Source organism: Priestia sp. YIM B13490 (assembly GCF_042787735.1).
In the GTDB taxonomy this organism is placed as follows: domain Bacteria; phylum Bacillota; class Bacilli; order Bacillales; family Bacillaceae_H; genus Priestia; species Priestia megaterium.
The window spans coordinates 902,144-949,793 of sequence record NZ_JBHZOT010000001.1 but is presented as its reverse complement, the minus strand read 5'-3'; the positions used below and the strand labels follow the sequence as shown (position 1 = coordinate 949,793).

Below are 47,650 nucleotides of genomic sequence, written 5' to 3'. Positions count from 1 at the left end.
TTTTACTAGTTGTAGCAGGGCTTATTTACATCCCTATTTATAAACATTCCCTTCCAATCGATTCTAAAATATATGAAGGGAATTTTAAAGAGCTTGGTTCAATCGCACGAATTGGTTTTTTTGCAGCTTTAGCCATTTATCCAATTTTTTTATTATTAAAATGGAAACCGTTATCGGACATAAAAAAAGGAAATTTTGAGTTAAAACCGCTTATCCAATTTTTAGCCAAGTATGTTCGTCAGTGGCATGTTCCCATTGCTCTTATATCAACGGCCTTGATTATTTTACATGGTTATATGGCTTTAATAAAAGGATTTCAAGCAAATTTTACGTACTTTTCAGGAATTATTACAATGGCTGTTCTAGCTTGTTTACTCGTGATGGGCGTGAAGCGCTATAAGCGTACAGATAAAAAGTGGCATCTTAAATTTGCTATCTCTTTTTTGGTTTTGTTTATGATTCACGCTACCTTTTCATAACTTGCCATTGTTTAAAGTTTTTTTATATAGGGTACAGTTCACAATGAATACATGATATGTATCACTATACGTTTTACATCATTTAGGAGGTATAAACATGGCAAGAGTGTTAGCTGTATTATCAAGCGGATACGAAGAGAAAGATTATCACACAGGTTGGTGGGCAGAAGAATTATTTGCTCCGCTGCAAAAGCTTGAGGACGCAGGGCACACCGTTGATTTAGCCTCACCTTTTGGAGGTAAGCCGGAAGTAGACGTTCGAAGTATTTCAGAAGACTTTGATCCAGACGGAACGTATAAAAAATTATATGAATCAGGAAGAGCGGATCAGACAATGAAACTTGAAGAAGTAGATGCTGAGAACTATGACGTTATCTTAGTAGTAGGCGGCCACGGCGCTATGTTTGACTTAGCAAAAAATGTGGACTTGCATGCACTTATGAACAAAGTGTACGACAATGGAGGTATTTTAGCAGCTGAGTGTCACGGACCTTCTGTTTTTGCTTTCTTGAAAGGATCCGATGATGAACTGTTAATTAAAGGACTAGACGTAACCGGTTATCCTGATGAAATTGAACCGGAAGAAGTACTTCCCTTTTTACCATACAGTTTAGAACAAGAACTTCGTGAAGTGGCTAACTACATCCCTGAGATGGATAAAAAAGCATATGCTGTTTGGGCAAATGATCAAATTGTCACAAGCCGAGATCCTTTTTCTTCTGAGTTAATGGGTGATGAATTAGTTAAAAAGCTAAATAAATAAACTAAAAAAAGACTGCTTAAAAGCAGTCTTTTTTGTTTGTTCTATAGGGATGTTTGAAACTGCTGCTCTACCAAACGCCGGTAAAAAGAATGAGAGGCTAACAGCTCTTTATGCGTTCCGCTTCCTGTAACCTGCCCTTCTTCTATTACAACAATTTGGTCCGCATTGATGACCGTAGATAGACGATGTGCAATGACGAGTGATGTGCGTTCTTTCATTACCGTTTCCAATGACTCTTGCACAAGCTTTTCTGATTCGGAGTCTAAGCTAGCTGTCGCTTCGTCCAGTAGTAAAAACTGGGGATTGCGTAACAGCGCTCGGGCAATTGCAATACGCTGTCGCTGTCCTCCTGAGAGATTAATACCTCTTTCTCCAATCATTGTTTCATATTGACCTTCAAAGGACTGAATGAAATGATGAGCATTCGCTAACTTCGCTGCTGCTTCTATTTCTTCATCCGTCACATGGCGCTCTAATCCGTAAATGAGATTTTCTCGAATTGTTCCTGCTAAAATCGGAGAATCCTGCTGAACATAGCTAAACAGGTGACGCCACGAACGTAAGTTGACGTTTTGACTGTCTGTTCCATCCAAGAATATGCGCCCCGATGAAGGCTCATAAAAGCGTTCGATAAGCGAAAAAACAGTAGATTTTCCAGCTCCGCTAGGTCCAACAAAAGCGGTAACTTCTCCTTTTTTAGCAGAAAATGAAACTTCCTGCAATACTGGTTTATCTTCATATTGAAAAGCAACTTTATCGAACCTTAAACTCCCTACCTGTTCAAGCACTTCTCCATTTTCATAGTTCTCTTCTTTCTCAGCTAATATATCAAAGATTCTTTCTGAAGCTCCTTTAGTTTGCTGAAAGCTAGTAACAAATCGGGTAAGTGAACCAACCGGAACCATAATTTGAAAAAGGTAAAGAACAAAAGCTACCAGCTCTCCTGCAGTGATAAATCCCTCACTCACACGGTATGCACCAAACCCGACGATGGCAATCATAACAGCGGTCATCACCGTGCTAATAATCGGGGTAATGATGGCTTCAATTTTAGCTCTCTTTACACCGAAGAGGTAGAGTGACTGAAACGATTGTAAGCCGGAATCAACTTCTTTTTTCTCTGAACCGGATACTTTAATCAAGCGGATTTCACTCAGCATTTGAGCTAAAAAAGCTGTAAGCTTAGACATTTTATCCTGCTGCTCACGTGAAATTTTATGTATTTTTCGCGCTAGGGGCATAACCAGTACAAACATAACGGGAATGACCGCTAATAAAATGAGCGTCATGGGTACATCAAGTGTAAATAAAATAACAATGGCAACGATAATAGATAAAATATTTTTAACAAAGTCAATCATTTCTGTTGACAATAAATTCATCACAATGGTTGTATCATTTGTAATGCGGCTTACCATTTCACCGGAACGGTTTTGGTCGTAAAATGAAACCGGAAGCTTTATGAGCTTGTTCCACACTTTATGTCTGAGTTCTTTTACAACACCTTGTCCTACTTGAGCAAGGAGATAAAGAGATACTGCGCTTGTTACCATTTGAGCAGCAAATAAACCAAGGAGTCCTGTTATAAGCTGCAGGGAGACGCCTACTGCAATTTTCTCCATCACTTCTTTAATGACAAGAGGGATAGAAAGCGACGCTCCGGTATTAATTAAGGCCAGTATGAACGAAATGAGTAGCTTTCCTGTCGGAGGGTTCGTTAGCAACCATAATTTTTTAAATGAAAAATGAATTCCTTTTTGCGTATTCATCTTAGTTCCTTTCTAATTCTTTTAATAGGTGGTATACACACTTTAGGCAGACACCACACACTTTACCTTCAAAGTTCTATCTTATTTTACACCATTTCCTTTCTCAACCTGAACTTCTAAGCTTTTACCTGTTTTTCAAACTCGTCTATACGAAAATGACAAGCTGGTCATATACTATGGTACACTGAATTCTTTTACTAGATGAGAGGTTGAATAAGGATGTCTGTTTATATTAAATCTATTTCTATTGGAACAATTTCTGGCGGGATCGTTATTTTTGGAAACGTAGGAAATATATCGCCTCCAAGCGGCTCTACGTCCGGCTCTGGTTCTAGCTCTAGCTCTGGTTCTAATTCCCAAATGCCGATGCCTCCTTCTCCGGGAAAAGGCCCGAGAGATAATACAGCTTTTAATGGCTAATAAAAAAACAGTGAGATATTTCTCACTGTTTTTAGACTTGAATACTTGTCATCATCGCAATATAAAAAGCAAAAACAAACAAACCCGCACTTAATACGCTAAGCCATACTGTCTTTTTGTAAAAACAAATAAGTAAATACACAAAAAACAGCAGTGCGACAAATAAGAATAGGATTCCTACAATTGTTACGTGAAACGTTAGAGGAAGCGTCACTTGTTTCCCATAGATAAACGGAAGAATCGATGAATCCATTGCCATATGACTTATATTAGTTGGCGGCGATTGCGTTACCATGATAGCTGTAAATAAAAAAATGATAAGCAAAATAATGCTTTCTGCTCGAATCCACATCACGGGCTTATATTCTGGATGTTTTATCGTTTTTCTCATAAGAAAGCCATTGATGACGGCAAATGCAAGCAGCGGAATAATTGTAATGTGCTTTAGCAAAAGAGACTGCCCGTAATCTGTAGCCCATGAATTTACATAGTTGGACAGACCCATGATAATGACCATCGAAATGAACCCACTTAATGAAAGAAGCACAAAACAAGCGATTGCAAAAGGAGTAAACCAGCTCAAGAAACTTTTCCAATTGGAGGTTTCTTTTGAAAAAGCGGCAACAATCAGAACCACCCCTCCCCACAGTCCAACTGCTAAAATATGAAGAGAATGAGAAAGCATGCCGCTAAGCGCAGAAGCGGATGCTGCGTGACTTGCGTAGGCGATTCCTCCCACCAAGGCTACAGTCAGTAATGTATACATATGAGGGTGGCTCTCTATTGAAACAGCAACCATACATAAAATAGCAATTAGCACAACAAAGATCCAGGCGTGTCCCGTTCTTGTTTCCAATAATACAAGACGAACTGTTTCACCTAACCCTCTTATTTTTGAAAAAGATAAAATAATCTCAAGCGAATTTCCAACCGAAAAAATAGCGACAGCCGCTGCACTTGCAAGTAGCCATCGCTTTGATAATAAAATTGTTGGCTTTTTTGTAAGCGGTACATATTGCAGTACGGCAAATCCTAATAATAAGGAAAGACCTACGTATGTGAACCACTCAAAAACAGGCAACAAAATACTCATCTTTTTAAGCCTTTTTCTTTCTGAAGATTAAGAGTAATGCTCCAACCACCACTACAATAGCAATAATCATGATAACAAAAAACGATGAAGAATCATTGTTCTCTGTTTTTTCATCATTTGCTACTGCACTTTTTTGGTGCTGTTCGGATTGCGTGGCGTCTTGCTTTTTTTCACTATCTTTTCCGGCTGCTTGAGTATTCTCTTCTTTCGCTTCATCTTTCACATCTACTTTAAAAGCAATCGAATCTTTCATTACATGACCATCTTCCCCTACAATTTCCCAGTTCACTGTGTAAGATCCGTTTTCAAGAGGCTGATCGAGAGAAGCTATTAAATCATGACCCTCTACTTTTTGCGATGCAAGTGAAATTTTTTGTCCATCTTTTGTAACAGTTACAGTACTGATTTTCTCGATGTGTGTTTCAAAGGTTAATTTAATTTCTTTTAGAGGAGCTGTAACAATTGCACCATTTTCCGGCACGGTTGTTTGCACATGTGTATGAGCAAAACTAACTGTCGGAACAGCTAGAAAGCATGCTAAAAGTAAACCTATTATTTTTTTCATATTTATGACTCCCTATCTCTTTTTTCTTTTTTCATCATATCCAAAAATGTTTTTATGTAGACGTTTCCGAACACGATCTATTTTCCTAGTAAGTGTACTCCTTTTTTACTCAGTCTCACAATAACTATTACCAATTCGTTATAAAATGTTCACAAATCCTAGGGAAGATGCGATGTAATTTTTTGAATATTCTTTCAGACTATCCTTGAATATAGTAAAATAGTTAAATAAGATGACTGACTTTTTTCTAGCTTAAAATCCCATACAGAAAGGATAGAAACAATGAAAAAGTATACATGCCCTTGCTGTGGTTATCAATCTTTAGACAGTGATGGTGACTATGATATTTGTGAGATATGTTTTTGGGAAGACGATCCGTACCAAAAGCTGAATGCCAACGAATTAGGAGCCAACTCTATTTCTTTAATAGAAGCTCAGGAAAATTTTATAGTTTATGGAGCGTGTAATAAAGAAAGCTTACAGCACGTGAGAAAGCCTTCTGTTCAAGATGTAAAAGATTTTAACTGGAAACCTATTATAAGTCACGAGTAGCAAAACTAGTTTATAAAAAAAGAATGCTTTCGCAAGCATTCTTTTTTTAATTCAGTAAGAAGTAGAAGCGAATGTAGAAAGCACATTTGTAAACCTATAAAAAGTTTGAGTTTTAGACGAAGCTCTTCCTTTTGCAGTGGATGAATGAAACATAGCACTTCGCAGCGGTTGGCTAATCTCTAATTGAATACTTTTCCCAGTACGATTTTTATTTGCAATATTTCCAGAGTTAATGCCTGCAATCTCATCGTGCCCTTTTGTAATCAGTTCGGCCGGAAATCCATTTTGATTTAATAACTGCGTTAATTTTTTTGCGCGCTCCCGATCAGTCCCGCCCACAAAAATATGTTTTTCGTTCCCAGAATACCCGTGAAGAGATAAAACATTATCATACTTGCTTACCATCTTACGCGCTGTGGGCTCATCAAAATGAGTGCTTGTGAGGTGCAGGTCTCGTGACCCTTTCGACTTTAACGATTCGAATAGATAAAGAGCATTTTGTTTGCCAAGCTCTTGGGCAATTTCGCTTGTCCCCCCTTCAATTCCTCCACCGTGTGGAGCAAAGATAAGGACAGAGCTTTTCATTTCTTTGGTCGTCACTTTATAGCTAGCTGAAGACTCATTCTGTGAGAGCTGCTTGAAATTTTGATATTTATCAGTTGATGCACTAGATGTATCTTGAAAAGGTGAAATGAATAAAACGAGTAGACAGATACATAAGGTAGAGAAACTTACTAAATGATAGCTTTTCAATTTGTACTCCTGCTTTCTTTTGTGTAATAAGACCTAAAACATTAGGAACCTAAAAAATCCAAAAATAATATTTAAAGTAGTCTTATTTACTTATCGTTACAAATTGTAATTTATTTAATAGTTCTTAATACCTATTTATGCTGTTTAAAAAAACTTCAGCGCATATTCACTGAAGTTTTTTTCCTTTTTTTGTTTTTATTTATTTAAAGCAAGCGCCAAACTAATTTTATCCAGCCAAAGAAGGCGATCCATAAAGGTATGCTCAAAGATGTTCCCCACGCTAAACCAATTAAGAAGTTTCCTCTTTCAATCATACAAACCACTCCTTATGAACATTGTAGGTGAACAAGTACCATTCTATACCTTCACTATAACAGAAAGCGCTTTCATTTGATAGTCACTTACACGTTTTTAGTGCTATATTCATACAGAAAACCGGATTCCAAGTAGATAAAGGGCGATATATAAGAAAATGAATAATTGCAAGGTGTAAAAGTATAATAATCTACTAAAAAAAAGAAACCTTCTTTGAAGGCTTCTTTTCTAGGTGTTTTTTATTGTTCGCCGCTGCGCTGCAAGCGATTCTCAATAAATAGGCGCTCAACAAATTTATTTAGCTGTGCTTGATACAAACGGCGCTCATCTAGCGATTTTGCGTCTTGTATTTGCTGCTTAAATCGTTTGATTTGCTGTCTTTGTTCAACCGTTACATGATGAGAAAGAAGCATAGGTCCCCCTCCATTTCACTAACGTTTAAATTAAGTAAACCAAGGTTTACCAAAACAAACAACAAACCTGTTAGCTTCTCTTACATACATTTTTTATTCAGCCTCTTTAGCCCCAACTAATGCTAAACCTGGACCGTACGGCGTTGTATGAACATCTAACATTAATTCATTTGTATAAGGCACAATAGAAGCTTCCATTGCTACCTGTACTCCATCGACTTCATACATTTCATCATTTTCAAAAGGCTCTTCAAAAGCTAACCCAATATTAGGGATTTCACAGCTAATTCCTTTGAAATACAAACGAATTCCTGTTATCTCCTGTTCTTCAAGTATATTGTTAATTAATTGTTTTGCTTCTGGTGTAATATGCATGACTAACCCTTCTTCCTTTCGATACTCTTGCTCTATCCTATCATATCTTTAGAGTTTTTAAAGAGAATAACTATGATTTAAAAGCATTCTTATTATTATTTAATAATTATTATAAATAAGTATTGATTTTAATTTGATATTTGATATAATATAAACATAAGATAACAACAACTCATTAGGAGGCTATTAACTATGAATTTAGAAAACGTACTGAACCAACAAATTGCCGATTTTAACGTATTGTATACGAAGCTACATCGCTTTCACTGGTATGTAAAAGGGCCTCAATTTTTTACGCTTCATGAAAAATTTGAAGAATTCTATAATGAGACGGCGGACTATATAGATGAATATGCAGAACGATTACTAGCCATTGGAGGAAGCCCAATTGCTACAATGAAGCAATTTTTGCAAGCAGCTACTCTTTCTGAAGATGGAAACGAGCAAACGAGTGAAGAAATGGTAGAAACCTTAATTAATGACTATACGCTACTTGTTAAAAACCTAAAAAATGCAGTTGAAAACGCTGAAGCAGCACACGATCACGTAACAGCTGACTTATTCATTGGAACAATCGGCAACATTGAAAAACATATTTGGATGCTAAAAGCTGCTTTACCTGTAAAAACATCCGTAAACGCATAAAAAGAGCCTAAGCGGCTCTTTTTTACGTTTGTTGATTTACTTTTTTTTGTCTTTGCAGCCACATAAAAAAAGACATATCATCGTGAATGTCATCTTCTAGCACAGCCTTATAGACATGATCACTCGTATAATAGCGATTATATCCGCTTTGCTGCTTGAAAAATAAAATGCATTCTCGCTTCTTTTCAGTGAAAAGTGATTTTAATAACTCTTGTTTCTCAACTTTGCCTTTCACGATATTTTCTGGAAGCACGGAAATATCAAGCTTCCACTCTTCTCCCTTCTGAATCATATACAGACTCCACTGATACTTATCTTTTTCATTAGTAAATATCATCTTATAAGGGCTAAAACGCTTTGTAAGCTGATACCCCATGTGAAAAATAGATTCTTCATCCATTTCATCATTTCCTACGTAAAAATTAATGATGCGATTTGTCATGACATTTAACTCAAAACTCTCCCCTGAGAGAAGACAACCATATTCTCTTAACAGATCCAATAAATGACTGGATACCACCAGTTGATTTGCTTCGTGTTTTAATTCACTTGAGTATGACAGCAGCTCATTCATGTTTTTTGATTCCCCTATCTATAGATCGTGAATTGTTATTGATATTCGCTTTTTTTTCATAAAACCCTTTCACTTTTACCCTTTAATTAAATAACTAGTTGTAAATTAAGTTATGTAGAGCAACATTTTATGAATAAATCAAGTTTGAGTATAAAACCTGAAGAAGTTTAAAGACTATAGTCGATACCGATTTTAAGGAGGACTTAGTATGAATAATCACGAACTTCCTACAAACATGCAAACTGGAGCTATACCCCCTCAATTGAACCATGGAGGGCATGAACTATTTGACGTTCATGAAACACTTGCCGGCTCGATTAATGTAATGGATCAGTTTATGATGTTTAGGCAATATGTAAAAGAACAAGAGCTGCTTGATATCATTGATCGGCAATATCAGTTTATTTTAAATGAATATAATTTAATCGTAGAAGCTTTTTCTACTGGTCAAAAGCCGGCCGATTCTACACATGTATATAACATGAAGCAGTCTCATACCTTTGTTTATGGCTTAAAGCCTTCACAGCCTAAAAAGCCGAATCAGTCCGTTGAGGAAATCAATGAAAAAGGCATATCAGGTCATATGCTAGGTCTAGTTAAGTCTCAAGCATCTCTTTTAACCATGACCGCTTTAGAAATAACAAATCCTGTTGTTCGCCGAATATTCGGAGACAGTGTTCCTAATTGGATTGAAATGGCTTATGAAATTTCTCTTTATCAAAATAAACACCATTATTATCAAGTGCCGCAGCTTGCAAAAGAAGATATGCAGCAAATGATCACAAGTTTTGCAAAAGCTACTGCCTCTCCTCAGATGCCTAATAACCATAAACTGCATTAATTAAAAAGAGGCTGGGGCAAACGTATTTTAGTTGAAGGAAGATCCGAACGTTTCACCGTTCGGATCTTTTCATTAGTACGGTGAATATAGGTTATGTTTAGAGTTGCTTCTAGCTGTTGATTGGAAGGAAAGGCGAAGACTCCCGCGAGAAAAGCGGAATAGATGAGACCCCACAGGAGCGCAAGCGACGAGGAGGCTCATCGGCCGCCTGCGGAAAGCGTAGCCTTGCACGGAAATCACCAGCAGTGTAACCAAACGACTCATACTAGATCATTTACTCAGTTTACTCGTCTTTAGATTGTATTGTATTGATTTTGTTATATCTCAATCTCGCTTTGTGCGTATATTTCAGAAAATGACAAAAAACTATGCATTTTGAATTATTTTCTGAATATTTGTAGTATTTTGATTAATTATGTATTATAATACAATTAACTAATAGAAAGGAGTGAGAGATGCATCATATATACTCGGATTACAGTTAAAGGAGGTGTCATAACACACTCGCAATACGTTTGCTAAAAGTCAGTTGAACTGTAGAACCGATATGTGATAGACCATGATGGTAAAGTTAAGATTAATTCCCCTAAATGAACATGTAACATAATAAACTGCTTCTTTTTCTTTTTAAAGATAGAAGCAGTTTTTTTATGTGCGTTTTTCTTTTCTTGATTTAATACATGTTTTCTCCACTTTGGCTAACACTTAAGATATACATTTACATACAAGGTGGTGACTTTGATGATCGCCGTAAAATTACTATTAGTCGCAGTTTTAATTGCATTAACTGCTTTTTTTGTAGCGACAGAATTCGCTATTGTAAAAGTAAGAAGTTCAAAAATCAATCAGCTTCTAGAAGAAGGACATAAAAAAGCTGTATCTGCCAAACACGTTATTACGCATCTAGATGAATATCTATCCGCTTGTCAGCTTGGTATCACCATCACAGCTCTCGGGCTTGGTTGGCTTGGTGAACCGACGCTAGATCGGTTGCTTCACCCTCTTTTTACTACCTTCCATACCAATGAGCCGCTTGCTGGTATTTTATCTTTTGTCATTGCATTTGTTGTTATTACTTTTTTACATGTTGTCTTGGGGGAATTAGCTCCTAAAACATTTGCTATTCAAATGGCTGAACAAATTACGCTGAACTTTGCAAAACCGATTATCGTGTTTTACAAACTTATGTATCCGTTCATTAAAATATTAAATGGATCAGCTCGTATGTTGACTAAGATTTTTGGTATAACGATGATTTCAGAAAATGAAGCTGCTCATAGTGAAGAAGAGCTGCGTATTTTGTTATCTGAGAGCTTCGAAGGCGGTGAAATCAATCAATCCGAATATCGATATATGAGCAAAATCTTTGATTTTGACGATCGTTTAGCGAAAGAAGTAATGGTCCCCCGTACGGAAATTGTGAGTGCTTCCAAAGACGACGTCGTAGAGGTTTTTTTGCAAATCGCAAATGTCGAAAAATATACGCGCTATCCAATTGTTGAAGATGGGGATAAAGATAAAGTAATCGGTCTCGTTAATATCAAAGAAATTTATAATGATATTGTATTCAACGAAAAAGACGGCACCAATACGTTACAGTCATACGTCAAGCCTATTTTTAAAGTAATTGAAACCGTACCCATTCATGACTTGCTTGTAAAGATGCAAAAAGAACGTATTCAAATGGCTATTCTTTTTGATGAGTATGGCGGAACCGCTGGGCTTGTTACAGTAGAAGATATTATTGAAGAAATTGTGGGAGAAATTCGAGATGAGTTTGATACGGACGAAATTCCTTATGTACAAAAAATTAAAGACGATCATTATATTCTTGACGGAAAAATGCTCATTAGCCAAGTAAATGATTTACTCGGTACGGATATTAGCGACGAAGAAGTAGATACCATTGCCGGGTGGGTGTTAACCGAAAAGTTTGATGTGACCAAAAATGATATCATTCAGCATGAGCAATTTTACTTTAAAGTTCTGATTATAGAGGATTTTCACATTAAGTATATAGAAGTGAAAAAAAGAAAGAAGAAAGAAAAAAAGGATGATCATCATTAATCATCCTTTTTATTTATTCAAAATCCCTTTTACCAATCGTCTCCTCCATCAAAAAAATCTCCATCCAGCAGATCCTCCCCGGCTTCTTCAATATCTTCTCCAATTTCACCAAGCGCCGAGTCTTCAAACATATCATCCATCAAATTCTCAATGAGCAGTCCGCCTAACATACCGGCTGCAAAACCTCCCATTGCTCCTCCTAACCCGCTCATACGTGGGTGGTGTGAATGCTGATCATAGTGAGGAGACTTATAATATTCATAGTCTCGAGGATTCTCCATCATCTCTTCCATCGCTTCTTCCAGCAAACGAGCGATAGTAGATGGCTGGCTTAGTTCATCATTTGTAAAAAAGAGTTCATTTTTTATTTCCCTCTCTCGGCCGAAAGAAGGCAAATCTAGCTCCAACAGCACGCGGATCCCTTCTCGTTCAATGGCTACCTCAAACTCAACCTCATTTACATATCCCTTTAAGAAGTCTGTAGGAAAAAATGAAAATTCTTGTTTGTATCCGTTAAATTTTCCTGAATGATGTTTTTCTCTAAATCCAAGTGCTTCAAAGCCCTCTACTAGCTGATATAAGCTTTTTGGAGCTTTAATGCGCACAGGGTCCCGGTCTGTTGAGTCTACTCCCCCTTCAATATCTAAGTGTGTCTTAAAGAAATAGCTAACGTTGCTCGCAGAGATTGGAAGGTCCAAAGGTAAATGATATGTAAATGGAATTTCTTTTTTCTCGCCTTCATTAATTGTAAATGAAGAAGCTGCGCGCAGGCTTTCCACACGATGTGTATGCATTTGACCGCTTTTCAATTGAACTTCAAGCCAAAATTCAACATCAATTAAATTAATATGTTGCTGAACGTTTCCACCTTGGATGACAATAGCTCCTTCAATTACATGACCGAGCGTATAGGCCGTTTCATTTAATCGTAAATCCACTTTGGCAGCTCCAACTCCAATTTTAGCAAACATTTTTTTAAACATTTTTTTCCTCCTCCAAAATGCTCTTACTATATATACGAAGTATACCGTTTATAAGTTTCAACTTACAAAAAAAGAACTCAATTTCTTGAGTTCTTTCTGCTAAATCAACGCTTCATTTTAATTCAATTATTTATTAAATTAAAACACCCAGCCCCAACAGCAGCGACGTCTTTTACAACCGCCGTGGTTACCGCCGTGACCTCCGCCATGACAACCTCCGTGACCTCCACCGTGGTTACCGTCGTGACCTCCGCCGTGGTTGCCGCCGTGACCTCCGCCATGACAACCTCCGTGACCTCCACCGTGGTTACCGCCGTGACCTCCGCCATGACTGCCCCCGTGACCTCCGCCATGACTGCCCCCGTGACCTCCGCCATGACTGCCCCCGTGATCTCCGCCATGGTTGCTACCATGATGGCATTTTTTATGTCCAGAACGATGATCATCATCATGTTTAGGACAATGATCGTTATGCTTATAATCGTTATGACAGCATTTTCCTTCATGGCTACTTCTTGGATCATAGCCAGAAGTTTTGTAATAATACTGATTAGAACACCAGCAACACTTCTTATTATTGTTGTAACTCACATAAACCATCCTTATCTATAAATAAGATTTATATAGGCAATTTTATACCTATATATAAATAGATTATGTAAACTAGTACAAGGAAGTGCATTGCTGTGGGCCATGACCTAAGCCTGTTTTTAGGAGGATGTACGGGGGAGATAAGACAAGAAAAAAAGCCATCTCTAGATGGCTTTTTTTATATTTGATTTTTCACTTTACTTGCACTTTCTGCATAAAACTCTAGAATTTCTCTTCTTCTCACAATTCCAATAAATACACCTTGATCATCCGTTACAGGAACAAAATTTTGGTCAATTGCCTTTGAAAGGATGTTTTGAACTTCATCATATATAGCAACTGGGTTATAATCTTGATAGCGGTCAATCTCTGTTAATTTAATATTTTCCGTATCTTGAAAGCGATAGTCTCCTAGGCTTTTTAACTTCCAAAGAAGATCTCCTTCAGTAAGAACGCCCACATATTTACCATCATCGTCAACTAGCGGAACTGTAGAATAGCGATGATACTCCATTTTTTCAAGAGCCTGTCTTAATGTGGATTGAATATTTAGTGTTACAACATCACTTTTTGGTACTAAGAAAAATGCAATATTCATTTTTTAATCTCCTTTTCCTTACCCGCTCATCTTACAATTTCTATTTATTTTTTCAGTTTTCGGCTTATTTTAATGTTTTAATCATACAAAATGCAGCTCGCAGTTATCTTACATTTACAACTATAAGCTGTCAATCCTAAGCTATGTAATTTTGACTTCTTATTTTCTTTATTACAGTACCCGTTTTCTAAATAATCAAATCCTAATTTTTAGAAAAACACGTCTAGTTAAAATAATGGTTCCTGCAGCTGCTTCTTTATACTAATAAGGGCCGGAAGAGCTACTTTCAGCTCTTCTTCTCTGCGATAAGAACGCAACTGAACCTCATTATATGCTCTGTTTATACTTTTTGACTCATGAAAAAGTCCCACATGATTCGACTAGCATTGGGGCCTTTAGGGTCTGTATAGCTGCCCGCTGAATTCCCTCCTGACCATGCATGCCCCATTCCATTGATAATATATTTATCAATAGCCAATTCTCCCTTACTGCTTTCGTAGCGATATGTTGTATAATCCCGTCCAAAGAGAATTTTTTCTTCTCTCGTTTTAACCGGGCTATCTTGAATCCATCCATCTATTCTTCCGTTATAAGCAAGATTATTCGTTGTAATCCACTGGTGAACCACTTGATCTGCATTGGCTACATTTACCGTAGAATCAGCGTTACCATGAAATACAATGAGCGGCAGTGGCTTTGCCCGTTTTCCCATTTGCTGATAAGCAATTCTTCCTTGTTTAACGGGGGAAGGACCTTTACTGGCCATGACAGAATACGCATTAAATACGTTAAGAGCCGCCTGATATTCGATACCTGCTGACACACCTATTCCAGCAAACAGTTCTGGATACGTTACCCCCATAACGATGCTCATTGCTCCTCCTGCTGACAGACCGGCAATAAACACTTTATTTTTCTGAATAAAGTGCATGTTTTGGACTTTTTTTACAATCCCTGCAATAATAGCTGGCTCGCCAAACCCTCTAATTTGATGAAGAGGTTCAAACCAGTTCCAGCATTTATTCATATTTGAGTTAGAAGACTGCTGTGGGTATACGACAATAAATTCTTTTTCGTCGGCGAGCTCATTCATTTGCGTGCCTATTGCAAAATCATCTGCATTTTGTGTACATCCATGCAGCATAACCATTAGTGGGTAAGATTTTAAAATATGATAGGATTTAGGTAAATAGACCTTGAATTTTTTTCCTTTATGAGTATATGTTTTAAATGATTCAGATGACGCTTCTTGTTGTTCACTTGAAGACACAAGCGTTGACGTATTTATAACATTAGGTAGTGAACCCAACATGGTACCCCTCCTCTTTTTGTCAACGTTTTCATTTTTCTTCCCAATTACGTCCTGTATTACAATACTACATATTATTTCGTTTTTTTGCACGTTCTACATACTCTAAGAGTACCACTTGTTTTGGTTTTAAGGCGTTTTTTATCTTCTTGAAATTTGGGATTTTTTTGCTATATATATACTTTATTACTATATATGAAAATTGTCACTATAATCATGAAAAAAGGACAAACATGCCGTTTGCCCTTTTATTTGGACCTTGATGTTTAAATACCTTTTGCCGAATTAAGCCTCTATACTTTTATTATATGATGCTCCCTATCATTTATATGAATTTATTGCTCTTCATGTTTAAATCTGTAACCTTTACTATTTTATATTTTGCTTTTTATTCACCAATTCTTTCGCAGCAAATGGCAAGGTGCAGGTGCGGAAGCCACGTTGAAAAAGAAGAACCTTAAAGAGCAAATGTTTTTGGTTTAACCTCTTCTTCGTTCGCAACAATCATACAAAGGCTGGTTGCAATCACTCTTTTCCCTTCCTTTTGCTTAAATAGGTACAGCAAAGAGATGCTATTGGGGTAGATTCCTTTATTTTGTATACATTTTTTAGAAAACTATGGTAAAAATAAGACTTATCATATGGAGGTGAATAAATTGGCAAATATCCCAAAGGATACTGAGCCCTACTGGCGCGATCATTTAAAGTTTCCAACATACCCATCTCTTTCAGAAAATCGAAAAGTTGATGTTGTAGTAGTAGGAGGCGGTATTAGCGGTATTACAACAGCTTATTTATTACAAAAAGAAGGACTGAACGTGGCGTTAATTGAAGCTGATAATATTTTAAATGGTACAACCGGTCACACAACAGCAAAGATTACAGCTCAGCATGACGTTATCTACGATGAGCTGCTTTCACACATTGGCGAAGAAAAAACGCTGCTGTATTATAAAGCAAACGAACAAGCACTGCAGTTTATGAAAAACTTAATTCAAACGGAAAACATTGACTGTGATTTTTCGATACAAGATGCTTACTTGTACGGAGAAACGCTGGAGTTTGATCATCGAGTTCGTAAAGAATTTCGAGCCTATCAGCGATTACATATTCCATGTGAATTTGCAACAGAGATTCCTTTTAGTTTTGATATTAGGGCAGCAGCTATTATGAAAGATCAAGCTCAGTTTCACCCGTTAAAATACCTGCTTCATTTAGTAAAAAAATTCACAGAAAACGGCGGATTGATTTTTGAAAACACCGTAGCAACGGATGTAGAAGAAAGCACGTCGCCCACCGTTGTCACAAGAGACGGACATCGAATTTCTTGCAAATATGTAGTGGCGTGTTCACACTTTCCATTTTATGATGGAGCGGGCTTTTACTATACGCGTATGTATGCCAAACGTTCGTATGTGTTAGCAGCAAAAGTTGAACAAACTTACCCTGGAGGCATGTATTTAAGTGCTGATCAGCCTACTCATTCTCTGCGTTCAACAAAAGTTGACGGAGAAGAACTCATTTTAATTGGTGGAGAAGGCCACAAAGCTGGACAAGGAATTAATACTATGTTCCACTATGAGTCCCTTCAGAGGTTTGCCGAAGAAAATTTTACTGTTCAACATTTTCGTTATAAATGGTCTGCACAAGATTTATTTACGCTTGATAAAATTCCATATATCGGTCCCATTAAAGAAAGCAAGCCAAATATCTTTATTGCCACCGGATTTAAAAAATGGGGGATGACTCATAGCACCATTGCAGCACATATTATTCGAGATGCAATAACCGGAAAAGACAACCCATATGCAGATTTGTATAATCCATCTCGTTTTTATGCGGACCCTAGCCTTAAACATTTCTTTCGTCAAAATCTTGATGTGGCTGAACACTTTATTACCGGTAAGTTTTCAATGCCTGAAAAAGGACTGGATCAGCTCCAAAATGATGAAGGGTCGGTCGTATATGTAAACAGCAAACGTACGGGGGCTTATAAAGATCCTCAGGGTAACCTTCACTGCGTCGATACTACATGCACGCACTTAGGATGTGAAGTAAATTGGAACGCTGGTGACCGCACGTGGGACTGCCCTTGTCACGGCTCTCGTTTCTCTTACGACGGATCTGTGGTAGAAGGCCCTGCTAAAAAGCCGCTTACACCAGTGGATGTCAATTCAAGCGATAAAAAAAGCACGCCGTAGGGCATGCTTTTTTTATCATTATCAATGGATTCACATTTGAGTTTACTCTTTACATTCTTCTTTTCTAAAGTATCGATTATACACCAAAACCATTGCATAAATGACTAAAAAAGAAAATGTAAAGATAATTAACCTTCCAGATTCAGGGACATGATCAAGATAGTCTGTTTCGAAAAACATAACAAACATCAAAAATGGCAATAGGAATAAAAACCAAATAAAATCTCGATCCATAAACATTTTTATAAAAAATAAAATGGCCCCCATGTAGACAATCATCAAAAACATAATCATTCACCAAATTCTATTTAATACTAGAGGTGTTGTAATGATTATATCGGATTTCTCAGGCGAAATATAGAGTCATTGGTTTTAATTTTATAAATTCCTTATAACTTTCAAACTGCTATTTTAACATAATAAGGGAATTTACTGCTGTAAAGACTCTAAGTGAGCAAAAAACTGCGGGTAAGAGACGGATACCGCGTCACGATTTTCAATAATTGTTTCCCCTTCTGCAATACAAGAGGCAACAGCAAGCATCATACCGATACGGTGATCTCCGTGGCTGTTTACATTTGCTCCGTGAAGTTTTGCACCTCCGTGAATAATCATTCCATCTTCCGTTGCTTCAATGTTAGCGCCCATTTTGGTTAACTCATTCACTACCGTATCAATACGGTTTGTTTCTTTGACTTTTAACTCTGCAGCATCTTTAATAACTGTAATCCCTTCTGCCTGCGTGGCAGCTAGTGCAATAATTGGGATTTCGTCAATTAGGCGTGGAATTAAGTGTCCGCCTACTTCCGTACCTTTTAAGTGAGAAGCTTCTACAACTAAATCTGCATAGGGTTCCGCTGTTTCTTTTGTTTCTTTGACTGTTTCGATTGAAGCGCCCATATCTGAAAGCACATCTAAAATACCCGTTCGAGTCGGATTCATTCCAACTTTTTGGATTTCAATGCGGCTGTTTGCAATAATAGCCCCCGCTACTAAAAAGAATGCAGCTGACGAAATATCACCAGGGACTTCTACATGCGTTCCTCTTAACGTTTGACCGCCTTCAATTGAAACGGTTAAGCCTTCTTCTTCGACTTTAACACCAAATGCCTCTAGCATACGTTCTGTATGATCACGTGATTTCGCCGGTTCCGTTACAGAAGTTATTCCTTCCGCCTGCAGTCCAGCAAGTAAAATAGCTGATTTTACTTGTGCGCTTGCAACGGGCGATGTATAGTGTATACCTTTTGCTTTCCCACCTCGAATAACAAGCGGTGTAAAATTAGCATCTTTTCGACCGTCTAAATGAATATTCATATCACGAAGCGGACCGGTCACACGCTTCATAGGGCGTTTGGCAATAGATTCGTCTCCAATCAATGTTGAATGAAAGGGTGTATTTGCTAAAATCCCCATCATGAGGCGAATCGTGGTGCCCGAATTGCCAACATCTAAAATATCAGATGGCTCTTTTAGAGCTTGTATCCCTTTTCCTTTCACTACCACGCTTTGTTCATCAATCATTTGAATATCTACACCTAGTTTTTGAAAGCAGGAAATAGTGCTAAGACAATCGTCACCTGGCAAAAACCCGTTAATCGTTGTTGTTCCTTCTGCAATCGAACCAAACATAACGGAACGGTGAGAAATAGATTTATCTCCTGGAATTTGAATCGTTCCTCGTAAAGCTTTTACTGTCACAATATGTCTCTCCTTTTATGCGTGAAGCGAATCACGAAATTCTTTGGCATCTGAAAAGTAATCAAATAATTCGTGACCGTCACCTTTTTCTACTAATAGTTTTACTTGTTCCATTTCTTTCATCCAGTCATCAAGCAATGTTAAAAGCATAGAACGGTTTTGTTTTAGTATATCTCTCCACATATGAGGATTGCTTGAAGCAATTCTCGTAATATCTCGAAAACCGCCTGCTGCCATTTCCGTGACAAGATGATTCTGTGCTGAATATCCTTTTACTTGTCTTACAAGACTGGTCGCAATCACATGAGGTAAATGACTGACAACTCCAGTGATTTGGTCATGAGTAGCTGCATCAAGCGGTACAAATTGTGCACCTGTAGGCTCTAGCAAATGCATAAGCGCATCTATTTTTTCTTTTTGCTCATTTTCAAACGGCGTTAAAATATAGCGCGCCGAACAAAATAAATCCGCTCGTGCATTGACTGCACCGCTCGTATGAGAACCAGCCATCGGATGTCCGCCAATAAATGAAATACGTTTCTTATTCAGCGCTTCGGCTGCTTTCATAATTTCACCTTTGGTACTTCCGACATCCGTTACGATAACCGTTTCTTTAAGCTTCCAAGTAGAAAGGTCGTGTATCCATGCTGTCGTGTACTCTACTGGAGTAGCAAGCACGATATAATCTGCTTGGGCTGCTTCTGTTTTTATATCTTCAGCTACATAATCAACGATACCTAGCTGGTTGGCTACTTGTACTTCATTTGTATTGATATCAGCTCCAACGACTGTGACGTGACGATGCTTCTTCATAGCTAGCGCTAATGATCCTCCAATAAGGCCGACGCCAATAAGTAATACACGTGTTTTCACCTTTCATTCTCCTCTATTCATTAAAATTGCTTTGCGTATTCTTCATGTTTTTTTACGTTTTCTTGAATTAACTGAATTCGATCTGCCCCAAATTGATCGATAATAGCAGATGCTAGTTCCCAAGCAATCACTGATTCTGCTACAACCGCTGCCGCCGGTACTGCACAGCTGTCTGAGCGTTCAATACTTGCAGCAAATGGCTCTTTTGTATCAATATCTACACTTTGCAGCGGCTTGTATAAGGTAGGAATAGGTTTCATGACGCCTCGCACAACAATCGGCATCCCTGTTGTCATGCCTCCTTCTAGACCTCCAGCATTGTTCGTTTTACGCGTATAGCCGTTTTGTTCATCCCATAGAATTTCATCATGGACTTCACTTCCCGGTCTGCGAGCTGCTTCAAAGCCTACGCCGATTTCAACGCCTTTAAACGCGTTAATGCTCATAATAGCAGCAGCTAGCTTTGAGTCTAACTTACGATCATAGTGCACGTAACTTCCCACTGCAGTAGGCATTCCTTCTACTACTACTTCCACTACGCCACCAATGCTGTCTCCATTTTCTTTTGCATCATCGATTGCTTTCATCATTTTCTGTCCCGCTTCTTCATCTAAGCAGCGAACAGGTGACGCTTCTGTTTTTTCCTGAAGTTCTGTCAGTGACTCATATGCCGTTTTTTCAGCTTTCACACCGCCGATTTCAAGCACGTGACATGCAATATTTACGCCTACAGCTTTTAGTACTTGTTTGGCAACTGCGCCTGTGGCTACTCGTACCGTCGTTTCACGAGCAGATGAACGTTCCAATACGTTTCGCATATCTCTGTGACCGTATTTAATCGCTCCATTTAAATCAGCATGACCTGGACGAGGTTTTGTAATTTGTCGCTTTACTTCTTCATCATGATCGACTGGATCAGCACCCATAATATTTCTCCAGTGAGTAAAATCTTTGTTTTCAACGACTAAAGCAATAGGTGAACCAAGCGTCTCACCGTGGCGAACCCCGCCTTTAATCTGAACTTGATCTTTTTCAATCTGCATGCGGCGTCCGCGCCCATGTCCCTTTTGTCTTCTTGCTAAATCTTCATTAATATGTTCGGCTGTCAATTCAAGCCCTGCCGGTACTCCTTCAATAATCGCTGTTAATTGAGGTCCGTGCGATTCTCCTGCTGTTAAATATCTCATATTATCGATTCCTTTCTGTTATAAAAATAAAAAAACTCGCCCCTACGCCATAGGGACGAGTTTTTCTCGCGATACCACCCTAGTTGCAAACATTGCTTGCCACCTCGAATTGTTAACGATCCGCTGACCGCTCTGTAAAAGAGTACTCAAAGAGTGTAATTCGCTCACATTTGTGTACTGACTTCCACCAACCGTCAGCTCTCTGAGACAGGGAAATGTTTGCTACTAGTTTCTTATCGCTGTATCACTATGAAATTAAGATAATTTTACTGCTGCACCTTTTAATTCTTCCATGAATTTGTGGAATTCAGGAATGTTCATTTGCTGTGCTGAATCTGATAGTGCTACTGCTGGGTCTGGATGAACTTCTGCCATTACAGCATCTGCGCCGATAGCAATCGCTGCTTTTGCACATGGTAATAATAAGTCTTTGCGTCCTGTTGAATGCGTTACGTCTACTACAACTGGTAAATGCGTTTCTTTTTTCAAGATTGGAACAGCTGAGATATCTAATGTGTTGCGTGTTGCACGCTCGTATGTGCGGATACCGCGTTCACAAAGAATAATGTTTCCATTTCCGCGAGACATAATGTATTCAGCAGCGTTAATGAATTCTTCAATTGTTGCTGCCAATCCACGTTTTAAAAGAATCGGTTTGTCTACAGAACCTGCAGCTTTTAATAGCTCGAAGTTTTGCATATTACGTGCACCAATTTGAATCACATCTACGTAGTCGAGAGCCGTTTCAATATCTTGAGGAGAAACAATTTCACTGATAATTGATAGGCCTAGTTCATCGCCTACTTGACGTAAGATTTTTAAGCCTTCCACTCCAAGACCTTGGAAATCGTAAGGTGATGTACGTGGTTTGAACGCTCCGCCGCGCATTAACGTAATACCTTGTTCTTTAAGCGCTAAGCCCACTTCTTTTACTTGTTCGTAGCTTTCTACTGCACATGGTCCCATTACAAATTCTAAGTTTCCAGGTCCTACTTTTGTACCGTTGATGTCAACGATTGTATCTTCAGATTTCTTTTTACGAGATACAAGAAGTGCTTTGCGGTGATCGTCTTCTTGAAGCTCTAAGCTTGCTTTGAAAATTTCTTTGAAAATATGCTGAATTGTTGAAGCTTCGAATGGTCCATTATGGTTAGCTAAGATTTGATCTAACGATTTACGTTCACGAACTGGATCAAAGCGATTCACACCTTGTGTACCTTTTACTTTTCCGATTTCTTGTGCGATTTCACCGCGTTTATTTAATAATTCTAAAATTTCTAAATTTATTTCGTCGATTTGTCCTCGTAATTGTTCTAGTGATTTTGTCATTTTAAAAATCCTCCTTTGATTTTATAACCTTGAACGGATCTTCTCGTTTAGTTTGTATTGAAAAATCCGTTTTACACCTACACAGCCGCTTATGCGGATATACAAAAAGTCCCTACTGATTGTATCAGTAGGGACGAATTGATCGCGGTACCACCCTAATTGCAAGCATTGCTTGCCTCTTCATTAAGATAACGGCTATTGCCGCTTTTGACTATTGCCAAAAGAAAGCTCCAAGAATGTAATTCGCAATCTCTTTTGTACTGATTCGCACCAACCATCAGCTCTCTGAATACAGGGAAGATTTTGCTACTATGCTCTTTTCATCGCTTGTAATGGATATAAAATTATAATGGGCCGAAATACAAAAAGTCCCTACTCACCCTTAAGATTTTTCTTAAGAGTCAGTAGGGACGAAAATTCGCGGTACCACCCTAGTTGCAAGCATTTTGCTTGCCTCTTCATTAAAATAACGGCTAGGCCGTCTTTTCCTACTCGGAAAAGATGCTCAAGGAATGTACTTCGAAAAAATTTGTGTTCTGACTCGCAGCAACCGTCAGCTCTCTGTTACAGGGAAATTTTTTCTACTAGTGCTCCTATCAACGCTCAGTATTGACTATGTATGTGTACTTGGATAATCAGTTCCGATCGTTTGAAACTGTTTGTCGCTTCCAAGTTGTGTGTAATGTTGTGTGATGTTGATTTGTATTATGAATGGTTTTTTTATCTTCGTCAACACTTTTTATTAATTTTTTTTATTTTTCAAAAACCATAGCTCCTTCAAACCCATATCTATCAAGAGTTTTGCTGCTCTAATTTTTTTCAAACTTATATTCCATTTCAGATTCATATTCAATAAATCCATGTTTTTGATACAAGCTTTTTCCAGCGGAAGAAGTATTTAACCATATTCGATTTACACCATTTTTTTGGCAGTACTGCATCAAATGCTTTAAAATAGCTGAAGAACAGCCGTGCTTTCGGTGATTAAAAGCTGTATACATGTTCATAATATATGCTTCTTTTCCTTGGAGGTTACTCGGTGAAGGCGGACGTATAAAAAAGACGATGCTTCCTACTGATACAATTTCTCCATCCGCTTTTAAAATAGCCGTATAGCTATGTGGATTATTTATATTTGCAGTAAAATATTCTTCTGTAGCTTTTCGAAACAGCTCCTCATTCCCGTTTAATTCTCCCAATTCTTTCATGAGCAACATTCGCAGTTTAACCAAATCCTGAACGTTTTCTAGCGCTGCTTTTTCAACCATGACTTCCCCTCTTTTCGTCTCTTTTACACAAAAAAACTCTCATCCTTCGAGAGCCTCATTTAAGCAAGAAAAACAGCTCCGTATACGAGTGCTCCGACAATAACGAACGCTGGATGCACGCGCAATTTTTCCAATAATAGAAAACTGGCTGCTACTAAAAATAAAGTTTGCCATATACCTGAATCACCGTATGAATTCATAAAAAATTCATATGCCATCAAGCCAAGTAAAATGGCGATAACGGGACGAATGTAGTTCGTCATTTTCTTAACATTTGGCGAATCTTTATACTTAAATAATATTCGAAGTAAAATAACTAAAAGTAAAACCGATGGAGCAATCGTTGCAAAAAGAGCAACCACCGAGCCTAAAATCCCTGCCTGCTGATATCCGATAAACCCCGCCATTTTTGTTGCAATCGGACCAGGCAGCGCATTTCCAATTGCCAGCATTTCACTAAACTCTTTGACCGTAAGCCAATGATAGTGATCCACGACTTCTTTTTGAATAAGCGGAATCGACGCAGGTCCGCCTCCATAGCCTAAAATATTTGAAACAAAAAACGCCATAAATAGCTGAATATAAATCATACCGATTCCCTCTTTTGCTTGTGTTCAGCACTTTCACCTTTTTTTCCTTTTCGTTTTAGCGGAATCCAAGCTGCTGCCATAAGAACAATAATAATGACCGCTGGATGGATATGGGCAAATTCCATTAGCCCTAAACTAATAATCAGTAAGATAATAGCTGGCGTCCACCCTAGACCAGACGTTGATTTTTTAAAAAAGTCCCACGTCATAACCGCGAGCATAACTCCTACTACAGGAACAACTGCTTTGGTCATGCCCATAACCCACGGCTGATCTTTAAATTGCGTTAAAGTTGTTAACAGCAATACCATTAAAAAAACGGTTGGAATAACGGCTGCAAATAAAGCTGTCCCGAGACCCAAAATACCGCCGACTCGATAGCCGATGTATCCAGCCAGCTTTGTAGCAATAGGCCCAGGCAGCGTATTGGCGATTGCTAATAAATCGCCAAATTCATCGTCATCCATCCATTTGTACGTATCGACCACTTCTTTTTTTACAAGTGGAATAGCTGAAGGTCCGCCTCCGTAGCCGAGCATACCTGAGCGAAAAAACGCTATAAAAATATCCAATTGTCGCATTTCTCGCACTCCTTTCTCTGTGATCTAATAAGCAACGACAGCTCCGTCTGTTCGCGCTTCTGTGCCGCCGTATAATACACCGGTTTGTTCGTCTCTTAAAATGATCTGCCCTCTTCCAAACGTATGTCTGCTCGTAGCCACATGAATATCATGCCCTTTGCGTTCTAATGCTTCTACAATATGTGAAGGCATTTCTTTTTCCACAAGAACCTTTTTATGTTCAATCCACTGCCATCTTGGTGCATCTAAAGCTGCCTGAGGATTTAGATGGAAATCGATCATATTCATGACGACTTGCACATGTCCTTGAGGCTGCATGAATTTGCCCATTACACCGAATGGACCTACAGCACTTTTATTCTTTGTTAAAAATCCAGGAATAATGGTATGATAGGTTCGTTTTCCTGGTTCTAATCGGTTATGGTGCTGTGGATCTAACGAAAAATTATGCCCGCGGTTTTGCAGGCATATGCCCGTATTAGGTACGACAAGTCCTGAGCCAAAATCCATGTAATTACTTTGAATGAATGATACCATGTTTCCTTCTCCATCAGCTGTCGCTAAATAGATCGTGCCGCTATGAGACGGCTGTCCGGCTTCAGGAATAAGCGCTTTTTCACCAATCAGCCCTCTGCGCTTGTTTGCATAAGAATCATTCAACAAATCTTCAACTGCTACTGTCATTTTATCAGCATCCGTAATGAATTTTTGTCCATCTGCAAACGCTAGCTTCATGGCTTCAATTTGCTTGTGATATGTATCGACAGAATCTTTGGCATCGAAAGAGAAGCCTTTTAGCGTATTTAAAGCTAAAAGTGCAATAAGGCCTTGGCCGTTAGGCGGAATTTCCCACACATCATATCCTCGGTAAGAAGTTGAAATTGGCTTCACCCACTCTGCTTTAAAAGCTGCTAAATCTTCTTTTGCTAAAAATCCGCCGTATTTTTTCGAAAAAGCTGCTATTTTATCAGCTAAATCCCCTCTGTAAAAAGATTCTCCATTCGTTTCGGCAATTTCAAGCAGCGTAGCAGCATGGTCCGGTGATCGCCACACTTCCCCTACTTTAGGAGCTGATCCATTGTTGGTAAACGTCTCAAACCAGTGCTTATATTCGTCACCTTTTAATGCGTGTGTAAATCGTTCAAACGCTCGTTCCCAATTGTACCCTAAAATCGGGGAGATTGGGAACCCTTCTTGTGCATACGAAATAGCAGGCTGCAGCACTTCTTTTAACGATAACCGGCCAAAGCGTTTTGACAGCTCCACCCACGCGCTGGGGGCACCTGGGACCGTAACAGGAACAAAACCGCGAGCCGGCATCTCTTTTATCCCCATGGCACGCAGAGCCTCAATAGAGATAGAAGCAGGAGCAGGACCGCTCGCGTTGAGTCCATATAGCTCTTCATTTATCCACACGAGAGCAAATGCGTCTCCGCCAATTCCATTTGACGTGGGCTCTACAACCGTTAAACAAGCTGCCGAGGCAATAGCAGCATCTACCGCATTGCCTCCTTTTTTCAACATTTCAAGACCCGCCTGAGCGGCAAGAGGCTGACTAGTTGCTACCATTCCGTTTTTTCCAAACGTACACGTACGCTGCGATGCATAGGGGTGTGTAAAAAAGTATTCGCTCATAGAAAATCTCCTCTTTTCTTTATATGATGAATAAAACGAATCTTTACAGACTAGACAGCGCTACTTCTTCCTCGTAAACTTCTAATGCTGCTTGTAAAGCAGAACCTGCATTCACGCTTGCCCCGTTTCGAATAAGCACTGCTTCAAGACCAGCCAATGTAAAGAGAACGTTGTCTTTTCGACAGCTGTATCCCATTGTACCGATACGCCATATTTTTCCGTGCATTGGCCCAAAAGAACTTGCAATTTCAATCCCAAATTGTTCAAGAAGCGTAGAACGAACTTCCTCTCCGTCAATACCTAGGGGAATTAAAACACAAGTAACGGTTGGAACTTTTGAATCCTCATCTCCGAATAAAGATAATCCCATTGCTTTAATACCGGCTACAAGTGCTTTTTCATGGAGGCGATGCCTTGCAAATCTTTCCTCTAATCCTTCTTCTAAAATAACGCGCAGCCCTTCTCTTAAAGCATAGAGCATGGACGTTGCTTCCGTGTGATGATTTAATCTACGCTCACTCCAATAGTCTTGAAGCTGACTCAAATCAAAATAGTTGCTGATAATATTCGGACGCAGACGAACAGTTTGAGCATCTGCTTTTGTCGCAATTCCTTTTTCAACTTTTTTACGTTCCATGATAATTTTTTCAATACGATCATTGTACGTAATAGGTGCCATGCCGGACGGAACAGATAAACACTTTTGTGTGCCTGCAATCAATGCGTCAATGTTCCACTCATCTACTTTTACATCCGTACCGCCAATAGTGGCTACTGCGTCGACGATAAATAAAACATCTTGGTTGCGGCATGCAGCACCAATTTCTTTAAGCCGCTGCATTCTTCCTGTAGACGTTTCACCATGAACCATTGCAACAATTTTCGGATTTACTTTTTTTATTTCACGAATAACTGTTTCAGGGTCAAACACTTCTCCCCATTCGCATTCAATGTTGTGTACATCAGCTCCGTAGCGCTCGGCAATTTCCGTTAATAAATAGCCGAAGCGGCCGAAAATAGGGACGAACACTTTATCGCCAGGCTCAATTACACTTGCAAGAACGGCTTCAATCCCAGCTCTAGACGTTCCATCAACGGGAAAAGCCCATTTGTTTTTGGTTTGAAATAGTTCACGAAGCATTTCCATCGTCTCGTTCATAATGTGCGTAAATGCGGGGTCAAACTGACCTAAAATAGGTGTTCCTAATGCTCTTAATACGCGGGGATCTGCTTCTACGGGTCCGGGTGTCATAATCGTACGCGGCGGTGTATGAAGCTGTTTTGTTATAGTCATGTCAAATTCCTCCTAGTAGGCAAGTTTATATAATAGTTCTATTAAGACCTTTACTCCTTTTTCTAACTGTTCTCCTTTGGTGAATTCCTTTGGGGAATGGCTGATTCCATCTTGGCTCGGTACGAATAACAAACATGTGGGAACTCTTCGTCCGAATACCTGCGAGTCGTGTCCTGCACCGCTTACTAATTCTCGGGAGGAGATATTCTTTTCCGAGGAAATAATTTTGGAAAGTTCAGATAATTCTCCACTCATGGCGACAGGTTTTTCATCCATCCAGCAGTCGATATTGACATCTAAATCCCCTGATGTTCGCTTTATAATTTCCTTCATTTCTCGTTCTGTCTCTTGTAAAACCTCATATTCATGATGTCTTATATCAACCGTGAATTCTACATATCCTGGTATTACATTCGGTGCATTTGGAGAAAGTGTAATTTTGCCAACCGTTACGTATAAAGCGTTATGATATTTTTCGCTCAATTCAATAAATGCTTTAGCAAGTTTGCAGCTCGCATAAAATGCATCTTTTCTGATGTTCATCGGGGTTGTGCCCGCATGGTTACTTTCACCTTTAACAGATACTGTAAATCGTTTCTGCCCGACGATACTAGAAACAATTCCGATATCGCAACGAGACATTTCAAGCTGCTTTCCTTGTTCGATATGCAGTTCAATAAAAGAAGCGATGTCCGTGCGGTATGGCTCGCTGTGGAGGCCTTTTCCGAAATTGAGCTGTTTCATTGCGTCATCCAGCTTAACCCCTTCTTTATTTATAACATGTTTTGCATCACTTTTGCTGTGTAATCCATTCATATTGCCTGATCCCCAATACGTAAGAGGAAATCTGCTGCCTTCTTCTTCACAAAGTGATACGACCTCTAAGGTTTTTGTAGGGGAGCCGTAATGTGCATATAGGTACTGCAGAGCAATGATACCTGCCACAACACCAAACGCCCCGTCATACTTTCCTCCGTTTATCACGGTATCGATATGGGATCCTGTTAAAATAACTTGTTGTTCTGAACCCGTTCCTTGCAACCGTCCAAATAAATTTCCTACATCATCGTAATATGTTTTGAGGTGAAGTCCCTTCATTTTTTCTTCCAATGCCTTTTGAGCTGCATTCCACTGTTCCGTATATAAAAGCCTCGTGACCCCTTCTTTTTCATCTAACCCAAACTGTGACAACCAGCTAACGTTTTCTTCGATTTGCTGACAAAGCTTAGATTTTCCCGTCATATCTGCAACCATTGCTATCCCTCCTGCTATCTTCATTTTAAGAAAATGACTGATTGTTTTCATTAACACTTTCTACAATGATTTAGTGTTTTTTTAGCTATTATCACTAAATATACAAAGTCTTATATGCGTCACTTTTTCTAACATTATATGTTATTTACTTTATCTTACAGGATTGAATATACTTCTTCATTAACAATTTATACATTTTTTTCTGAAAATTTTATTTATTTTAACTAAACTTTCTTATAAAATAAAAGATAGATAAAAATACGCGCAGGGAAATGTGAGAATTTTTAACAAAAGGAGTAATAAATAATGGAACTACAAACTCTTTTACGCATTCCAATTTATGAAAAAGCATCTGTAGTAGCCGGGCAAAAAGGAGTCACCCGCAAAGTACATAACGTCAATATGATGGATGCACCCGATATTTTATCTTTTTTAAAAGAAGGAGAGTTTTTAATTACAACGGGTTATCACTTCAAAGAACATGAAGAAAGCTTAGCAAAACTTGTAGAAGGAATGGCTAAAAAGAAATGTGCAGGATTGGCCATAAAAACGAAGCGCTTTTTCGAACACGTGCCTGCTTCTATTTGTCAGCTAGCTGATGAACTTCACTTTCCGATCATTGATTTCCAAACGGACGAAACGTTAGGCGCAGTTATTAACGAATCTCTCAGCTTTATTTTAGATAAAAAAACAGCCGAGCTTCAGCAAGCGATGGTCACACATCAGCTATTTTCCTCGTACATCTTACAAGGAAAAGGCATTGAGAAAATTATGCAATCTATTCAAACGTTATGCAATGCTCACGTTGCCCTTTTTGATACCCATGGCCATGAACTCTTTTATACAAACAAACGCGAACCCTTTTCACTCCCGATGGAAGAAGCGATAGCGGGCGCTAAGCAGCTGTTTTTACGAACGGTAAAATATACAACCTTTTCCTTTTTACACACCAAAAAAACCGTTACGCTTTTTCCGATTGCTACTCATACAAGAAAATACAGTTATTTACTTATTGAACACCAAGTTTCTTTATCCGATTCAGCGCTCCTAACGATTGAACAAGCGACAAACGTTTTATCCTTCGAAATGATGAGACAGCAGGCTTTGTATGAAGCTGAACGGCGACGAAAAAACGATTTTTTCAATCAGCTTGTTAACAATTATTATAAAACGCTTGAAGATGCTTCCTTTCAAGCACAGATGATGGGCTTATCAGCAGGAAACAGCTATATTTGCGCCGTCGGGAAAATCCACTCTACATTCACGCCTTACAGCGATGATGATATGATCTATGAGCTCCTTCAATATGAGTTATCAACAGGTCATACAGAGGCCGTTTTGTTTTTCTATGACAATCTTTATATTCTTTTGTTTACACCTCATTCTCAACCTATGATTATAGAATGCTTGCATCGCTTGCAGGAAGCTGTTTACCGTCACTACGACAAGCGAATGTCATTTGGAGTTGGAAACCAAAGCCAATCCCTACTTACAATCGCTGACTCATATAAAGAAGCTGTTGAAGCTCTTGAAACCATCCATTTTAAAGATCAGTCGAAGCTTATTCAATTTTATCAGCCAAAACAGTTTAAAGAACTGCTGAGGTTGCTTCCAGCAAACGATTTACAGGATTACTATTCTCAAACATTAGAAGGTTTGCTGCAGTACGATAAGAAAGATCGCTCCATCTTACTTGACACGCTTGAAACATATCTAAATTCCAATTGCCAAATCTCAGAGACTGCTAAGCAGTTATTCGTTCATCGGAACACGGTGATCTATCGAATTGAAAAATGCGAAGAGTTATTAAAAAGACCTATTCACACGTCAGAGGAAACCCTTCGGCTGCGCGTAGCTTTTCAAATTTTTTCTCTTGTGCATGCTAATTAAGTATAAATACAATAAAAAACGCCTGAGTGGATACTCAAGCGTTTTTTATTGTATTGCATATTCTTTATTTCGCTTTTAATTTAGACTGGACGGATTGTAATTTCCCAGCCATCGTATGATTTTCTTTATCACGGCGATCATCAATTCGTAAATTTGTACATACGCGCTGAATACCATTTTCAAAAGGCACTTCATGCATCTCTTGAACAATGTTTAGCAGCGTGCTTAATTCCCCTTCAATCAATGTATTCATAGGGGTTAATTGATATGTAATTTCATCTTCATGCTTGGCCAACACTTTTTGAATATCAGCTACGTACTGACTCACGCTTGGCGTTTCCGTACCTACCGGAATAATGGTTACATCTACAATAGCCATGTTATACACTCCTTTTATTTGTTCCCTAGTTATCATACCAAATCGCGCAAAAATTTCCTACTTTTACGTTTATAGTGTATAGAAAAAAGGAATAGTTCTACAACTACTCCTTTTTGTTACACTCTTATAGGTAACGCTTTGCTCCTAAGTAACGTTTTGACCAGTAAGAGTTGCTTAGTGATGTGATTGTCACGCCTGTTGAAGAACCTGCATGCATGAATTGACCGTTTCCGATATAAATGCCAGCATGACTAGCTCCTGGTTGGTACGTTTCAAAGAAAACGATATCGCCAGGCTGAGGTGAACTTACACGCGTACCAGTTTGATAGATGCTAGCAACTGTACGAGGAAGACTTACACCTACTGCATTGCGATATACATAGTTAAGGTAACCACTGCAATCAAATCCTCCAGGCGCAGCTCCACCCCAAACATAAGGTGTTCCCATAAAACGTTTACCGTATGAAATAACTTTTGAAGCTGAGCTTGAGCTTGTGCTGCTTCCTGTTGATGTTGAAGGTTTTGAGCTGCTAGAGCTGCTTGAATTTAATTTATTCAGCGTATCTGGACCCGCTTCTCCGTCTACTAATAAACCATTTGCACGTTGAAATGATTTTACTGCACTTGTTGTAATTGAGCCAAAGTAGCCTGTTACACCAGCTGAGAAGTAACCTTTATTTTTTAGTTTTTGCTGAAGGCTGCTTACTGCTGAACCTTTCATACCTTGACGTAAAATAGTTGAGCTGCTAGAGCTAGAACCACCAGTTGAAGCGCTAGAACCGCCATTTTTTAACTTGCTTAACGTAGCCGGACCCGCAATTCCGTCCACAGACAGTCCGTTTGCACGTTGAAATGCCATTACTGCATTTTTTGTAATTGAACCGAAGTATTGAGTCGTAGTTCCTTTAAAATAGCCTTTATTCTTTAGCTGCTGCTGTAAAGATTGTACATTTGGTCCAGTTGAACCAACGCGCAGCAATGAACTTGAGCTAATTGATGAACTTGATGAGCTTCCTAGCAGCTTATTAAATGTAGATGGACCTGCAATGCCATCTGCAGATAAACCATTTGCACGCTGAAACGACTTTACTGCGCTAGTCGTGATTGAACCGTAATAGTTTGTTGTTGTACCGTATGTAAAATAACCTTTGTTTTTTAATTTTTGCTGTAATTCTTTCACATCTGAATTACTTGTTCCTGGGTGCAGCGTAGCATCTCCTAAAGCAGCTTCACTAATTGTAGGTACTACTGTTAAAGATCCACATAACGCTAACGAATATATCAACTTTTTCATAAAAAAAGGTTCCTCCAATGCCATAATCTACTAATCTATAAGACGTTTACATTGTAACAACACATTATTACAAAATAACATCACTAATATTACATTTATGTTACAGGAAACGACAGTAGCGCAGCTGTATGGTGTATATTGTCGTAGTTTATTGTCGTTTAACACTTAATAAGTTCGACAAAAAAGCTAATATATTCCAATATTATTCCTTTTCCTACACTAATAATAGGTAAAAAATCACCCGTAACATTATCTTTATATTTCAAAAAAAACAATTTATTTTTTTTTGAAATGTGAAACTTTTTTAAAATTTATTCGTTTAGCGAATTTGTTTCCCTCTCTAGTAAAACAGCTTTTCTTCTAAAAATTTATATTATTTCCATATTAATGAATAAAAAAGCAAGGGCTGAAAAAAATAGTCTTGTTATGTTGGAAACAAGGAGGATTATTTTATGAGCCATAAAGGCATTCATGGTACAAATGTTAGCGGATCAGGTGACTCGGAAGACAAACGCTATGCAGCCGGAGAAAACGAGCAGACGCTTACGACGCGTCAAGGTCACCCCATTCGTGATAACCAAAATTCTCGAACGGTAGGCAACAGAGGCCCTGCTACTCTTGAAAATTACCAGCTGATTGAAAAACTTTCGCATTTTGATCGTGAACGTATACCGGAACGTGTTGTTCATGCCCGGGGAACGGGAGCTCACGGGTATTTTGAAACGTACGGAAAGCTTGGTGACGAGCCCGTTGAAAAATACACCCGCGCAAAAGTTTTTTCAGGAGCAGGCAAACAGACGCCCGTTTTTGTCAGATTTTCTACCGTAACTCATGGAAAGGACTCTCCAGAAACAATGCGAGACCCAAGGGGATTTGCTGTAAAGTTCTACACAGAAGACGGAAACTGGGACTTAGTAGGAAATAACCTTAAAATATTTTTTATCCGCGATGCTATTAAATTCCCTGATTTGATTCATGCTTTTAAGCCCGATCCTGTGACAAACCGTCAAGATACCGAGCGTATTTTTGATTTTATTTCTCACACCCCTGAGGCTATGCATATGATTACTTTTTTATTTTCACCTTGGGGCATACCTGCTAACTATCGGCAAATGCAAGGTTCCGGTGTTAATACATATAAGTGGGTAAACAAAGATGGCGATGCGTTTTTTGTGAAATACCATTGGGAACCAAAACAAGGAATTAAAAATTTGACCCAAAAGCAAGCAGAAGAAATTCAAGCTAAAAATATTAGTCACGCCACTCAAGACTTGTATGAAGCGATTGAGAGCGGTAACTACCCCGAGTGGGAACTTTGTATACAAATCATGGAAGATGGAGAGCATCCCGAACTGGATTTTGATCCGCTTGATGACACGAAAATTTGGCCGGAAGACCAATTTCCATTTCTCCCAGTAGGTAAAATGGTCCTAGATAAAAATCCAAGCAACGTATTTGCTGAAACGGAGCAAGTCGCATTTGGTACTGGTGTACTTGTAGACGGGCTAGATTTTTCTGATGATAAAATGCTGCAAGGAAGAACGTTTTCTTATTCCGACACGCAGCGTCACCGGGTGGGAACAAACTACTTGCAGCTGCCTATTAACGCGCCGAAAAAACATGTAGCAACAAATCAACGCGATGGTCAAATGGCCTATCATGTAGATGCTGCTCCAGGTCAGAATCCGCATGTGAATTATGAGCCTTCTTCTCTTGGAGGTCTTCAAGAAGCGCATGACCATCCAAAACCTCATCAGCCTTATGTTGAAGGAAATATAAAAAAAGAAAAAATTGATCGTACAAATGACTTTAAGCAAGCTGGTGAACGCTATCATTTACTAGAGGACTGGGAACGTGATGAGCTTATTCAAAATTTAGTAGACGGCTTAAAATGTTGTCACCATACCGTTCAAACAAAGATGATTGAGCTTTTAACTCAATGTGATTTTGACTACGGCAATCGCGTAGCAAATGGCATTGGTCTTCTGATGCATGATGATGGTTCCCTAGAAATTGAAATGGGAGCAGAAATGACTCCTACATACGGGAAATTGCCAAAAGAAGGCGGTTCACCGTTAGGAAGTAACAAAGCTGCTGATGCGGTAGAAGAAGCTAATGAAAAAGGACACGATGCTCATCCTTATTAACAAAAAAACATCCTGCAGCGACAGCAGGATGTTTTTTGGGTTAAACGCTTATGACCAAGTAACGGCAAACACGTGGTAGTCATTTTTTAACTGTGGCGCATCAATGGGTGTCCCGTGCTGATATCCTTGTTTCACTCTTTTAGGATGTAAGGGTTGAACCCATTCTTTCACTTGCTGTTTTGTACCATTTGCTAAAATATATACACAATCAGAAAATGCCCCGTCATTGTTTGGACTATCAACTTTTAGTACTTCCACTAACACATCTTGGACACACGTTTTTCTCTGAATACACATAAGCGTATGGTAGATAATATCAGCGGACACATCGTTATTTAAACGAAAGCCCACCTTTTTTTGTTCAAAAAAAGACGAGAATGAGACGATTGGTAATGTCTTTTTTTGTTCATACGCTTGAGATAAAATCTTGACAAGAACTTCTCCGCTCAAGATGATCCCTCTTTCTAAAAAACGCTTCATCACAACATATGTGAGCATTGATTATGCTCATAGGATAATATATTATCATAGTTTAATTCTGTGGTGTTAGTCTTTTTTGGGGTTTTTACACTGGGAATTATACCCGCCTATTTCTTGTGTTTCCCTGACGTTCTCGCTACTAGCAACAGAATTATTAATAAAATGAATACCCCTGCCCCTACAAACATATCATACAAGAAATCAAGCATCATACTCCTCCTCTTCCTTCAAAAAAACGCTGTTAAAACCAAGCGTTTTAACAGCGTTTTTTTGTTAGATAAAGCCTAGCATATTAATAAATACAATGATAATTAAAACAGGTGCGATATATCGAATGGCAAGAAGCCATAAAGAGAACCAGCGCTTCACATTCGTTGAACCGTGCTTAAATTCTTCAATTAGCACATCTTTTTTCATTTTCCAAGGAACAAAGATGGCAATTAAAAGAGCTCCGAGTGGCATAAGGATATTACTTACAAGAAAATCGAAAGCGTCAAAGATACTTTTTCCAAAGATCGATACGTCACTTAATAAACCATATGATAGCGCTGAAGGTATTCCTACCACGAAGATTAGCAAGCCCGAAATCCAAGATAGCTTTATACGCTTATGCTGCTCTCCTTTGGCTAAAGAAGCAACAATAATTTCTAACATCGAAAACGCAGATGTCAAAGTGGCAAATAAAAACAGCGCCAAAAAGAAAGTTTGAAACACAATTCCGAACGGAAGCTGTTCAAAAATAGAAGGCAATACAATGAATAAAAGACCTGGTCCTTCCGTCGGTTTTACACCCATTGAAAAGACTGCAGGGAAAATTGCCAGTCCTGCTAGTAAAGAAATCAAAATATTTAACGCTGAAATTGAAATAGCCGATTTTGGCAAGTTTTGCTGCTTAGATAGATACGAACTGTACGTAACCATAACTGAAACGCCTACGCTAAGGGAAAAGAATGCTTGTCCCATCGCAAACAAAATGGTTTGGGATGTAAGCTTTGAAAAATCTGGATACAAAAAGAAAGATACGCCTTCCATTGCCCCTTCTAATGTTAAAGAACGAATAATGATAATAATAAATAATATAAAGAGAGCAGGCATTAAAATTTTGTTTGCTTTTTCAATACCATTTTGAATGCCTCTTGCGACTACAACAATTGTTAAAAGAAGAAAAACAAATTGAGAGATAACAGCACGTGTTGGATTAGCAATGGTCGAGTTAAATAAACTCCCGTAATCACTTACTCCATTCAGCTGACCAGTGACGCTTGCAAAAATATATTGCAAAATCCAGCCTCCTACTACACTATAGAAGGATAATAAAATAAAGCATGTGATCACGCCTAAATACCCGATTGCTTTCCATAGGGAACCGGGAGCAACTGCATCATATGCACGAATTGCTTCTTTTTGTGTATGTCTACCTAGTACAAATTCAGCAAGTAAAAGCGGCAAACCAATAATTGCTGTAAACAAGATAAACAGTAAAAAGAAGGCCCCTCCTCCGCTTGTTCCGGCTACATAAGGCAGTTTCCAAATGGCTCCGATTCCAATTGCAGAACCGGCAGATGCCAAGATAAAGCCGATTTTTGATGTCCATTGTTCGTTTTGACTCATTTTTTCTCACCATTTTTCTTTATTTATTCTGATTTGTCATACTATAGCACACAACCCTTCTGTCGAAAAGGGTTTTTGTTGTTTTAACCCTCATCATGTGTTATGAATAGTATGTAGGTTTCATGATTTATTTTCGTAACTAAAAAAAGTTTGACAGTTAGAGGTACAAAAAATGACAAATCAGCAAGTAATACAGCAACAATTTTTAGATAAGTTCCTTGACTTTATCTTAGTAAAATGTCCAAACTGCGAACTATGTGCGCGAGTTGTAAAACTGGATAAAAAATTGAGCGGGTCAACGCACTCATGCACGTGTCCTCACTGCGGTTATCTAGACGTAACCAACGCTGATAGCCAAGGACCGTTAGAACTTTCTGAAGCAGTAGATCCTTTTTTTCAGCTTCCGCTTTACTTAGAAACGATATGCCCTGAACGTCGACTTTGGGCTTATAACTTAGATCACCTTCAGTATATTGAATCTTATATTGAAGTTAAAACATGCGGGGCTTGTTTCGACGAGCTGTCGGTTGAACATTCATTGCCAGATTGGGTAATTCATAAGCAAGAAGAAGCATTAAGCGAAATTCAACGTTTAAAAGATACCGTCTTTTGCACATTCAAATGAAGATAGAAAAGAAACGTTGCCGAAGAGGCAACGTTTCTTTTTTTACGAAGAACTTTCTTCGGTAAGTTTTCTTCGATAGTCTCCGGCCTTATCGAACTCTTTTGCGGTGCCGACGAAAAAGTAGGTTACCGTATGATTTTTGTTACCTTGAGTCGTTCCATGAATCATCTTCCCCTGCTTCAATTGCTTTCGCTCTCCATTCTTATTTACATAGAAATATTTATTTCTTGCCCAGCCGCCGCCGCTTAAAAGCGTTTTGGTTTTCCCGACTCCCTGGTCATTTACTTTAAATACAGTGTAGTCTCCTTCTGTCTTGCTGGGGTTTCCGTTATCTTTATCATATTCGACCATAACCCATCCTTTGTACCCTTCTGGTATAAGGAAAATGCTCGGTTGAGACGTTTCATCTGGGCGTCCACATCCAGCTGCGATTACAATCAATAAGCACAAAATAAGCCACCTTTTCACTTTTTCCAACTCCTTTCTTAATAAAAGACGTGCCTCTATACTGCTTTTAGTTTTTGTTGAAGGTGAGATTATATTCTTTTTGCATCCCTCAATTTTTTCCAGTTCACCCAGTCAAATATGCTATATTTACGTATTGTTTGTCACACACTATTAGCAGGCGTTTACAATTTACATGGGAGGATAACAAAAATGAGCTATGTTTTTTTATTTATTTTGCTCTTTGTCATTCCGCTTTACACACAGCAAAAAATTGTTCGTGCCGACCGTGAAAATACACGTACATTATTACTAAGTGAACACGAGCAATCTGGACATAAAAAAAGCGATTCCCCGTAAAACAGGAATCGCCTTCTTTTAATATGTTAAGCTTCCGGCTACAATAAGGCCGACGGCAACCGACGCTGCAAAAAGAGTTACTCCAACCGCTATATTTCCTTCTTCTACTTTTTTGGCTAGGCTCGTTTTAGGCGTCATGATAAATTCAATAATCCAATATGCCACTACTTGAGTAATGATACCTACTACTCCCCAAAGAGTTGCATCTACCAAATTTAAGCTGTTGCTCCATACAGTAAAAATGACAATAGCAAGCCCAATTCCTTTTCCCCATAACTTCAAAGCGACCGCCACATTGCCTTTTTTTATGAGTTCACGGTCATTAAATTTTGTTGTTAATTCAAATACCATAACTCCGATAAATAATAACCCTAACCCTACCGCTACGTGAGATAAAAAACTCCCTATACTAGCCCAATCAATCCATTGTGTCATTTTTATTCCCCTTTTCATTTTAATCCAATCGGCAAATAATACGATTCGTTATCCGTAATTTGATTTCCAGCTCGTATTCCTACTGCGCTTGCTTTTCCATTTAATAAAAAGCACCCGTACATGATATGAGCCTCTATTGTTTGCGTTTGAGTCTTCATCGTTGCAGTTGGCAAAGGAATAAACTGTTGATACACAGCCATGTATTCTTGATATGTCTTATGCTGATCTTCGTCTATTTTGATTCCGTCTTCATTATAAATTTCAACGGTATCTCCCTCACGACCAAAGGATGGTTTCTTCACAAATGCTTGTTTTCTTCCAATAAATGTATCTTCTTCTAAATACGTTGGTAAAAAGTATGTTTCAATGATGTGATGCTCTTCTTTAGTGAAGAAAGGATGATGTTGTTCATGCAAAGCCCAAATGAGTGCTTGCACGGCTTTGGACTGCAGCAAAAATGCAGAAGGCGGATTGATTATGGCTACTTGTTTTTGCTGTGCTAATGTTAAAAGCATGTGTCCGACTTTTTCATGCGTACTCGGATCTTCATCTTCAATTAAATGTTCAAGCGGATAAGTTTGGCGATAGAGTACGTCTATTTTTTGTCCATATTGATCATACACGCCCGCTTCTATATGTTCACCTTCTTCCACTGTAGAGGAAGGGACAATTCGAAGCTGCGATAATGGAACGTATGTAGCATCTACATCGGCTAGCTTCATTAAATAAAGAGTCGTTAACTTATCTTCTTCATGCGTATCGTGTGAAGAAAAAACGACGTTTGGATAGTTCGTTCTATCGAGCTCGTTATAAGCTTCAAAAATGGCGTGTTTTAATGCTAAAGCAAGCTTTTTTTCTTCAAGCTTATTAGGGTTTTGTACTTGAAAATGCCGACAGACTAACTCATTTACATGAAATAATTCTTTAATGAACGTAGGCGTATCCGCATTTAGTTCTAAAAGCTTGATTTGATCAGTCGTAACAGCAAAATCAAGGCGCGAAATCACACTTTCTGTTTCCATCGTTTTCAGTCGTAGGTACGGGAGGGTGTCTTTTGGAAATCCTAAAGAAAAAAGCGTCTGATCATCTAACGAACGAAGTAAAGGTGCAGTTTTAAAAAATAATTCACCAATTTGATTTGCAGCTTCTTTAATAGAATCAATGATATGAGAAGACTCTGTATGTACGTCATAAAGAGCATACTCTGTTCCGTATAAATCGTGCCAAAAATCTTCAATTTCTTTATAAAACATTTCTCGCTTTTCTTTATGCATTACCCGCCAAAACCGCCTTTAGAGCCGCTCCCAATTCCAGATTTATACGAGCTGCTTGATTTAAATGATTTATAGGCCGATGATGAGGTCAACTGTTTTTTAGAGCCGTAGTAGCGGCCTCCGTGATAATATGAGCCGCTGTGCGAAGAAGAAGAATCTGAACAGTAGTACGTTTGGGTATCTTCATCCCACTTCCACTTGTCACACGATTTATCTTTCGGTTTAGCTGGTCTTGCCTGATCAGTTGAACCACAGGCAACGAGCGATGTCATTAAAGCTGTGGTCAAAACCCCGGCCATCATTTTTTTTGTTTTTGACATTACGCCTTCTCCCCCTCATACGTTACGCCTGTTTTTGTTACATATAAACTGTACACGCTGCGATCTTCATCAATTTCCGCAGAGTCTCTTTCCCATTCCCATCCGTTGTAGTATGTATAAACTGTTCCGATATAGCTTAATACGTCCAAATGCGTATAAAATGAAGAGACGAATAAAATCGGATGTCCTCGAAGAGAATTCAGTTCGCGTACTTCTAACGTAATCTCTCTGTTATCGTCTTCTGCTTGCTCTTTCGGCCCATGTTCATGTTCTTTTACATAAATAATATGTATATCATCTTCGACTGCAGATGAAGTTTGTTTATACGCTACTCCTTCTTTAACAAAAAATTCGCATTCTCTTCTTGCTAAAATTTGTTCAAGTTCAATAGATTGATAGTGATAAATAGATACAAACGTATCATCAGGCTTTAGCAGTCGGTATTCTAACTTCCCCATTGTGCAACTCCTTTTGTGACTTTTTTGTGAACGTTCTTTAATAAATACGCACAGATTTTCAAAAAGTTTCAATTTTTCTCATATTAAAAGGCTTAGCTTTAAATAAGCTAAACCTTTATTTTTTTATCACATCTGTCACAACTTCATAACCGCCTGTGTATGGGTCGAATACATATTCAAGCATGCCGTTTCCACGATTGACTTTAAATAGATAACGGTATTTTTTAGGGCTGTCTTTTGCTGGATATACGTATTTTCCTTTTTGGAACTGACTTAGTAAGAGCTGTTCTCTTTGCGCAAGCATTTTTTTTGCTTCATTATAACCATACAGCGGGAGATTTTTGGCATAGAGAACCGGTACGAATACAAGCACAACGACTGAAATCGTAATAAGCCCTTGTTTGAACCACCGCATAAATCTCTTTGGATTTCGCGAAAGTAACATCGTGATGACAATTACTATTAACAAAGGAACAATATATACTTGAACATACGGAATGTTTGCAAATACAGGTCGATTAATCAATAAGACAATTACTTCGATAGCTGCTACTAATACTAAAATAAAATAGACCACTTACTCTTCACACCTCGACGATTCAATGAATTTTATATGTGTTAGAAAGTATTCCCACTCATGAATGAACTCGTCTATTGTATCATAAGACGCAAAAAAAATATCTACGCTTCTCTATTTTACGGAATTCAGATAATAAAAGAGATTGAGACATTAGGAAATCACCCCACTCTAAAGACGAACAAATGGGATAATGCGCTAATAGGGATCCCTTGTGACACCGCTGTTGATTTCCGTACAAGACTTCGCTTTTCGAGGGCGGTCGCTCCTGCCAGATCTCATCTGTTCCGCTTTTCACGCAGGAGTCCTCGCCTTGCCCTCCAGCCAACAGCTAGAGGCCACTACATACATGAAACTACCTTCACCCTAACCATAAAAAAATCTGAACGCATTTGATTCTCCATCAAGAATCAAACACGTTCAGATCTCCCTTTAACTAAGCTACTTTTATTCCATCCTCTTTATTACGAAACTTCTACGTTTCGATTTTGATTATATTTTTTCCCTTGTAACAGTGAGTAAATGATGGCTGCTGCCCACACAATAAGTATGAATACATATACAGCTATCTGAGTTGAGCTGCTGGATACCCATGTGTTTAAGAGTGTTCGAGCATTTGTTAAAATGATAAACCCACCAACAAGTGAACCAAGCAAGTGAGCCGGGATAATACGAACAAACCATGCAGCAATCGGAGCCGCGATAATTCCGCCAATCATAAGGGCGCCTACCCAGAACCAGTTTACCTGCTCCCAGCCAAGAGAAATTAAAAAGCCAAGTGTAGCCGAGACAGCAATAGCAAATTCACTTGTATCCACGGTTCCAACGACTTTCCGTGCTGTTGTGCCTTTTTTAGCTAGCAATACAGGCGTTGCTATCGGCCCCCAGCCGCCTCCTCCTGTAGCATCAGCAAATCCAGCAATTAATCCCAACGGAATGGACTGCTTCGTCGATAAAGGTTTGGTGCTCTTTTCTTCGTTTGTTTTAAACGTAAATAAAAAACGAAATAACACATAAACTCCTAGGAGCAATAAGAATGTTGAAACGTAAGGTCTTACTGCATCTCCGGGTAAATTACTTAGAAAGCAGGCTCCTACAAAAGCTCCGATGGAACCTGGGATAATTAGTTTTAACACCATCGATTTATCTACATTTCCAAATTTAATATGCGAAACACCCGAAGCTGCCGTTGTTACAACTTCTGCTAAGTGAACAGATGCGGAAGCCACAGCTGGTGCAATTCCAAACGTTAAAAGCAGCGTAGTTGATGTCACTCCGTATGCCATTCCGAGTGATCCATCAATTAACTGAGCTAAAAAGCCAATAAGTGCAAACGTAATTAACTTTTTCATGTTGTCCCTCCACTTTCATCTTCTGTTAGAAAGCACAAAAAGGCCTCCAACAGTTGTTTGCTAGAAGCCTTCGGTATGTCCGATCAGCTGTCCGTTTTATGAATAAGTTGTTTATATTGTAATCCTAACTATTCCTAGAAGTCAACTGTGTTTTTGGTTTTTCTTTTAGTCTATGTACGCTGCTTGGTTATAGTATCAGTAAAATAAAATTCTTCTTGTTAAGTCAACAACATAAAAACGACCGCTCACTTAATAAGGGCGGTCGTTTTTATGCGTATCTTGCCAGTGAGCTAGCACTTCAGGTGGCAAACTCACATCTTTATCTAATGACGTCACATCCATAGAAGCGGGCTCATCGCTATTTATCACTTTTTCTACCCAATCTGGCTGTACGACTAATGCTTGTTCAATCGTAATTAAAGCCAGACCTTGCTCAAAAGCTTCTGCTACTTCTGTTGCCGTAAGTCCTCCTGTACCCACAAGAGGGACCCGGTGATTGACGTGCTTAATAATCGAAGAAAGAAGTGAACGATTTTCTTCACTATTTAAGGTAGGTTCATGCAAAGCACTGATATGCAAATAATCAATTTCTGTATAAACAAGACGATCAATCCACTCAAATGTATCTTCCACTTTATTTCCTAAATAGCCTTTTTCTTTGGGCGCTAATGTATATCCCACAATAAATGGTTTGCCCGCATGTGTTGCTCGACGCGTCACTTCACGAATAACTTCAAGTGCAAAAGTGAAGCGGTTTTCTGCACTTCCACCATAAGAATCAATTCGTTCATTGGCTTGCCTTGACATAAACTGCTGCAGTAGACATTCATTTCCTCCGTCAATTTCTACTCCATCAAACCCTGCTTCCATAGCTCTGGTGGTAGCTTCGCCAAACGCTTGAACAATATAAGTTATATCGCGCTCGGTCATTTGAACAGGCTTTTTCCCTTTACGTTTATGAGGCTTTTCACTTGGGCTAATGGCTTGCCGTTTATTTTTCATTTCTACGCACTTTCTTCCCCCGTGCGATAGTTGAAGAATCGCTTTAGCTCCTCTCCTATGAATCATTTGAGTTAGTTGATGAAGCTTTCGTATGACCTGATCACGATGAATGCCGATTTGACCATGTGCTACTTGGCCATTTTCTGTGATAAACGCAGGGCCGACAATTACCGTACTGACGCCCCCTACTCGTTTTTCGTAAAAAGTCAGATCGATATCAGATATTTCTCCGTTTTCCCGTGAAGCGTATGTGAGGATAGGTCCCATTGCTAATCGGTTTTTCATCTCAAGAGCATCAACAAATTTAAAATGCTTAAATAATTTTTCATAGGCTGTCTTCAATTCATTCACACCTTTTTTCCTTAGCTTGCCCATCTAGAAGCCGAGTAGACATAGGCACAAAAAAAGAAATACCTTCGCCGGCATTTCTTTTTACGTTGTTTTTCTTATTTTTTTAATGGGGTAAAATACAAATTCGCTTTTTCCGACAATCCGTTTTTCATCGATGAGACCTAGACCGTTGCGGCTATCCATACTGTACAGACGGTTATCACCCATTACAAATACTTCGTTTTTAGGTATTTGAACGGGTTCAAAATCTCCCGTAAGCTCCATATCCATGTTATTGGCAATTTGACGATTCGTTTTTAAATAAGGTTCACTTACTTTTTTATCATCAATATAGAGCTGATCTTTTTTCATTTCGATTTTTTCACCTGGCAGACCGATTACTCTTTTTACATAATGCTTATTCTTAGCCTCATCTTTAATAATCACAATATCTCCGCGGCGAATATCATGGAGCGAATACGACAGTTTATTCACAAACAAACGCTCTCCGTTATGCAGCGTTGGGTTCATTGAAGCGCCTTCTACAATATACGGAGAAAATAAAAATGCGCGAATCATAAATACTAGAGCGATAGCGAAGATAATAGTTTTGAATATGCTGCGTAATTGATCGCTTTTTGTTTTTTCCGTAGTCAATATACTTTGTCTCCTTTGTACAGCTCACTTTTCTTATGTAAAAAAGCAAGAAACCTCTTACTTTAACACTTATTCTAACTTAACCATAGAAAGAACTGAAATCAAATGTTTTATGTTATGTAAAAAAAGAACCTCTAACAAATGTTAGAGGCTTACATTACGCAAGTTTCGTCTTTACATCTCTTATTATAACATTAATTATATAAAAAGAGACTACCTTTTATGTAAAAATTATGTTTTTTACGTAAACTTAACTAAATCTTCACATTTAAAGGCGCTTCTCCACGTATAAAAAGTTGGGAGATGCAATACTCTATAATCTCTCTTCGACGCACAAGTCCAACAAAAATGTTTTGGTCATCTACAACTGGTACAAAATTTTGTTCCGCCGCGCGTGACAAAATACTTTCCATTTTATCATGAATTATTTTACGGTATGTTTCCTCCGCCTCTTTTAGAAAAAAGCGTTCTTATCGAGGAGATAAGAACGCTTTTTTTAGCTCATTTTCTCAATTTCATTTACAAGAATTGAAATGGCATCCGTTTTTGTTGCTTCACGCATTGTACGCTTCATCGTACTTGCCTGCTGCTGAAGTTCATTTACTTCACGCAAAAACACTTCTTTTGTTAACTGTTCTTCTTCCACAACCATACAGTAGCCTTTTTTCTTAAAGGACTGTGCATTTAAAATTTGATCTCCCCGGCTTTGTGCTTTTGACAAAGGAATAATCATCATCGGTTTATGAAGGGCTAAAAACTCAAAGATAGCATTTGATCCGCCGCGTGTAATCACATAATCAGTGGCCGCTAGAACATCTGGAAGCTGTTCATTTACATATTCTAACTGACGGTAGCCTGACTCTTTTTCAAGGCTTGTATCAACATTACCTTTCCCGCACAGGTGTACAATTTGAAATTTCTTTTGCAGTTCAGGCAAGGACTCTCGAACAATTTCATTGATGCGACGTGCTCCTAAACTTCCGCCCATAATGGTTAAAATTGGGCGCTTATCATAAAAGCGAAGCCAGCTTTCCCCGTTCGCTGCGCTTCCGCTAAATAATTCTTTTCGAATAGGTGAACCAACAACCTGCACTTTTTCTTTTGGAAAATAGTTTGCCGCTTCATCAAAAGAAGTAAAAATTTTAGTTGCAAATTTCTGCGCAATTTTATTTGCCAGTCCCGGTGTTAAATCACTTTCATGAATGAACACGGGAATGTTTAGCGATTTAGCAGCCATTACAACAGGAACTGTGACAAAACCGCCTTTTGAAAACACAAGAGAAGGCTTTAACTTTTTCAGCACGCGACGTGCATCGCCAACTCCTTTTGCTACTCGAAATACATCTTTTACATTTTCCATATCTACGTATCGACGCAGCTTCCCGCTTGAAATCGCATGATATGGAACGTTTAATTTTGTAATTAATTCTTTCTCAATACCATTATGAGAACCGACATAATGGATATCCCATTTTTCACTGTCTAATTCTTTCATAATGGCAATGTTTGGTGTTACGTGTCCAGCTGTTCCGCCTCCGGTAAAAACGATAACTTGCTTACTCATTTTTTCTTCCTCTCTTTACTTCACTTAATCGATCTGTTTTGACATCAATTTTTATCTGATCTTTTTAGCATGCAATCTGACATGTAAAACGATGGTTTTATTATAGCATTTTTCTTTTTACATATGTATGATAAGGCGTATAAAAGCATGCTATACTTTTCATAGGGAGTGATGATAATGAACAAATCTGCACCTATAGTAAAAGGTGATACGGTGGATTCCGAAACGCGCTGTACACACTATCATACGGATAAAGATATTATTGCAATAAAATTTTATTGCTGTAATACATATTATCCATGCTATCAATGTCATAACGGATATGCTGATCATGATATTAAAAAGTGGCCAAAAGCTATGTTTAATGAAAAAGCTATTCTTTGCGGAGTATGTAAACATGAGCTATCAATTCATGAATATTTAACCTGTAACTCGACTTGCCCTCACTGTCGTTCTTCTTTTAATCCTGGATGCAGCCTGCATGGACACATTTATTTTGAACAAAAAAGCTGAACAAAACATTGTTCAGCTTTTAAAATAACTGCTCATCTATATTTATAATGGAAGGAAGCAGACCTGGGAACAATTCCTCAAGTTCTTCTAAACGCAAGGAATAATAGTGCTGCGTACCTTCTATACGTAGTTTGATAATTCCAGCTTCGCGAAGTACTTTAATATGATGTGATAGCGTTGATTTTGATACATTTAATTTTTGATAATACGAACAGGTCTGCTCCTTTCTTGTCGCTAAACACTGTACAATTCGCAGCCGGTTAGGATCACTCAACGCGTGTAAAATAGGCGTTAATTTAATTTCAGATTTCGGTGGTTGATAAGGTTTTCTCATGCTTAAAATATAACACAGCTTCTTTTGTGTATCAATGTTCGATAACTTTCGAACTAAATTCCTTGCACTGTTATTTAATCGATGTTATAGTTTCATTGTTCGATGATATTCGAACTTATCTTCATTTTAATCATAAATTGAATGAAAGATTAAAAACAAAACAAATAATATAAAGCACCATCATTATTAAAGGAGGAATCACCCATGATTCATTTACAAGCTTCAATGAAAGTTAACCCAGCAAAAAGAGAAGAATTTTTAGAAAACGTACAAGAACTAATTAAGCATTCTTTACAAGAAGAAGGAAACAGCAACTATCAACTATTTGAAGATGCTTTTACACCTAACACATTTATGATGATTGAAGAGTGGAAAAGCGAAGAAGCAATTCAAGCACACAATAAATCAGCTCACTTCCAAAGTTTTGTAGCATTTGCTCAAACTGGCGTACTTGTAGCACCTTTAGATGTAAAAACATTACAAGGTTAATCATAACTTCTTTGAAAGGATGACGCATCATGAATGAAGCAATTCGTACAATTCAAGATCATCGTTCTATCCGTCAGTATACAGACGAAGCAGTAAG

The 47,650-nt window shown here is 38.5% G+C and carries 53 protein-coding genes and 3 other annotated features (1 of these 56 only partly in view); of the genes, 16 read left to right on the top strand and 37 right to left on the bottom strand.

Annotation, left to right across the window (positions count from 1 at the left end; genetic code table 11):
- A partial coding sequence (locus ACFX4R_RS05410) for a hypothetical protein (protein ID WP_377569052.1) occupies nucleotides 1–479 on the top strand: 479 nt, incomplete at its 5' end.
- A 97-nt stretch (nucleotides 480–576) separates the two neighbouring features.
- Nucleotides 577–1,242, top strand: a complete 666-nt coding sequence (locus ACFX4R_RS05405) for a type 1 glutamine amidotransferase domain-containing protein (protein WP_013083773.1) — start codon at nucleotides 577–579, stop codon at nucleotides 1,240–1,242.
- 41 nt (nucleotides 1,243–1,283) lie between these two features.
- On the opposite strand, the gene ACFX4R_RS05400 is transcribed toward ACFX4R_RS05405, so the two are convergent.
- Nucleotides 1,284–3,011, bottom strand: a complete 1,728-nt coding sequence (locus ACFX4R_RS05400; RefSeq protein ID WP_237074436.1) for an ABC transporter ATP-binding protein — start codon at nucleotides 3,009–3,011, stop codon at nucleotides 1,284–1,286.
- A gap of 219 nt (nucleotides 3,012–3,230) precedes the next feature.
- On the opposite strand from ACFX4R_RS05400, the gene ACFX4R_RS05395 reads away from it, so the two are divergent.
- Nucleotides 3,231–3,431, top strand: a complete 201-nt coding sequence (locus ACFX4R_RS05395; RefSeq protein ID WP_043981509.1) for a hypothetical protein — start codon at nucleotides 3,231–3,233, stop codon at nucleotides 3,429–3,431.
- Nucleotides 3,432–3,462: 31 nt separating this feature from the next.
- On the opposite strand, the gene ACFX4R_RS05390 is transcribed toward ACFX4R_RS05395, so the two are convergent.
- Together ACFX4R_RS05390 and ACFX4R_RS05385 are read right to left on the bottom strand one after the other, a co-directional pair.
- Nucleotides 3,463–4,524, bottom strand: coding sequence for a copper resistance D family protein (locus ACFX4R_RS05390; protein ID WP_230183470.1), 1,062 nt, complete (start codon nucleotides 4,522–4,524; stop codon nucleotides 3,463–3,465).
- A 4-nt stretch (nucleotides 4,525–4,528) separates the two neighbouring features.
- Nucleotides 4,529–5,089, bottom strand: a complete 561-nt coding sequence (locus ACFX4R_RS05385; RefSeq protein WP_328231005.1) for a copper resistance CopC family protein — start codon at nucleotides 5,087–5,089, stop codon at nucleotides 4,529–4,531.
- Nucleotides 5,090–5,371: 282 nt separating this feature from the next.
- Here ACFX4R_RS05385 and ACFX4R_RS05380 point away from each other — a divergent pair, with 282 nt between their 5' ends.
- A complete protein-coding gene (locus tag ACFX4R_RS05380) occupies nucleotides 5,372–5,641 on the top strand; it encodes a CPCC family cysteine-rich protein (protein ID WP_013057680.1) in 270 nt (89 codons plus the stop codon).
- 51 nt (nucleotides 5,642–5,692) lie between these two features.
- Here the strand turns inward: ACFX4R_RS05380 and ACFX4R_RS05375 are convergent, their stop codons facing one another.
- The 3 genes from ACFX4R_RS05375 to ACFX4R_RS05365 all read right to left on the bottom strand — a co-directional run bounded on the left by ACFX4R_RS05375 (nucleotide 5,693) and on the right by ACFX4R_RS05365 (nucleotide 7,497).
- Nucleotides 5,693–6,394 carry a poly-gamma-glutamate hydrolase family protein gene (locus tag ACFX4R_RS05375; RefSeq protein ID WP_377569050.1) on the bottom strand — a complete coding sequence of 234 codons (702 nt, stop codon included), beginning with the start codon at nucleotides 6,392–6,394 and terminating at the stop codon, nucleotides 5,693–5,695.
- A gap of 554 nt (nucleotides 6,395–6,948) precedes the next feature.
- Nucleotides 6,949–7,122 carry a hypothetical protein gene (locus tag ACFX4R_RS05370; RefSeq protein WP_165574973.1) on the bottom strand — a complete coding sequence of 58 codons (174 nt, stop codon included), beginning with the start codon at nucleotides 7,120–7,122 and terminating at the stop codon, nucleotides 6,949–6,951.
- 93 nt (nucleotides 7,123–7,215) lie between these two features.
- A complete protein-coding gene (locus tag ACFX4R_RS05365; RefSeq protein ID WP_013057684.1) occupies nucleotides 7,216–7,497 on the bottom strand; it encodes a hypothetical protein in 282 nt (93 codons plus the stop codon).
- Nucleotides 7,498–7,689: 192 nt separating this feature from the next.
- On the opposite strand from ACFX4R_RS05365, the gene ACFX4R_RS05360 reads away from it, so the two are divergent.
- Nucleotides 7,690–8,142 carry a Dps family protein gene (locus ACFX4R_RS05360; RefSeq protein ID WP_025751201.1) on the top strand — a complete coding sequence of 151 codons (453 nt, stop codon included), beginning with the start codon at nucleotides 7,690–7,692 and terminating at the stop codon, nucleotides 8,140–8,142.
- Between the two features lie 22 nt (nucleotides 8,143–8,164).
- On the opposite strand, the gene ACFX4R_RS05355 is transcribed toward ACFX4R_RS05360, so the two are convergent.
- Nucleotides 8,165–8,716, bottom strand: a complete 552-nt coding sequence (locus ACFX4R_RS05355) for a hypothetical protein (protein WP_043981506.1) — start codon at nucleotides 8,714–8,716, stop codon at nucleotides 8,165–8,167.
- 208 nt (nucleotides 8,717–8,924) lie between these two features.
- Here ACFX4R_RS05355 and ACFX4R_RS05350 point away from each other — a divergent pair, with 208 nt between their 5' ends.
- The 3 genes from ACFX4R_RS05350 (at nucleotide 8,925) to ACFX4R_RS05340 (ending at nucleotide 11,624) form a co-directional block, all read left to right on the top strand.
- Nucleotides 8,925–9,557, top strand: a complete 633-nt coding sequence (locus ACFX4R_RS05350) for a spore coat protein (RefSeq protein WP_165574972.1) — start codon at nucleotides 8,925–8,927, stop codon at nucleotides 9,555–9,557.
- Nucleotides 9,558–9,673: 116 nt separating this feature from the next.
- Nucleotides 9,674–9,808 carry a hypothetical protein gene (locus ACFX4R_RS05345; protein ID WP_277813731.1) on the top strand — a complete coding sequence of 45 codons (135 nt, stop codon included), beginning with the start codon at nucleotides 9,674–9,676 and terminating at the stop codon, nucleotides 9,806–9,808.
- A gap of 490 nt (nucleotides 9,809–10,298) precedes the next feature.
- A complete protein-coding gene (locus ACFX4R_RS05340) occupies nucleotides 10,299–11,624 on the top strand; it encodes a hemolysin family protein (protein ID WP_043981505.1) in 1,326 nt (441 codons plus the stop codon).
- Nucleotides 11,625–11,653: 29 nt separating this feature from the next.
- Here ACFX4R_RS05340 and ACFX4R_RS05335 read toward each other — a convergent pair whose 3' ends face one another.
- The 4 genes from ACFX4R_RS05335 to ACFX4R_RS05320 form a co-directional block, all read right to left on the bottom strand.
- Complete coding sequence (locus tag ACFX4R_RS05335; RefSeq protein WP_013083783.1) at nucleotides 11,654–12,607, bottom strand: sporulation protein; 954 nt, start codon at nucleotides 12,605–12,607, stop codon at nucleotides 11,654–11,656.
- A gap of 138 nt (nucleotides 12,608–12,745) precedes the next feature.
- On the bottom strand, nucleotides 12,746–13,198 hold the full coding sequence (locus tag ACFX4R_RS05330) for a hypothetical protein (protein ID WP_377569047.1): 453 nt from the start codon (nucleotides 13,196–13,198) through the stop codon (nucleotides 12,746–12,748).
- Nucleotides 13,199–13,376: 178 nt separating this feature from the next.
- Nucleotides 13,377–13,796: a CBS domain-containing protein gene (locus ACFX4R_RS05325; RefSeq protein ID WP_013057690.1), complete on the bottom strand. Its 420-nt coding sequence runs from the start codon at nucleotides 13,794–13,796 to the stop codon at nucleotides 13,377–13,379.
- A gap of 340 nt (nucleotides 13,797–14,136) precedes the next feature.
- Nucleotides 14,137–15,108, bottom strand: coding sequence for an extracellular catalytic domain type 1 short-chain-length polyhydroxyalkanoate depolymerase (locus ACFX4R_RS05320; RefSeq protein ID WP_016764703.1), 972 nt, complete (start codon nucleotides 15,106–15,108; stop codon nucleotides 14,137–14,139).
- 653 nt (nucleotides 15,109–15,761) lie between these two features.
- On the opposite strand from ACFX4R_RS05320, the gene ACFX4R_RS05315 reads away from it, so the two are divergent.
- Nucleotides 15,762–17,306 (top strand): FAD-dependent oxidoreductase, encoded by a 1,545-nt coding sequence (locus ACFX4R_RS05315; RefSeq protein ID WP_080781664.1) that lies wholly within the window; start codon nucleotides 15,762–15,764, stop codon nucleotides 17,304–17,306.
- Nucleotides 17,307–17,348: 42 nt separating this feature from the next.
- On the opposite strand, the gene ACFX4R_RS05310 is transcribed toward ACFX4R_RS05315, so the two are convergent.
- From ACFX4R_RS05310 to allC, 11 genes are all read right to left on the bottom strand, one after another.
- On the bottom strand, nucleotides 17,349–17,594 hold the full coding sequence (locus tag ACFX4R_RS05310) for a hypothetical protein (RefSeq protein WP_377569045.1): 246 nt from the start codon (nucleotides 17,592–17,594) through the stop codon (nucleotides 17,349–17,351).
- Nucleotides 17,595–17,735: 141 nt separating this feature from the next.
- Nucleotides 17,736–19,007 carry a 3-phosphoshikimate 1-carboxyvinyltransferase gene (aroA, locus tag ACFX4R_RS05305; protein ID WP_043981502.1) on the bottom strand — a complete coding sequence of 424 codons (1,272 nt, stop codon included), beginning with the start codon at nucleotides 19,005–19,007 and terminating at the stop codon, nucleotides 17,736–17,738.
- Between the two features lie 15 nt (nucleotides 19,008–19,022).
- The gene (locus ACFX4R_RS05300) at nucleotides 19,023–19,880 is read right to left on the bottom strand and encodes a prephenate dehydrogenase (protein WP_013057696.1); all 858 of its coding nucleotides are present in this window, start codon (nucleotides 19,878–19,880) and stop codon (nucleotides 19,023–19,025) included.
- 20 nt (nucleotides 19,881–19,900) lie between these two features.
- Nucleotides 19,901–21,067 (bottom strand): chorismate synthase, encoded by a 1,167-nt coding sequence (gene aroC, locus ACFX4R_RS05295; protein WP_013057697.1) that lies wholly within the window; start codon nucleotides 21,065–21,067, stop codon nucleotides 19,901–19,903.
- A 48-nt stretch (nucleotides 21,068–21,115) separates the two neighbouring features.
- Nucleotides 21,116–21,316: a binding site (T-box leader), on the bottom strand.
- Between the two features lie 6 nt (nucleotides 21,317–21,322).
- Nucleotides 21,323–22,396, bottom strand: coding sequence for a bifunctional 3-deoxy-7-phosphoheptulonate synthase/chorismate mutase (locus ACFX4R_RS05290; RefSeq protein ID WP_013057698.1), 1,074 nt, complete (start codon nucleotides 22,394–22,396; stop codon nucleotides 21,323–21,325).
- A 126-nt stretch (nucleotides 22,397–22,522) separates the two neighbouring features.
- Nucleotides 22,523–22,729: a binding site (T-box leader), on the bottom strand.
- A 70-nt stretch (nucleotides 22,730–22,799) separates the two neighbouring features.
- Nucleotides 22,800–23,005, bottom strand: a binding site (T-box leader).
- Between the two features lie 200 nt (nucleotides 23,006–23,205).
- On the bottom strand, nucleotides 23,206–23,664 hold the full coding sequence (locus ACFX4R_RS05285; protein WP_237074432.1) for a GNAT family N-acetyltransferase: 459 nt from the start codon (nucleotides 23,662–23,664) through the stop codon (nucleotides 23,206–23,208).
- 59 nt (nucleotides 23,665–23,723) lie between these two features.
- Nucleotides 23,724–24,254: a chromate transporter gene (locus ACFX4R_RS05280; RefSeq protein WP_013083789.1), complete on the bottom strand. Its 531-nt coding sequence runs from the start codon at nucleotides 24,252–24,254 to the stop codon at nucleotides 23,724–23,726.
- Nucleotides 24,251–24,835, bottom strand: a complete 585-nt coding sequence (locus ACFX4R_RS05275) for a chromate transporter (RefSeq protein WP_013057701.1) — start codon at nucleotides 24,833–24,835, stop codon at nucleotides 24,251–24,253. Before ACFX4R_RS05275 ends, ACFX4R_RS05280 begins: the two co-directional genes overlap by 4 nt.
- 24 nt (nucleotides 24,836–24,859) lie before the next feature.
- Entirely contained in the window at nucleotides 24,860–26,470 is a 1,611-nt protein-coding gene (gene ggt, locus ACFX4R_RS05270) for a gamma-glutamyltransferase (RefSeq protein WP_043981500.1), read from the bottom strand.
- 43 nt (nucleotides 26,471–26,513) lie between these two features.
- Complete coding sequence (locus tag ACFX4R_RS05265; protein WP_165574970.1) at nucleotides 26,514–27,764, bottom strand: pyridoxal-phosphate-dependent aminotransferase family protein; 1,251 nt, start codon at nucleotides 27,762–27,764, stop codon at nucleotides 26,514–26,516.
- A gap of 12 nt (nucleotides 27,765–27,776) precedes the next feature.
- On the bottom strand, nucleotides 27,777–29,018 hold the full coding sequence (gene allC, locus ACFX4R_RS05260) for an allantoate deiminase (RefSeq protein ID WP_377569042.1): 1,242 nt from the start codon (nucleotides 29,016–29,018) through the stop codon (nucleotides 27,777–27,779).
- Nucleotides 29,019–29,324: 306 nt separating this feature from the next.
- Here allC and ACFX4R_RS05255 point away from each other — a divergent pair, with 306 nt between their 5' ends.
- Entirely contained in the window at nucleotides 29,325–30,908 is a 1,584-nt protein-coding gene (locus ACFX4R_RS05255; RefSeq protein WP_043981497.1) for a PucR family transcriptional regulator, read from the top strand.
- Between the two features lie 64 nt (nucleotides 30,909–30,972).
- On the opposite strand, the gene ACFX4R_RS05250 is transcribed toward ACFX4R_RS05255, so the two are convergent.
- Nucleotides 30,973–31,287, bottom strand: a complete 315-nt coding sequence (locus ACFX4R_RS05250) for an MTH1187 family thiamine-binding protein (protein WP_013083795.1) — start codon at nucleotides 31,285–31,287, stop codon at nucleotides 30,973–30,975.
- A 124-nt stretch (nucleotides 31,288–31,411) separates the two neighbouring features.
- Nucleotides 31,412–32,581, bottom strand: coding sequence for a C40 family peptidase (locus ACFX4R_RS05245; RefSeq protein ID WP_043981496.1), 1,170 nt, complete (start codon nucleotides 32,579–32,581; stop codon nucleotides 31,412–31,414).
- A 452-nt stretch (nucleotides 32,582–33,033) separates the two neighbouring features.
- Between ACFX4R_RS05245 and ACFX4R_RS05240 the strand changes: the two genes are divergently transcribed.
- Nucleotides 33,034–34,728 (top strand): catalase, encoded by a 1,695-nt coding sequence (locus ACFX4R_RS05240; RefSeq protein ID WP_377569040.1) that lies wholly within the window; start codon nucleotides 33,034–33,036, stop codon nucleotides 34,726–34,728.
- Nucleotides 34,729–34,776: 48 nt separating this feature from the next.
- Here ACFX4R_RS05240 and ACFX4R_RS05235 read toward each other — a convergent pair whose 3' ends face one another.
- Nucleotides 34,777–35,178, bottom strand: a complete 402-nt coding sequence (locus ACFX4R_RS05235) for a hypothetical protein (protein WP_013057709.1) — start codon at nucleotides 35,176–35,178, stop codon at nucleotides 34,777–34,779.
- 303 nt (nucleotides 35,179–35,481) lie between these two features.
- Nucleotides 35,482–36,819: a sodium-dependent transporter gene (locus ACFX4R_RS05230; RefSeq protein WP_162214529.1), complete on the bottom strand. Its 1,338-nt coding sequence runs from the start codon at nucleotides 36,817–36,819 to the stop codon at nucleotides 35,482–35,484.
- Nucleotides 36,820–36,991: 172 nt separating this feature from the next.
- On the opposite strand from ACFX4R_RS05230, the gene ACFX4R_RS05225 reads away from it, so the two are divergent.
- Entirely contained in the window at nucleotides 36,992–37,444 is a 453-nt protein-coding gene (locus ACFX4R_RS05225; RefSeq protein WP_013083800.1) for a hypothetical protein, read from the top strand.
- Nucleotides 37,445–37,486: 42 nt separating this feature from the next.
- On the opposite strand, the gene ACFX4R_RS05220 is transcribed toward ACFX4R_RS05225, so the two are convergent.
- On the bottom strand, nucleotides 37,487–37,912 hold the full coding sequence (locus ACFX4R_RS05220; protein WP_025751186.1) for a DUF6843 domain-containing protein: 426 nt from the start codon (nucleotides 37,910–37,912) through the stop codon (nucleotides 37,487–37,489).
- Nucleotides 37,913–38,101: 189 nt separating this feature from the next.
- Between ACFX4R_RS05220 and ACFX4R_RS05215 the strand changes: the two genes are divergently transcribed.
- Nucleotides 38,102–38,248, top strand: coding sequence for a hypothetical protein (locus tag ACFX4R_RS05215; protein ID WP_016764718.1), 147 nt, complete (start codon nucleotides 38,102–38,104; stop codon nucleotides 38,246–38,248).
- 18 nt (nucleotides 38,249–38,266) lie between these two features.
- Here ACFX4R_RS05215 and ACFX4R_RS05210 read toward each other — a convergent pair whose 3' ends face one another.
- The 9 genes from ACFX4R_RS05210 to ACFX4R_RS05170 form a co-directional block, all read right to left on the bottom strand.
- Nucleotides 38,267–38,683, bottom strand: coding sequence for a DUF350 domain-containing protein (locus tag ACFX4R_RS05210; protein WP_013083802.1), 417 nt, complete (start codon nucleotides 38,681–38,683; stop codon nucleotides 38,267–38,269).
- 14 nt (nucleotides 38,684–38,697) lie between these two features.
- Nucleotides 38,698–39,957, bottom strand: a complete 1,260-nt coding sequence (locus tag ACFX4R_RS05205) for a glutathionylspermidine synthase family protein (protein ID WP_165574966.1) — start codon at nucleotides 39,955–39,957, stop codon at nucleotides 38,698–38,700.
- Nucleotides 39,957–40,277 carry a hypothetical protein gene (locus ACFX4R_RS05200; RefSeq protein ID WP_013057715.1) on the bottom strand — a complete coding sequence of 107 codons (321 nt, stop codon included), beginning with the start codon at nucleotides 40,275–40,277 and terminating at the stop codon, nucleotides 39,957–39,959. Before ACFX4R_RS05200 ends, ACFX4R_RS05205 begins: the two co-directional genes overlap by 1 nt.
- Entirely contained in the window at nucleotides 40,277–40,735 is a 459-nt protein-coding gene (locus ACFX4R_RS05195) for a hypothetical protein (protein ID WP_237074429.1), read from the bottom strand. The genes ACFX4R_RS05200 and ACFX4R_RS05195 overlap by 1 nt, the downstream gene beginning before the upstream one ends.
- Before the next feature lie 115 nt (nucleotides 40,736–40,850).
- Complete coding sequence (locus tag ACFX4R_RS05190) at nucleotides 40,851–41,312, bottom strand: hypothetical protein (protein ID WP_013083806.1); 462 nt, start codon at nucleotides 41,310–41,312, stop codon at nucleotides 40,851–40,853.
- Between the two features lie 464 nt (nucleotides 41,313–41,776).
- Nucleotides 41,777–42,664 carry a sulfite exporter TauE/SafE family protein gene (locus ACFX4R_RS05185; RefSeq protein ID WP_043981491.1) on the bottom strand — a complete coding sequence of 296 codons (888 nt, stop codon included), beginning with the start codon at nucleotides 42,662–42,664 and terminating at the stop codon, nucleotides 41,777–41,779.
- A gap of 249 nt (nucleotides 42,665–42,913) precedes the next feature.
- Complete coding sequence (locus ACFX4R_RS05180; RefSeq protein ID WP_237074428.1) at nucleotides 42,914–44,017, bottom strand: oxidoreductase; 1,104 nt, start codon at nucleotides 44,015–44,017, stop codon at nucleotides 42,914–42,916.
- A gap of 81 nt (nucleotides 44,018–44,098) precedes the next feature.
- Nucleotides 44,099–44,653 carry a signal peptidase I gene (gene lepB, locus ACFX4R_RS05175; RefSeq protein ID WP_013057720.1) on the bottom strand — a complete coding sequence of 185 codons (555 nt, stop codon included), beginning with the start codon at nucleotides 44,651–44,653 and terminating at the stop codon, nucleotides 44,099–44,101.
- A gap of 496 nt (nucleotides 44,654–45,149) precedes the next feature.
- On the bottom strand, nucleotides 45,150–46,217 hold the full coding sequence (locus ACFX4R_RS05170) for an undecaprenyldiphospho-muramoylpentapeptide beta-N-acetylglucosaminyltransferase (RefSeq protein WP_013057726.1): 1,068 nt from the start codon (nucleotides 46,215–46,217) through the stop codon (nucleotides 45,150–45,152).
- A 177-nt stretch (nucleotides 46,218–46,394) separates the two neighbouring features.
- On the opposite strand from ACFX4R_RS05170, the gene ACFX4R_RS05165 reads away from it, so the two are divergent.
- Complete coding sequence (locus ACFX4R_RS05165) at nucleotides 46,395–46,730, top strand: CHY zinc finger protein (RefSeq protein WP_016764731.1); 336 nt, start codon at nucleotides 46,395–46,397, stop codon at nucleotides 46,728–46,730.
- Nucleotides 46,731–46,749: 19 nt separating this feature from the next.
- On the opposite strand, the gene ACFX4R_RS05160 is transcribed toward ACFX4R_RS05165, so the two are convergent.
- Entirely contained in the window at nucleotides 46,750–47,064 is a 315-nt protein-coding gene (locus tag ACFX4R_RS05160) for an ArsR/SmtB family transcription factor (protein ID WP_013083811.1), read from the bottom strand.
- 204 nt (nucleotides 47,065–47,268) lie between these two features.
- On the opposite strand from ACFX4R_RS05160, the gene ACFX4R_RS05155 reads away from it, so the two are divergent.
- Together ACFX4R_RS05155 and nfsA are read left to right on the top strand one after the other, a co-directional pair.
- Complete coding sequence (locus ACFX4R_RS05155) at nucleotides 47,269–47,553, top strand: putative quinol monooxygenase (RefSeq protein WP_013057729.1); 285 nt, start codon at nucleotides 47,269–47,271, stop codon at nucleotides 47,551–47,553.
- A gap of 29 nt (nucleotides 47,554–47,582) precedes the next feature.
- Nucleotides 47,583–47,650, top strand: the 5' portion of a protein-coding gene (gene nfsA / locus ACFX4R_RS05150; protein ID WP_016764733.1) for an oxygen-insensitive NADPH nitroreductase. 670 nt of this gene lie beyond the right edge of the window; 68 of the gene's 738 nt are visible here — the first part of the coding sequence; the start codon lies at nucleotides 47,583–47,585; its stop codon lies off the right edge, out of view.

What these genes read in the sequence shown, in the direction of transcription:
- ACFX4R_RS05160 (WP_013083811.1), bottom strand. Translation starts at nt 47,064, where the DNA reads ATGAGAAAACCTTATCAACCACCGAAATCTGAAATTAAATTAACGCCT.
- ACFX4R_RS05275 (WP_013057701.1), bottom strand. Translation starts at nt 24,835, where the DNA reads ATGCGACAATTGGATATTTTTATAGCGTTTTTTCGCTCAGGTATGCTC.
- ACFX4R_RS05285 (WP_237074432.1), bottom strand. Translation starts at nt 23,664, where the DNA reads ATGGTTGAAAAAGCAGCGCTAGAAAACGTTCAGGATTTGGTTAAACTG.
- ACFX4R_RS05255 (WP_043981497.1), top strand. Translation starts at nt 29,325, where the DNA reads ATGGAACTACAAACTCTTTTACGCATTCCAATTTATGAAAAAGCATCT.
- ACFX4R_RS05290 (WP_013057698.1), bottom strand. Translation starts at nt 22,396, where the DNA reads ATGACAAAATCACTAGAACAATTACGAGGACAAATCGACGAAATAAAT.
- ACFX4R_RS05195 (WP_237074429.1), bottom strand. Translation starts at nt 40,735, where the DNA reads ATGGGGAAGTTAGAATACCGACTGCTAAAGCCTGATGATACGTTTGTA.
- ACFX4R_RS05265 (WP_165574970.1), bottom strand. Translation starts at nt 27,764, where the DNA reads ATGACTATAACAAAACAGCTTCATACACCGCCGCGTACGATTATGACA.
- ACFX4R_RS05385 (WP_328231005.1), bottom strand. Translation starts at nt 5,089, where the DNA reads ATGAAAAAAATAATAGGTTTACTTTTAGCATGCTTTCTAGCTGTTCCG.
- ACFX4R_RS05360 (WP_025751201.1), top strand. Translation starts at nt 7,690, where the DNA reads ATGAATTTAGAAAACGTACTGAACCAACAAATTGCCGATTTTAACGTA.
- ACFX4R_RS05240 (WP_377569040.1), top strand. Translation starts at nt 33,034, where the DNA reads ATGAGCCATAAAGGCATTCATGGTACAAATGTTAGCGGATCAGGTGAC.
- ACFX4R_RS05390 (WP_230183470.1), bottom strand. Translation starts at nt 4,524, where the DNA reads ATGAGTATTTTGTTGCCTGTTTTTGAGTGGTTCACATACGTAGGTCTT.
- ACFX4R_RS05155 (WP_013057729.1), top strand. Translation starts at nt 47,269, where the DNA reads ATGATTCATTTACAAGCTTCAATGAAAGTTAACCCAGCAAAAAGAGAA.
- ACFX4R_RS05165 (WP_016764731.1), top strand. Translation starts at nt 46,395, where the DNA reads ATGAACAAATCTGCACCTATAGTAAAAGGTGATACGGTGGATTCCGAA.
- ACFX4R_RS05250 (WP_013083795.1), bottom strand. Translation starts at nt 31,287, where the DNA reads ATGGCTATTGTAGATGTAACCATTATTCCGGTAGGTACGGAAACGCCA.
- ACFX4R_RS05210 (WP_013083802.1), bottom strand. Translation starts at nt 38,683, where the DNA reads ATGACACAATGGATTGATTGGGCTAGTATAGGGAGTTTTTTATCTCAC.
- ACFX4R_RS05230 (WP_162214529.1), bottom strand. Translation starts at nt 36,819, where the DNA reads ATGAGTCAAAACGAACAATGGACATCAAAAATCGGCTTTATCTTGGCA.
- ACFX4R_RS05170 (WP_013057726.1), bottom strand. Translation starts at nt 46,217, where the DNA reads ATGAGTAAGCAAGTTATCGTTTTTACCGGAGGCGGAACAGCTGGACAC.
- allC (WP_377569042.1), bottom strand. Translation starts at nt 29,018, where the DNA reads ATGGTTGCAGATATGACGGGAAAATCTAAGCTTTGTCAGCAAATCGAA.
- ACFX4R_RS05280 (WP_013083789.1), bottom strand. Translation starts at nt 24,254, where the DNA reads ATGATTTATATTCAGCTATTTATGGCGTTTTTTGTTTCAAATATTTTA.
- ACFX4R_RS05405 (WP_013083773.1), top strand. Translation starts at nt 577, where the DNA reads ATGGCAAGAGTGTTAGCTGTATTATCAAGCGGATACGAAGAGAAAGAT.
- ACFX4R_RS05205 (WP_165574966.1), bottom strand. Translation starts at nt 39,957, where the DNA reads ATGCATAAAGAAAAGCGAGAAATGTTTTATAAAGAAATTGAAGATTTT.
- ACFX4R_RS05245 (WP_043981496.1), bottom strand. Translation starts at nt 32,581, where the DNA reads ATGAAAAAGTTGATATATTCGTTAGCGTTATGTGGATCTTTAACAGTA.
- ACFX4R_RS05320 (WP_016764703.1), bottom strand. Translation starts at nt 15,108, where the DNA reads ATGTTGGGTTCACTACCTAATGTTATAAATACGTCAACGCTTGTGTCT.
- ACFX4R_RS05215 (WP_016764718.1), top strand. Translation starts at nt 38,102, where the DNA reads ATGAGCTATGTTTTTTTATTTATTTTGCTCTTTGTCATTCCGCTTTAC.
- ACFX4R_RS05310 (WP_377569045.1), bottom strand. Translation starts at nt 17,594, where the DNA reads ATGTTTTTGATGATTGTCTACATGGGGGCCATTTTATTTTTTATAAAA.
- ggt (WP_043981500.1), bottom strand. Translation starts at nt 26,470, where the DNA reads ATGAGCGAATACTTTTTTACACACCCCTATGCATCGCAGCGTACGTGT.
- ACFX4R_RS05400 (WP_237074436.1), bottom strand. Translation starts at nt 3,011, where the DNA reads ATGAATACGCAAAAAGGAATTCATTTTTCATTTAAAAAATTATGGTTG.
- aroC (WP_013057697.1), bottom strand. Translation starts at nt 21,067, where the DNA reads ATGAGATATTTAACAGCAGGAGAATCGCACGGACCTCAATTAACAGCG.
- ACFX4R_RS05395 (WP_043981509.1), top strand. Translation starts at nt 3,231, where the DNA reads ATGTCTGTTTATATTAAATCTATTTCTATTGGAACAATTTCTGGCGGG.
- ACFX4R_RS05185 (WP_043981491.1), bottom strand. Translation starts at nt 42,664, where the DNA reads ATGAAAAAGTTAATTACGTTTGCACTTATTGGCTTTTTAGCTCAGTTA.
- ACFX4R_RS05365 (WP_013057684.1), bottom strand. Translation starts at nt 7,497, where the DNA reads ATGCATATTACACCAGAAGCAAAACAATTAATTAACAATATACTTGAA.
- ACFX4R_RS05225 (WP_013083800.1), top strand. Translation starts at nt 36,992, where the DNA reads ATGACAAATCAGCAAGTAATACAGCAACAATTTTTAGATAAGTTCCTT.
- ACFX4R_RS05370 (WP_165574973.1), bottom strand. Translation starts at nt 7,122, where the DNA reads ATGCTTCTTTCTCATCATGTAACGGTTGAACAAAGACAGCAAATCAAA.
- ACFX4R_RS05325 (WP_013057690.1), bottom strand. Translation starts at nt 13,796, where the DNA reads ATGAATATTGCATTTTTCTTAGTACCAAAAAGTGATGTTGTAACACTA.
- ACFX4R_RS05335 (WP_013083783.1), bottom strand. Translation starts at nt 12,607, where the DNA reads ATGTTTAAAAAAATGTTTGCTAAAATTGGAGTTGGAGCTGCCAAAGTG.
- ACFX4R_RS05355 (WP_043981506.1), bottom strand. Translation starts at nt 8,716, where the DNA reads ATGAATGAGCTGCTGTCATACTCAAGTGAATTAAAACACGAAGCAAAT.
- ACFX4R_RS05380 (WP_013057680.1), top strand. Translation starts at nt 5,372, where the DNA reads ATGAAAAAGTATACATGCCCTTGCTGTGGTTATCAATCTTTAGACAGT.
- ACFX4R_RS05350 (WP_165574972.1), top strand. Translation starts at nt 8,925, where the DNA reads ATGAATAATCACGAACTTCCTACAAACATGCAAACTGGAGCTATACCC.
- ACFX4R_RS05340 (WP_043981505.1), top strand. Translation starts at nt 10,299, where the DNA reads ATGATCGCCGTAAAATTACTATTAGTCGCAGTTTTAATTGCATTAACT.
- ACFX4R_RS05200 (WP_013057715.1), bottom strand. Translation starts at nt 40,277, where the DNA reads ATGTCAAAAACAAAAAAAATGATGGCCGGGGTTTTGACCACAGCTTTA.